The 57,671-nt window shown below is 51.7% G+C and carries 53 protein-coding genes and 1 pseudogene (1 of these 54 running past the window's edge); 30 read left to right on the top strand and 24 right to left on the bottom strand.

Going from position 1 to position 57,671, the window contains the following annotated elements:
* Positions 1-427 precede the first annotated feature (427 nt).
* The gene (gene malP / locus C7B16_RS14780; RefSeq protein ID WP_107179861.1) at positions 428-2,821 is read left to right on the top strand and encodes a maltodextrin phosphorylase; all 2,394 of its coding nucleotides are present in this window, start codon (positions 428-430) and stop codon (positions 2,819-2,821) included.
* A gap of 9 nt (positions 2,822-2,830) precedes the next feature.
* Positions 2,831-4,915, top strand: a complete 2,085-nt coding sequence (gene malQ, locus C7B16_RS14785) for a 4-alpha-glucanotransferase (protein WP_000444296.1) — start codon at positions 2,831-2,833, stop codon at positions 4,913-4,915.
* A gap of 101 nt (positions 4,916-5,016) precedes the next feature.
* Here the strand turns inward: malQ and gntT are convergent.
* The 3 genes and pseudogenes from gntT to gntX all read right to left on the bottom strand — a co-directional run bounded on the left by gntT (position 5,017) and on the right by gntX (position 7,995).
* Positions 5,017-6,316: pseudogene (gntT, locus tag C7B16_RS14790) on the bottom strand (gluconate transporter).
* Positions 6,317-6,677: 361 nt separating this feature from the next.
* A complete protein-coding gene (nfuA, locus tag C7B16_RS14795) occupies positions 6,678-7,253 on the bottom strand; it encodes a Fe-S biogenesis protein NfuA (RefSeq protein ID WP_000619389.1) in 576 nt (191 codons plus the stop codon).
* A gap of 58 nt (positions 7,254-7,311) precedes the next feature.
* A complete protein-coding gene (gene gntX, locus C7B16_RS14800; protein WP_001517237.1) occupies positions 7,312-7,995 on the bottom strand; it encodes a DNA utilization protein GntX in 684 nt (227 codons plus the stop codon).
* A 37-nt stretch (positions 7,996-8,032) separates the two neighbouring features.
* Between gntX and bioH the strand changes: the two genes are divergently transcribed.
* Positions 8,033-8,803: a pimeloyl-ACP methyl ester esterase BioH gene (gene bioH, locus C7B16_RS14805; protein ID WP_001060066.1), complete on the top strand. Its 771-nt coding sequence runs from the start codon at positions 8,033-8,035 to the stop codon at positions 8,801-8,803.
* 18 nt (positions 8,804-8,821) lie between these two features.
* Here bioH and C7B16_RS14810 read toward each other — a convergent pair whose 3' ends face one another.
* From C7B16_RS14810 to greB, 8 genes are all read right to left on the bottom strand, one after another.
* Complete coding sequence (locus tag C7B16_RS14810) at positions 8,822-9,187, bottom strand: type II toxin-antitoxin system PemK/MazF family toxin (RefSeq protein WP_105224506.1); 366 nt, start codon at positions 9,185-9,187, stop codon at positions 8,822-8,824.
* Positions 9,181-9,453, bottom strand: coding sequence for a hypothetical protein (locus tag C7B16_RS14815; RefSeq protein ID WP_107179862.1), 273 nt, complete (start codon positions 9,451-9,453; stop codon positions 9,181-9,183). The genes C7B16_RS14810 and C7B16_RS14815 overlap by 7 nt, the downstream gene beginning before the upstream one ends.
* Positions 9,454-9,472: 19 nt before the next feature.
* Entirely contained in the window at positions 9,473-10,399 is a 927-nt protein-coding gene (gene rpnA / locus C7B16_RS14820; RefSeq protein ID WP_000039070.1) for a recombination-promoting nuclease RpnA, read from the bottom strand.
* Positions 10,400-10,614: 215 nt separating this feature from the next.
* The gene (feoC, locus tag C7B16_RS14830) at positions 10,615-10,851 is read right to left on the bottom strand and encodes a [Fe-S]-dependent transcriptional repressor FeoC (protein WP_000157586.1); all 237 of its coding nucleotides are present in this window, start codon (positions 10,849-10,851) and stop codon (positions 10,615-10,617) included.
* 10 nt (positions 10,852-10,861) lie between these two features.
* The gene (feoB, locus tag C7B16_RS14835) at positions 10,862-13,183 is read right to left on the bottom strand and encodes a Fe(2+) transporter permease subunit FeoB (RefSeq protein ID WP_000737036.1); all 2,322 of its coding nucleotides are present in this window, start codon (positions 13,181-13,183) and stop codon (positions 10,862-10,864) included.
* A 16-nt stretch (positions 13,184-13,199) separates the two neighbouring features.
* The gene (feoA, locus tag C7B16_RS14840; RefSeq protein ID WP_001200455.1) at positions 13,200-13,427 is read right to left on the bottom strand and encodes a ferrous iron transporter A; all 228 of its coding nucleotides are present in this window, start codon (positions 13,425-13,427) and stop codon (positions 13,200-13,202) included.
* Between the two features lie 698 nt (positions 13,428-14,125).
* Positions 14,126-16,447, bottom strand: coding sequence for a Tex family protein (locus C7B16_RS14850; protein WP_107179863.1), 2,322 nt, complete (start codon positions 16,445-16,447; stop codon positions 14,126-14,128).
* 96 nt (positions 16,448-16,543) lie between these two features.
* Positions 16,544-17,020 (bottom strand): transcription elongation factor GreB, encoded by a 477-nt coding sequence (gene greB, locus C7B16_RS14855; protein WP_001517234.1) that lies wholly within the window; start codon positions 17,018-17,020, stop codon positions 16,544-16,546.
* Positions 17,021-17,247: 227 nt separating this feature from the next.
* Between greB and ompR the strand changes: the two genes are divergently transcribed.
* Together ompR and envZ are read left to right on the top strand one after the other, a co-directional pair.
* Positions 17,248-17,967, top strand: a complete 720-nt coding sequence (ompR, locus tag C7B16_RS14865) for a two-component system response regulator OmpR (RefSeq protein ID WP_001157751.1) — start codon at positions 17,248-17,250, stop codon at positions 17,965-17,967.
* Positions 17,964-19,316 carry a two-component system sensor histidine kinase EnvZ gene (gene envZ, locus C7B16_RS14870; RefSeq protein WP_001253702.1) on the top strand — a complete coding sequence of 451 codons (1,353 nt, stop codon included), beginning with the start codon at positions 17,964-17,966 and terminating at the stop codon, positions 19,314-19,316. Before ompR ends, envZ begins: the two co-directional genes overlap by 4 nt.
* A 90-nt stretch (positions 19,317-19,406) precedes the next feature.
* On the opposite strand, the gene C7B16_RS14875 is transcribed toward envZ, so the two are convergent.
* Together C7B16_RS14875 and pckA are read right to left on the bottom strand one after the other, a co-directional pair.
* Complete coding sequence (locus tag C7B16_RS14875) at positions 19,407-19,799, bottom strand: hypothetical protein (RefSeq protein WP_016249283.1); 393 nt, start codon at positions 19,797-19,799, stop codon at positions 19,407-19,409.
* Between the two features lie 74 nt (positions 19,800-19,873).
* Complete coding sequence (pckA, locus tag C7B16_RS14880) at positions 19,874-21,496, bottom strand: phosphoenolpyruvate carboxykinase (ATP) (RefSeq protein ID WP_001517232.1); 1,623 nt, start codon at positions 21,494-21,496, stop codon at positions 19,874-19,876.
* Between the two features lie 377 nt (positions 21,497-21,873).
* Between pckA and C7B16_RS14885 the strand changes: the two genes are divergently transcribed.
* Positions 21,874-23,598 carry a DUF4153 domain-containing protein gene (locus C7B16_RS14885; protein ID WP_107179864.1) on the top strand — a complete coding sequence of 575 codons (1,725 nt, stop codon included), beginning with the start codon at positions 21,874-21,876 and terminating at the stop codon, positions 23,596-23,598.
* 149 nt (positions 23,599-23,747) lie between these two features.
* Here C7B16_RS14885 and hslO read toward each other — a convergent pair whose 3' ends face one another.
* From hslO to igaA, 4 genes are all read right to left on the bottom strand, one after another.
* The gene (gene hslO / locus C7B16_RS14890) at positions 23,748-24,626 is read right to left on the bottom strand and encodes an Hsp33 family molecular chaperone HslO (RefSeq protein ID WP_001517230.1); all 879 of its coding nucleotides are present in this window, start codon (positions 24,624-24,626) and stop codon (positions 23,748-23,750) included.
* Between the two features lie 24 nt (positions 24,627-24,650).
* On the bottom strand, positions 24,651-25,052 hold the full coding sequence (gene hslR, locus C7B16_RS14895) for a ribosome-associated heat shock protein Hsp15 (RefSeq protein WP_107179865.1): 402 nt from the start codon (positions 25,050-25,052) through the stop codon (positions 24,651-24,653).
* A 10-nt stretch (positions 25,053-25,062) separates the two neighbouring features.
* Positions 25,063-25,731, bottom strand: a complete 669-nt coding sequence (yrfG, locus tag C7B16_RS14900; RefSeq protein ID WP_000547898.1) for a GMP/IMP nucleotidase — start codon at positions 25,729-25,731, stop codon at positions 25,063-25,065.
* A gap of 63 nt (positions 25,732-25,794) precedes the next feature.
* A complete protein-coding gene (gene igaA, locus C7B16_RS14905) occupies positions 25,795-27,930 on the bottom strand; it encodes an intracellular growth attenuator protein IgaA (protein WP_038355348.1) in 2,136 nt (711 codons plus the stop codon).
* Positions 27,931-28,251: 321 nt separating this feature from the next.
* On the opposite strand from igaA, the gene nudE reads away from it, so the two are divergent.
* Complete coding sequence (nudE, locus tag C7B16_RS14910; RefSeq protein WP_000045743.1) at positions 28,252-28,812, top strand: ADP compounds hydrolase NudE; 561 nt, start codon at positions 28,252-28,254, stop codon at positions 28,810-28,812.
* Positions 28,813-28,963: 151 nt separating this feature from the next.
* On the opposite strand, the gene mrcA is transcribed toward nudE, so the two are convergent.
* Positions 28,964-31,516 carry a peptidoglycan glycosyltransferase/peptidoglycan DD-transpeptidase MrcA gene (gene mrcA, locus C7B16_RS14915; protein ID WP_016262610.1) on the bottom strand — a complete coding sequence of 851 codons (2,553 nt, stop codon included), beginning with the start codon at positions 31,514-31,516 and terminating at the stop codon, positions 28,964-28,966.
* 119 nt (positions 31,517-31,635) lie between these two features.
* Here mrcA and hofM point away from each other — a divergent pair, with 119 nt between their 5' ends.
* The 20 genes from hofM to C7B16_RS15020 all read left to right on the top strand — a co-directional run bounded on the left by hofM (position 31,636) and on the right by C7B16_RS15020 (position 49,380).
* Positions 31,636-32,415, top strand: a complete 780-nt coding sequence (hofM, locus tag C7B16_RS14920; protein WP_000874538.1) for a DNA utilization protein HofM — start codon at positions 31,636-31,638, stop codon at positions 32,413-32,415.
* The gene (locus tag C7B16_RS14925) at positions 32,415-32,954 is read left to right on the top strand and encodes a PilN domain-containing protein (RefSeq protein ID WP_105224511.1); all 540 of its coding nucleotides are present in this window, start codon (positions 32,415-32,417) and stop codon (positions 32,952-32,954) included. Before hofM ends, C7B16_RS14925 begins: the two co-directional genes overlap by 1 nt.
* On the top strand, positions 32,938-33,378 hold the full coding sequence (locus tag C7B16_RS14930) for a hypothetical protein (RefSeq protein ID WP_001517223.1): 441 nt from the start codon (positions 32,938-32,940) through the stop codon (positions 33,376-33,378). Before C7B16_RS14925 ends, C7B16_RS14930 begins: the two co-directional genes overlap by 17 nt.
* Complete coding sequence (locus C7B16_RS14935; RefSeq protein WP_016249278.1) at positions 33,368-33,775, top strand: HofP DNA utilization family protein; 408 nt, start codon at positions 33,368-33,370, stop codon at positions 33,773-33,775. The genes C7B16_RS14930 and C7B16_RS14935 overlap by 11 nt, the downstream gene beginning before the upstream one ends.
* Positions 33,684-34,925 carry a DNA uptake porin HofQ gene (gene hofQ, locus C7B16_RS14940; protein WP_000815959.1) on the top strand — a complete coding sequence of 414 codons (1,242 nt, stop codon included), beginning with the start codon at positions 33,684-33,686 and terminating at the stop codon, positions 34,923-34,925. Before C7B16_RS14935 ends, hofQ begins: the two co-directional genes overlap by 92 nt.
* A 399-nt stretch (positions 34,926-35,324) precedes the next feature.
* Positions 35,325-35,846: a shikimate kinase AroK gene (gene aroK / locus C7B16_RS14945; RefSeq protein WP_000818619.1), complete on the top strand. Its 522-nt coding sequence runs from the start codon at positions 35,325-35,327 to the stop codon at positions 35,844-35,846.
* Between the two features lie 56 nt (positions 35,847-35,902).
* The gene (gene aroB, locus C7B16_RS14950) at positions 35,903-36,991 is read left to right on the top strand and encodes a 3-dehydroquinate synthase (protein WP_000439860.1); all 1,089 of its coding nucleotides are present in this window, start codon (positions 35,903-35,905) and stop codon (positions 36,989-36,991) included.
* Between the two features lie 91 nt (positions 36,992-37,082).
* A complete protein-coding gene (gene damX / locus C7B16_RS14955) occupies positions 37,083-38,381 on the top strand; it encodes a cell division protein DamX (RefSeq protein ID WP_016249277.1) in 1,299 nt (432 codons plus the stop codon).
* 106 nt (positions 38,382-38,487) lie between these two features.
* Positions 38,488-39,324, top strand: coding sequence for an adenine-specific DNA-methyltransferase (gene dam, locus C7B16_RS14960; protein WP_000742158.1), 837 nt, complete (start codon positions 38,488-38,490; stop codon positions 39,322-39,324).
* A 17-nt stretch (positions 39,325-39,341) separates the two neighbouring features.
* Positions 39,342-40,019 carry a ribulose-phosphate 3-epimerase gene (rpe, locus tag C7B16_RS14965; protein WP_000816280.1) on the top strand — a complete coding sequence of 226 codons (678 nt, stop codon included), beginning with the start codon at positions 39,342-39,344 and terminating at the stop codon, positions 40,017-40,019.
* On the top strand, positions 40,012-40,770 hold the full coding sequence (gph, locus tag C7B16_RS14970; protein WP_001517219.1) for a phosphoglycolate phosphatase: 759 nt from the start codon (positions 40,012-40,014) through the stop codon (positions 40,768-40,770). The genes rpe and gph overlap by 8 nt, the downstream gene beginning before the upstream one ends.
* On the top strand, positions 40,763-41,767 hold the full coding sequence (gene trpS / locus C7B16_RS14975) for a tryptophan--tRNA ligase (RefSeq protein WP_000165548.1): 1,005 nt from the start codon (positions 40,763-40,765) through the stop codon (positions 41,765-41,767). The genes gph and trpS overlap by 8 nt, the downstream gene beginning before the upstream one ends.
* A 202-nt stretch (positions 41,768-41,969) precedes the next feature.
* Positions 41,970-42,875, top strand: coding sequence for a GntR family transcriptional regulator YhfZ (gene yhfZ / locus C7B16_RS14985; RefSeq protein ID WP_001254804.1), 906 nt, complete (start codon positions 41,970-41,972; stop codon positions 42,873-42,875).
* Between the two features lie 16 nt (positions 42,876-42,891).
* Entirely contained in the window at positions 42,892-43,254 is a 363-nt protein-coding gene (locus C7B16_RS14990) for a hypothetical protein (RefSeq protein WP_000450044.1), read from the top strand.
* 83 nt (positions 43,255-43,337) lie between these two features.
* Complete coding sequence (locus C7B16_RS14995) at positions 43,338-44,501, top strand: YhfX family PLP-dependent enzyme (RefSeq protein ID WP_107179866.1); 1,164 nt, start codon at positions 43,338-43,340, stop codon at positions 44,499-44,501.
* A complete protein-coding gene (locus tag C7B16_RS15000; RefSeq protein ID WP_001517216.1) occupies positions 44,502-45,728 on the top strand; it encodes a phosphopentomutase in 1,227 nt (408 codons plus the stop codon). It begins immediately after the preceding gene.
* Complete coding sequence (locus C7B16_RS15005; RefSeq protein WP_016249275.1) at positions 45,725-46,603, top strand: phosphotriesterase-related protein; 879 nt, start codon at positions 45,725-45,727, stop codon at positions 46,601-46,603. Before C7B16_RS15000 ends, C7B16_RS15005 begins: the two co-directional genes overlap by 4 nt.
* 10 nt (positions 46,604-46,613) lie before the next feature.
* The gene (locus C7B16_RS15010; protein WP_001517214.1) at positions 46,614-46,967 is read left to right on the top strand and encodes a DUF2620 domain-containing protein; all 354 of its coding nucleotides are present in this window, start codon (positions 46,614-46,616) and stop codon (positions 46,965-46,967) included.
* A gap of 11 nt (positions 46,968-46,978) precedes the next feature.
* On the top strand, positions 46,979-48,283 hold the full coding sequence (locus C7B16_RS15015; RefSeq protein ID WP_000366842.1) for a YhfT family protein: 1,305 nt from the start codon (positions 46,979-46,981) through the stop codon (positions 48,281-48,283).
* Positions 48,284-48,294: 11 nt separating this feature from the next.
* A complete protein-coding gene (locus C7B16_RS15020) occupies positions 48,295-49,380 on the top strand; it encodes an aminotransferase class I/II-fold pyridoxal phosphate-dependent enzyme (RefSeq protein ID WP_000847166.1) in 1,086 nt (361 codons plus the stop codon).
* Between the two features lie 108 nt (positions 49,381-49,488).
* On the opposite strand, the gene C7B16_RS15025 is transcribed toward C7B16_RS15020, so the two are convergent.
* From C7B16_RS15025 to tsgA, 6 genes are all read right to left on the bottom strand, one after another.
* Entirely contained in the window at positions 49,489-49,656 is a 168-nt protein-coding gene (locus C7B16_RS15025; protein ID WP_001031834.1) for a YhfL family protein, read from the bottom strand.
* Between the two features lie 275 nt (positions 49,657-49,931).
* Entirely contained in the window at positions 49,932-51,305 is a 1,374-nt protein-coding gene (gene cysG / locus C7B16_RS15030) for a siroheme synthase CysG (RefSeq protein ID WP_107179867.1), read from the bottom strand.
* A gap of 17 nt (positions 51,306-51,322) precedes the next feature.
* On the bottom strand, positions 51,323-52,129 hold the full coding sequence (nirC, locus tag C7B16_RS15035) for a nitrite transporter NirC (RefSeq protein ID WP_000493561.1): 807 nt from the start codon (positions 52,127-52,129) through the stop codon (positions 51,323-51,325).
* A 124-nt stretch (positions 52,130-52,253) separates the two neighbouring features.
* The gene (gene nirD / locus C7B16_RS15040) at positions 52,254-52,580 is read right to left on the bottom strand and encodes a nitrite reductase small subunit NirD (RefSeq protein ID WP_000084764.1); all 327 of its coding nucleotides are present in this window, start codon (positions 52,578-52,580) and stop codon (positions 52,254-52,256) included.
* Positions 52,577-55,120 carry an NADPH-nitrite reductase large subunit gene (nirB, locus tag C7B16_RS15045; protein WP_000049234.1) on the bottom strand — a complete coding sequence of 848 codons (2,544 nt, stop codon included), beginning with the start codon at positions 55,118-55,120 and terminating at the stop codon, positions 52,577-52,579. Before nirB ends, nirD begins: the two co-directional genes overlap by 4 nt.
* A gap of 260 nt (positions 55,121-55,380) precedes the next feature.
* Complete coding sequence (gene tsgA / locus C7B16_RS15055; RefSeq protein WP_000185221.1) at positions 55,381-56,562, bottom strand: MFS transporter TsgA; 1,182 nt, start codon at positions 56,560-56,562, stop codon at positions 55,381-55,383.
* Positions 56,563-56,826: 264 nt separating this feature from the next.
* Between tsgA and ppiA the strand changes: the two genes are divergently transcribed.
* The gene (gene ppiA, locus C7B16_RS15060) at positions 56,827-57,399 is read left to right on the top strand and encodes a peptidylprolyl isomerase A (RefSeq protein WP_000477213.1); all 573 of its coding nucleotides are present in this window, start codon (positions 56,827-56,829) and stop codon (positions 57,397-57,399) included.
* 104 nt (positions 57,400-57,503) lie between these two features.
* Positions 57,504-57,671 (top strand): YhfG family protein, encoded by a 168-nt coding sequence (locus tag C7B16_RS15065; protein ID WP_000736867.1) that lies wholly within the window; start codon positions 57,504-57,506, stop codon positions 57,669-57,671.
* Positions 57,661-57,671 carry the 5' end (the start) of a putative adenosine monophosphate-protein transferase Fic gene (locus tag C7B16_RS15070; RefSeq protein WP_107179868.1) on the top strand. Its footprint extends 592 nt past the window's final position, so only the first 11 of its 603 coding nucleotides appear in the window; its start codon is at positions 57,661-57,663; its stop codon lies beyond the right edge, outside the window. Before C7B16_RS15065 ends, C7B16_RS15070 begins: the two co-directional genes overlap by 11 nt.

Below are 57,671 nucleotides of genomic sequence, written 5' to 3' on the forward strand. Positions count from 1 at the left end.
TCGAGCATTATAACGAATGGCATCCGCATAGTGCGTTGGGTTATCGCTCGCCACGGGAATATCTGCGGCAGCGGGCCTGTAATGGGTTAAGTGATAACAGATGTCTGGAAATATAGGGGCAAATCCATGGATATTTCATTGTTGAAACTATTTCGCCGCTTTACTTAATTTATAGAGTTACTTTCCGCTTTTTGATAATACGCAACGGCCATTTCTGACTGTTAATAACAGGTTTTCTGCGCTCTCTGGCACTGAGCTGATACTTTTGCAGTTGATTGCACTACCTTTAAGTGGGCGCGATCACATTTTCTTGCTCATCCCCGTCACTCCTCCCCGCCTAATCCCCCGTAGGATGAGGAAGGTCAACATGGAGCCTGGCAAACTAACGATAACGTTGTGTTTAATATCTAAGAAAACTGGAACTCCTATGTCACAACCCATTTTTAATGAAAAGCAATTTCAGGAAGCCCTGTCACGCCAGTGGCAGCGTTATGGTTTAACTTCAGCGGCTGAGATGACCCCTCACCAATGGTGGCTGGCTGTGAGTGAAGCGTTGGCGGAAATGCTGCGGGCCCAGCCTTTTGCCAAACCGGCGGCGAATCAGCGTCATGTTAACTACATCTCAATGGAGTTTTTGATTGGTCGTCTGACAGGCAACAATCTGTTAAACCTCGGCTGGTATCAGGCTGTTCAGGATTCATTGAAGTCTTATGACATCAACCTGACAGACCTGCTGGAAGAAGAGATCGACCCGGCGTTGGGGAACGGTGGCCTGGGGCGTCTGGCTGCGTGTTTCCTCGACTCAATGGCAACCGTTGGGCAGTCAGCTACTGGCTATGGTCTTAACTACCAGTATGGCCTGTTCCGTCAGTCCTTTGTCGGTGGCAAACAGTCTGAAGCGCCAGACGACTGGCATCGTGGCAACTATCCGTGGTTTAGCCATAACGAAGCGCTGGATGTGCAGGTGGGCATTGGCGGCAAAGTGACGAAAGATGGACGCTGGGAACCGGAATTTACCATTACCGGGCAAGCGTGGGATCTTCCGGTGTTGGGCTACCGTAACGGCGTAGCACAGCCGCTACGTTTGTGGCAGGCGACTCATGCTCATCCGTTCAATCTTACCAAATTTAATGACGGTGATTTCCTGCGTGCTGAACAACAGGGCATCAACGCGGAAAAACTGACTAAAGTTCTCTATCCAAACGACAACCATACCGCCGGTAAAAAATTGCGCCTGATGCAGCAATACTTCCAGTGCGCCTGTTCGATTGCTGACATTCTTCGTCGCCATCATCTGGCGGGGCGTAAACTGCACGAGCTGGCGGATTACGAAGTCATTCAACTTAACGACACACACCCGACTATTGCCATTCCTGAACTGCTGCGTGTGCTGATAGATGAGCACCAAATGAGCTGGGATGACGCCTGGGCAATCACCAGTAAAACCTTCGCTTATACCAACCATACCCTGATGCCAGAAGCACTGGAATGCTGGGATGAGAAGCTGATTAAAGCGCTGTTGCCACGCCATATGCAGGTAATCAACGAAATCAATAACCGCTTTAAGAAGCTGGTGGAACAAACCTGGCCGGGCGACAAGGCGGTATGGGCGAAACTGGCGGTGGTACATGACAAACAAGTTCGTATGGCCAATATGTGTGTGGTTAGCGGCTTTGCGGTGAATGGCGTGGCGGCGCTGCACTCGGATCTGGTGGTGAAAGATTTGTTCCCGGAATACCACCAGTTGTGGCCGAACAAATTCCATAACGTCACTAATGGTATTACTCCGCGTCGCTGGATCAAACAGTGCAACCCGGCACTGGCGGCGCTGCTGGATAAATCGCTGAAAAAAGAGTGGGCTAACGATCTCGATCAGTTGATTAATCTGGAAAAATTCGCTGATGACGCGAAATTCCGCCAGCAATATCGCGAAATCAAACAGGCGAATAAAGTTCGTCTGGCAGAGTTTGTAAAAGCGCGTACTGGTATTGAAATCAACCCGCAGGCAATTTTCGACGTCCAAATTAAACGTCTGCACGAGTACAAACGGCAACACCTGAATCTGCTGCATATTCTGGCGTTGTACAAAGAGATTCGCGAAAACCCGCAAGCTGACCGCGTACCGCGCGTGTTCCTGTTCGGGGCGAAAGCCGCGCCGGGCTACTATCTGGCGAAGAACATTATTTTTGCGATCAATAAAGTGGCTGAAGTGATCAACAACGATCCAAAAGCGGGTGACAAGCTGAAAGTGGTGTTCCTGCCGGATTACTGTGTCTCGGCGGCGGAAATGCTGATCCCGGCGGCGGATATCTCTGAGCAGATCTCGACTGCTGGGAAAGAGGCTTCTGGCACGGGCAATATGAAACTGGCTCTTAATGGTGCGCTCACTGTCGGTACGCTGGATGGCGCAAATGTCGAAATTGCTGAAAAAGTCGGTGAAGAAAATATCTTTATCTTCGGTCATACCGTGGAGCAGGTTAAGGCATTGAAAGCGAAGGGCTACGATCCGCTCAAATGGCGTAAGAAAGACAAGCAGCTCGATGCAGTATTGAAAGAGCTGGAAAGCGGTAAATACAGCGACGGCGATAAACATGCGTTTGACCAGATGCTGCACAGTATCGGTAAGCAGGGCGGCGATCCATATCTGGTGATGGCGGATTTCGCAGCCTATGTAGAGGCACAAAAGCAGGTGGATGTGCTGTACCGCGACCAGGAAGCCTGGACACGCGCGGCGATCCTCAATACCGCCCGCTGCGGTATGTTTAGCTCGGATCGCTCTATTCGCGATTATCAGGCTCGTATCTGGCAGGCAAAACGCTAAGGAAGCTCGATGGAAAGCAAACGTCTGGATAATGCCGCGCTGGCGGCGGGGATCAGCCCCAATTACATCAATGCCCACGGTAAACCGCAGTCGATTGGCGCCGAAACCAAACGGCGTTTGCTTGACGCGATGCATCGGAGTACCGCCACGAAAGTGGCGGTAACGCCAGTACCCAACGTCATGGTGTATACCTTCGGTAAAAAAATGCCAATGGCGGTGGAGGGCAGCGGCGAATTTAGCTGGCTGCTGACTACCGAAGAAGGAACACAGTACAAAGGCCACGTGAGTGGTGGCAAAGCCTTCAATCTTCCGGCGAAGCTGCCGGAAGGTTATCACACGCTGACGCTTACCCAGGACGAACAGCGCGCCCATTGTCGGGTGATTGTCGCACCGAAACGCTGCTACGAACCGCAGGCATTGTTGAATAAACAAAAACTGTGGGGCGCTTGCGTTCAGCTTTATACCCTGCGATCGGAAAAAAACTGGGGCATCGGTGATTTTGGCGATCTCAAAGCCATGTTGGTGGATGTAGCGAAACGCGGCGGGTCGTTCATTGGCCTGAACCCGATTCATGCGCTCTATCCGGCAAACCCGGAAAGTGCCAGCCCGTATAGCCCGTCTTCTCGCCGCTGGCTGAACGTGATTTATATTGATGTTAACGCCGTTGAAGATTTCCATCTTAGCGAGGAGGCGCAGGCCTGGTGGCACATGCCGACTACGCAACAGGCGCTGCAACAGGCGCGGGATACTGACTGGGTCGATTACTCTACCGTCACCGCACTGAAAATGACCGCACTGCGGATGGCGTGGAAAGTATTCGCACAACGTGATGATGGACAAATGGTAGCGTTTCGCCAGTTTGTTGCTGAACAGGGCGACAGCCTGTTCTGGCAGGCGGCGTTTGATGCGCTACATGCACAACAAGTAAAAGAAGACGAAATGCGCTGGGGCTGGCCAGCATGGCCCGAGATGTATCAGAACGTAGACTCGCCAGAAGTGCGTCAGTTCTGTGAGGAACATCGTGATGACGTCGATTTTTATCTCTGGCTGCAGTGGCTGGCCTACAGCCAGTTTGCCGCCTGCTGGGAGATAAGCCAGGGCTATGAAATGCCGATTGGCTTGTATCGTGACCTGGCGGTTGGCGTAGCGGAAGGTGGGGCAGAAACCTGGTGTGACCGTGAGTTGTATTGCCTGAAAGCATCGGTTGGCGCACCGCCAGATATCCTTGGCCCGTTAGGGCAAAACTGGGGTTTGCCGCCGATGGACCCGCATATCATCACCGCGCGCGCCTATGAACCGTTTATCGAACTGCTGCGCGCGAACATGCAAAACTGCGGCGCATTGCGAATTGACCATGTGATGTCGATGCTGCGTTTGTGGTGGATACCGTATGGCGAAACGGCGGATCAGGGAGCGTATGTTCACTATCCGGTGGATGATCTGCTCGCTATTCTGGCGCTGGAAAGCAAACGCCATCGCTGCATGGTGATTGGCGAAGATCTCGGCACTGTACCGGTAGAGATTGTCGGTAAGCTGCGCAGTAGCGGGGTTTACTCCTACAAAGTGCTCTATTTCGAAAGTGACCATGAGAAGACGTTCCGCGCACCGAAAGCGTATCCGGAACAGTCGATGGCAGTAGCAGCAACGCACGACCTGCCAACGCTGCGTGGTTACTGGGAGAGCGGGGATTTAACGCTGGGCAAAACGCTGGGGCTGTACCCGGATGAAGTAGTGCTGCGCGGTTTGTATCAGGATCGCGAGCTGGCGAAGCAAGGGCTACTGGATGCGCTGCATAAATATGGTTGTCTGCCAAAACGTGCCGGACATAAGGCATCGCTGATGTCGATGACGCCGATGCTTAATCGTGGTTTGCAGCGGTACATTGCCGACAGTAACAGCGCTCTGTTAGGGCTACAGCCGGAAGACTGGCTGGATATGGCGGAACCGGTGAATATTCCTGGCACCAGTTACCAGTACAAAAACTGGCGGCGCAAGCTGTCTACAACCCTTGAGACGATGTTTTCCGATGATGGCGTGAACAAGTTACTGAAGGATTTGGACAGACGGCGCAGGGCGGCAGGGAAGAAGACGTAGAGTGCGGTTAATGCCGGATGCGACGCTTGATGCGTCTTATCCGGCCTACTCATTAGAGCAGCCGGATAAGACATTCACGCCATATCCGGCAGTCAGTGTTATCAAATCACCATATTCAGCAGCAGGCAGCCTACCAGACCGCACACCGAGATAATGGTTTCCAGCATCGACCAGGACTTGATGGTCTCACCGATAGTCAGGTTAAAGTACTCTTTGAACAGCCAGAAGCCCGGATCGTTCACGTGAGAGAAAATCACACTACCGGAACCAACCGCGATAACCATCAACTCTGGGCTGACGCCAGTTGTTGCAATCAGCGGCGCAGCGATACCGCCCGCAGTAATTGCCGCAACGGTTGCGGAACCCAGCGCGATACGCAGTACGGCGGCAATAGACCAGGCCATCAGCAGCGGGGAAATATTGGTTTCGTGCATCATGGAGGCGATATATTTGTCCACGCCACTGTCTACCAACACCTGCTTGAACGCACCGCCACCACCGATGATTAGCAGCATCATGGCGATGATTTTGATCGAAGAAACCAGCGTGTCGTTAATTTGATCCATTGAGCGACCACGGTTCAGACCAAAGGTGAACATCGCGATTAGTACGGCAATCAGCGTTGCCATTACCGGGTCACCTAAGAACTCTGCTACCGGCAGGAAAGCGTGACCTTTCGGCAGGATCATTTCAGCGATGGCTCGCATTGCCATCAGTACAACCGGAACCAGAGAAGTCCAGACGCTGACGCCAAAGCTCGGCATCTCTTCTTCACTAAAGGTTTTCGCACTGTACAGGCCTTCCGGGATCGGCTTATCAATGCCTTTCAGCACGCGAGCGTAAACCGGACCCGCGAGAATAACGGTCGGGATTGCCAGAATAGTACCGTACAGCAGGGTTTTACCCATATCGGCATTGAAAATGGTTGCAATCGCAGTCGGGCCAGGATGCGGTGGCAGGAAGCCGTGGGTTACGGAAAGCGCAGCGGCCATCGGTACACCAACATACAGCAGCGGCGATGGTAAACACCAGCGGCAGCATCAGTACGAAGCCCACTTCATAGAACAGGGCAAAACCGACGGTAAAACCGGTCAGTACCACTGCCCACTGAATGTGCTTTTTACCAAATTTGGCGATCAGCGTGGTGGCGATACGTTGTGCGCCGCCGCAGTCTGCCAGCATTTTGCCCAGCATTGCGCCAAAACCCATGATCAGGGCAAGGCTACCGAGCGTTCCGCCGACACCGGCTTTGATAGAGCCAATAACTTTATCCAGCGGCATCCCTTGCATTAATCCAACAGCAAGCGCCACCAGGACGAGAGCGATGAAGCCGTTCATTTTGAAGCGGATCATCAGGAGTAATAACAAGATTACACCGATAGCAACAATGACTAATGGCATGATTTACCTGGCCTTTAATTTGTTATGGGTAACGTCAGGTTTCTGACGACAAATCCTGGTTGTCCCAACTGGGAACAGAGATATAACGGCACCACGGCTGATGACTCCTAAAACGAGTTAGTGTAGTCAAATGTTATGAGTGTGTTCGGTGCCCATGAGAATGATACGGGTAACATTATGCGCTTGAGAATCACCAGAGCGGGGTAAATTTAAATTATGAGAGGTTGGTCATATTATCGTGGGGAAATGAAGGGATTAGATTTACTGAGGTAATGCCGTGCCAACGTCTGGCACATGTTCAACGTAGCCCGATAAGACGCTTTAGCGTCGCATCGGGCAATCTACAAAAGAGGGGGATAACTTAGTAGTAAGAGTGTTCGCCGCGCTGGTGTTCGGTGAGGTCACGTACACCTTTCAGTTCCGGGAATTCGTTCAGCAACTGCTTTTCGATCCCTTCTTTCAGCGTCACGTCGACCATGGAACAACCGTTACAGCCGCCGCCAAATTGTAGAATGGCATAACCGTCTTCGGTGATTTCCATCAGCGAGACACGACCACCGTGACCGGCAAGCTGCGGGTTAATCTGCGATTGCAGCATATACTCCACGCGCTCCATCAGCGGCGCATCGTCAGCCACTTTACGCATTTTGGCGTTCGGGGCTTTCAGCGTTAGCTGAGAACCCAGTTGGTCGGTAACAAAATCAATCTCTGCATCTTCCAGGTAAGGTGCGCTTAGTTCATCAACATACGCGGTCAGCAGGTCAAATTTCAGGGCGGTATCGGTGGCTTCTACGGCGTCTGGCGGACAATAAGATACACCACATTCAGCGTTAGGCGTGCCAGGGTTAATCACAAATACGCGGATTTGTGTCCCTTCTTCCTGGTTTGCCAGCAGTTTGGCAAAGTGCGCTTGTGCAGCATCGGAAATACGGATCATAGTAATGGCCTAATAGTTGACTATTTTAGTTGGTTATAATACGCCCATCATCGAGGCTCTACAAGGTTCGACAAAGGCACCAGACCTGGACTGTCGCCGCACCATTGCGTAAAAGCAACTGCGCAATCTCTGCGACGGTACTTCCGGTGGTAACGACATCATCCACAATCACCATATGGCGACCTTGCACGGGCAATTCAAGGCGAAAGGCATTTTTCAGGTTGCGCTTGCGCAGCCGGGCACTGAGGAAATGCTGGGTCGCAGTGGCTCTTATACGCGTGACGGCGTCGCTATCCCATTGGCAGTGCAGCCAGCGCGATAAAGGCTGGCACAGTAAATCGCTTTGATTGAATCCCCGACGCCAGTGGCGGCGCTGCCATAACGGAACACTGACGATACGATCCGGCAGTTGTAATCCGGTAGTCCGATGGGCGTGTAAGACTTCTAATAGTAACAGACGTGACAGGCCGCTGGCGATTTCACTACGTCGCAAAAACTTAAGCTGGTGAATGAGCGGGCTTAATGGAGGTGCATAGTTGGCAACAGTGATCAGTCTTTGCCACGGTGGCGGTTTTTTCAGGCAGCGACCGCAGGGAAGATGTGAGTGTGAAGCCGGTAATCCACACTGCGGGCATAACGTTTTATGTGTACGTGCGGCGCGGGAGCAGACAGAACAGATTCCCCAATGACCTAACGCCAGCGGCATTCGGCATAGCCAGCATAATCCCGGTACTGTTAGCATATATTCATCCTTGTGAGTCAAAAGAGAACAATAGCGGATGAATAACATCTGGTGGCAGACCAAAGGTCAGGGGAATGTTCATCTTGTGCTGTTGCACGGATGGGGACTGAATGCCGAAGTGTGGCGTTGCATCGATGAGGAACTCAGCTCGCATTTTACGCTGCATCTTGTTGATCTGCCTGGCTTCGGGCGCAGCCAGGGATATGGCGCGATGTCGCTTTCTGACATGGCGGAATGCGTGCTGCAACGGGCACCGAATAAAGCCATCTGGTTGGGCTGGAGTCTGGGCGGGCTGGTGGCAAGTCAGATTGCGTTAACCCATCCCGAGCGTGTTCAGGCGCTGGTTACCGTAGCTTCGTCACCGTGTTTCAGTGCTCGTGACGAGTGGCCGGGGATAAAACCGGACGTGCTGGCGGGTTTCCAGCAGCAGCTAAGTGAAGATTTTCAGCGTACAGTGGAACGGTTCCTTGCACTACAAACGATGGGCACGGAAACGGCGCGTCAGGATGCGCGAGCGCTGAAGAAAACCGTTCTGGCGTTACCGATGCCGGAGGTTGACGTGCTTAATGGTGGGCTGGAAATTCTGAAAACGGTCGATCTCCGTCAGCCGTTGCAAAGCGTACAAATGCCGTTTTTGCGCTTATATGGCTATCTTGACGGTCTGGTGCCGCGCAAAGTAGTGCCAATGCTGGATGAACTATGGCCTCACAGCAAATCATATATCTTCGCCAAAGCGGCTCATGCGCCGTTTATTTCGCATCCGGATGAGTTTTGTCACCTGCTGGTGGCGTTGAAGCAGAGGGTGTAGGTGGTAAGTAAGGGTAAATTATTGTGGGTCGATTAAATTTACCAGTTTACCGAGTACCTTACTAATCAATGTTTCATCGGCAACGGTATGAAATTTAGCGCCACGGGCAATAAGATCGACAGCTTTTAGCTGGTGACAAAGCACAACGCCATGCAGGTTACCGGTTTGCGTATCATGGGGGAGGACGTTCACCGTCACCCCTGTGGAACGTGCTGCATTTGCCTCTGTTGAAATCGGACAGCACATAGCAACTTTTAAAACATTGTTGAGTTCTTTGTCTGTTACCACAATGCAATAATGTGGACCCCGAAGTTCATGCCCGGCAACCGGAGCAGGGTTAAAATACCAGATCTCACCACGATGTGGCGTCCGTGCCTTTACCATGCTTCATTACCTTTTTTCCCTTCTGCCCATCCTTCTGTCGACTGATTTAGCTCCGTAATTTCGCTTTCATCGATCTGGCTCAACAATTGCGCGACGGTAAGACGCCCACGCGGCTTGTGCTCTGTGGCGCGCAAATTAACGCTATCGCCTTTTTTCTCCACGGTAATCTCTGTGCCCGGTGACCAGTCAGGATCGGTGGCAAGATCTCGTGGGATAGTAACGATCATGGCTCCTCCTTGTTGCCGTAATCTTTCTGCAATAGTCATTAAACTCTCCTTTGTTTTATCAATGGATAATTTCTTTAAGCTCCTCCATCGTCAGGCTGGTAAATAAGATTATGTCTTCGTGGGGGATACCCGCTTTCAGCATCGTTTGGGCAATATCCAGGGCTTCCAGGCGTCGTCCTTGCTGTACACCTTGCTGTACACCTTGTTGTACCCCTTGACGATGTCCCTCCTGCCGCAATCTTTCCGCAATAGTCATTAAACTCTCCTTGTGTTTCGGTGAGCGTTTGGCCACATCATCGATAAAATCGTTAAAACGTACCGCATCGCCTGTTTGTAGTATGTAATTAAACAGCCCTTTGATTTGTCTGTCATTAGCGTATCCACTACTTAATAAGCAGGCCATTTGCTCTACCAGTCCCATCAGGTCGCGTTGACGAATATGTTTTTGAATTAACTCCAGCAGCGCCATGCGTCGGTGTTGCATGATTTCATCATCAGGCATGACGGTGACATCAATCAGCGGAAATGCAGAGGCGTAAAGCTGCCTGGCCAGGTTGGGATCGGCGAAACAATCCAGCCAACACAGCGAATAGGGATAGGGGCTTTCAATACCATGGTAAAACAACAACGGCACCACCATCGGCAACGTTTTGTATCCGGCATCCAGGTGATTTTGCATTGCGGCAATGGCGTAACGCATCATGCGAAATGCGATCAGTTTGTTTGAGGTGCTTTGATGTTCAATCAGGCAATAGATGTATCCTGGTCCTTGCTCGGTTTTCACCGACCACAGCACGTCAGAGTAGCTTTCACGCAGATCGTCATCAATAAAACTGCTCGACTCCAGCTTGAGGGTTTTCATATCACAGAGCGCGTGAATGGGGGCCGGTAAATGGAACGCAAGAAAATCGCGCGCCGTGTCCGGTTGGCGTAAAAAGAGTTTGAACAGTGCATCGTGTGGGGTGGAACTCTGCTTTTTGCTCATGGCGTTCCTTCACCTGTTGTTTGAATGCCGCGACTCTACGCGCCACTCCACACCTGTGCATTAGCCAGTTTTCATCCCTGCGAGACTCTTTCAGAGGAATTTACGTCGTGCTGCAAGAGTTGCATTTTTATGGAAAGTGGCACGCAAAAAAGCCCGGTAGCAAACGCATACTGGGCTTTTCAAAACAGGTGGTGGAACAATGTTGTGGAACAATGTTAACGCAACGCCCACCACTCACGCAGACAGGCTTTTCCTTCCGGGCAGCTTTTGCAACTGCCGGAGAGGCAGCCGTCAGGTTCTTCCTGAATTCGCACGGCTTTGCCCATACTTTCCAGTTGTTGCAGCATTGCGTTAATCATCGGTTGTGGAGTGTTCAGCGTCTGGCTGATTTGGGCCGCTTCCATACGGCCCCGTAACGCCAGCAAATCACGCACCTGGATGAGCGAAGCCATTGCCGTATCCTTAGTGGCAATCGCCAGAGGTGCTGGCTGCGCAGCAACTGCTTACCGATTTGCGCGTTGCCAGCAGTTCGATATCAACCCGGCTACGCGCGCGACGCAGCAGGCCAATGACCACGATGTTAAACAGGATCACCGCCAGAATGCACACCAGACTGTAGGTTGGGTGCTGGCTGTAGCTGGCAACCTGATAGAACAAGGTGGCGAGCGAGTAAGCGATATTCAGCCCCCACAGGATGGAGAAGCCCATCCAGCCACGGCTTGATTCACGAGCGATGGCGCCCATTACCGAGATGCACGGTACATACAGCAGGACAAAAATCAGATAGCTGTAAGCTGCTGCCGCGCTACCGAATTTTTGATCCATCACGCCCATCGCCCCGGTGCCCATTTCACCGTCGCCTTTGCTGGCTTCAATTGGGTTCATCAGTACGCTAAGGCTAAAGGTGTCTTTCAGACTCTGCCAGGTTTCATCTACCGCGCTGAACAGCTCTTCACCAAGGTTGAATTCCGCCGGATTGAACTCTTCGTCCTGAATATTTTCTGCGGTGTAGAGGGTGTTGAGCGTACCCACCACCACTTCTTTCGCCATGGCACCCGTGAACAGGCCAACCGTTGCCTGCCAGTTATCTTCATGTACACCAATCGGCTTGAAGACCGGGGTGATCACACGGCTGACAGAAGCCAGCGCTGAGTCGTTGATGTTGTCGACGATTTTCCCGCTTAGCGAGAAGCTGTTGAAGGCACTCAGGAAAATACTGACGATGATAATCACTTTACCGGCGCGCAGAACGAAACCTTTCAGACGCTGCCAGGTCTGGATAATCAGGCTCTTAACGTGTGGTACGTGGTATACCGGCAACTCCATGACAAACGGCGTCGCTTCACCGCGCATGATGGTGTATTTGAGCATCAGGCCAGTCAGCACAGCCATCACGATACCCAGCATATACAGTGAGAACACAGCCAGCGCGCCGTTCTGCCCAAAGAACGCAGCCGCAAATACCGCGAAGATTGCCAGACGTGCGCCGCAGGACATAAATGGAGCCATCATGATGGTCATCAGGCGTTCACGCGGTGCATCAAGGGTTCGCGCGCCCATCACCGACGGCACGTTACAACCGAAGCCAACAATCAATGGCACAAAAGATTTACCCGGTAATCCCAACGCCTGCATCAGACGGTCCATCACAAACGCCGCACGCGCCATATATCCGGAGTCTTCCAGGAAGGAGAGGAACAGGTACATCATGCCAATTTGCGGCACCAGTGGCAGAACGGTGTTAATGCCACCACCCAGGCCCTGGGCGAGGAAGATAGTCAGCCAGTCCGGGAAGTGGAGTGTGTAACCAATCCACTGAATACCATGTACAAACAGCGCCACGGAACCGACGTCAAACAGCGGTTGTAGCGCCCCGCCGATATTGATAGCCAGCAGGAACATCAGGTACATCACAAAGAGGAAAATCGGCAGACCAAGGAATCGGTTAAGCACGATTTTATCTACGGCAGTGGTGAAACGGCTGGGTTCTGCCGTCAGGGTGTTGCTCACCACATCACAGATGGCGGCAATACACTGGTAACGCGCATCGGCAATGTGTAGCGCCGGATCGTCCATCTCATTACGCAGACGGGCGAGAGCAGCATCCAGATGCTGCGATGCTTCACCAGCGTAGGCGCGGCTGTAAATATCGCCTTCCAACATTTGCAGACCCAGCCAGCGGCGATGTTTCAGCGGGATGTCGGACGGCATCACTTTCGCCAGTGCGTCGGCTTCATTGATTAGCGGTTGGGCGTAATGCACCAGTTCTACATTCTCGTTGGCTTTGTAGCGGTCAATTGCCAGTTTCAGCGCTTCAATACCACGACCACGAGTGGAGACCAGTGGAACCACCGGGCAGCCAAGACGCGCCGCCAGGGCATCAATTTCAATGCGAATATTTTGCTTCTCGGCAATGTCGAGCATGTTCAGCGCCACGATGCACGGAATACCCAGCTCCAGTAGTTGCAGCGTCAGGTAAAGGTTACGTTCAAGGTTAGACGCATCCACCACGTTAATCAGCAGATCGGCATCGCCGCTTAAAATGTAGTGACAGGCGATTTGCTCATCCAGCGAAGTCTGCGAAGAGATGGTGGTCAGAGAATAAGTGCCGGGCAGATCCACCAGGGTGACCTGATGATCGGTAGTGGTGAACTGACCCTCTTTACGTTCGACGGTAACACCAGCCCAGTTTCCTACACGCTGACGAGCCCCGGTGAGCTGGTTAAATAAAGTTGTCTTGCCAGAATTTGGATTACCAATTAAGCCAATGGTTAATTTTTTCATTGTTATTCTCACCGTATTAACAGGAAACCGCTTCCACTTCTAATAAGGCCAGATCTTTTTTCCGTAATACCAGGCTTACACGACGGGTTTCGATATGAATAGGATCACCGAGTGGAGCGACGCGCACCACATTAAAAGAGGAGCCAGGTAACATGCCAAGAGAAAGCAGCTTCTGACGATATGCCGGGCTAATTTCACGGGAAAAGCCAGTGATTTTCCACGCAGTATCTGGGGTGTATTGCATAGGTGCCTACTTGTTTCTCGCTATACTCGTCATAATTCAAATTGCATGTGCTGCGGCTTCGGTCGCTCACCCCAGTTACTTACTGGAGTAAGTACCTGGGGACTCTCTCACTTGCCGCCTTCCTGCAACTCGAATTATTTAGAGTAAAACTGGTTAACTACCTCATGGGGCGTTTGACAGCGACATGAGACCAGATGATTCGCCAACGAAGGAGAGATTAAATAATCAACAGTACAATGATAATGAGAATGGTTTCTATCAGCAATACTTAAAATGTGTGCGAATGTTGGTTTAGATAATAATTTGCGCCAATGTTGATGTGGCTCAAGGTTATATCAGAGCAAAAATATAATTCGGAGGGCGAATTATTATGGCTGCTTAATGTTTTATTAAGGTTTCAATTGTTAATGATGTGATAAATATTAGCGGAATATATTGTGGTTTTGGCTGTGGAATAAAAATACCGGAGCCAGGCAAGTGCACGGACGGTCCCCTCGCCCCATCGGGGAGAGGGCTAGGGAGAGGGGGGAAAGTTGTGCCTGTTTTGACCCGTAAGCGAGTTTGTCAGCAATCTCAAATGCCGGAGATGTTCTCCGGCACTTTTATGTCAGTTAAGGCGTTTATTGCCAGATGCGGCGTGAACGCCTTATCTGGCCTACGAACCCGTGCAAAGCTGAACCGTAGGCCAGTCATAGTGTTTAACGCTTTTTACCCATTGCTGCTGCCAGCGCATCCATCATCGCGCTGTTACCGGCAGGCTGCGTTTCACGGCCACGCGGTTTTGCTGCCGGGCGGTTGTTTTGCGGACGATCGTTACCGCCGCCACGACGGACATTGGTTTCACCAGGCTGTTCGTCCAGGCGCATGGTCAGGGCGATACGTTTACGCTGGAGATCCACTTCCAGCACTTTCACCTTCACAATGTCACCCGCTTTCACCACGGTGTGCGGATCTTCCACAAACTTATTCGACAGGGAAGAGATGTGAACCAGACCGTCCTGATGTACGCCGATATCGACAAACGCGCCAAAGTTGGTGACGTTGGTGACTGCACCTTCGAGGATCATACCCGGTTGCAGGTCGTTCATTGTCTCGACGCCATCGGCAAACTGAGCGGTTTTAAATTCCGGACGCGGGTCGCGACCCGGTTTTTCCAGCTCTTTGATAATGTCGGTTACCGTCGGCACACCGAATTTCTCATCGGTAAAGTCAGAGGCTTTCAGGTTACGCAGTTCGCTGCTGTTACCCATCAGATCTTTCAGTGCCTGTTGCGTTGCCGCCAGAATGCGTTCGACCACCGGATAGGCTTCCGGGTGAACGGTAGACGCGTCCAGCGGGTTATCGCCGTGGTTAATACGCAGGAAGCCCGCACACTGCTCGAAGGCTTTAGGCCCTAAACGGCTAACTTTTAACAATTGCTGACGGTTTTTGAATTGCCCATTCTCATCGCGCCAGGCAACGATGTTTTGTGCCATCATGCGCGTCAGACCCGCCACGCGAGTTAACAGCGGAACAGAAGCGGTGTTGAGATCGACGCCAACGGCGTTTACGCAGTCTTCCACCACTGCATCCAGTTTGCGAGCCAGTTGTGTCTGGCTGACGTCATGCTGATACTGACCCACGCCGATGGATTTCGGATCGATTTTCACCAGCTCCGCCAGCGGATCTTGCAAACGACGGGCGATAGATACCGCGCCACGCAGAGAAACATCGAGATCCGGGAACTCCTGCGCTGCCAGTTCGGAAGCAGAGTAAACCGATGCGCCTGCTTCGCTGACGATCACTTTTTGCGCCGTCACTTTCGGGAACTGCTTCTGAACGTCGAGATAGAAACGCTCGGTTTCGCGGGAAGCCGTACCGTTACCAATCGCCACCAGCTCAACGTTATGTTTTTCGCACAGAGCAGCAACGGTCATCGCTGCTTTTGCGGCCTGCCCGGTGTGCGGATAAATGGTGTCGGTTGCCACCAGTTTACTGGTCGCATCGACTACCGCTACTTTTACCCCGGTACGCAGACCCGGATCGAGGCCCATCGTCGCACGCAGCCCGGCAGGAGCCGCCATCAGCAGATCATGCAGGTTACGGGCAAAAACGTTGATTGCTTCATCTTCTGCGCGTTCGCGCACGGTGCCCATCAGTTCGGTTTCCAGATGCATCAGCACCTTGATGCGCCAGGTCCAGCTCACCACGCCCTTGCGCCAGCTATCCGCCGGAGCATTGTTCAGGCGCAGGCCGAGGTGATCCATAATGATTTGTTCGCAATAGCTCTCTTTCGGTGGCTCGTCGAACTGCGGATCGGCATTCAGCGAAAGCTGGAGTACGCCTTCATTACGCCCACGGAACATCGCCAGCGCGCGGTGAGAGGGCACCGTTGACAGCGGTTCGTGATGATCGAAATAGTCGCGAAATTTTGCCCCTTCCTCTTCTTTACCGCTCACTACGGTTGAGACCAGATGTGCGTTCTTCCACAGATAATCACGCACTTTCGCCAACAGGGCGGCATCTTCGGCAAAACGTTCCATCAGTATATAGCGCGCGCCGTCCAGCGCGGCTTTGGTATCCGCTACGCCTTTATCAGCATCAACAAATTGCGCAGCGGCAATTTCCGGCGTTTGCGATGGATCGTTCCACAACAGGTCAGCTAACGGCTCAAGACCTGCTTCAATGGCGATTTGCCCACGGGTGCGGCGTTTAGGTTTGTAGGGCAGATAGAGGTCTTCGAGTTCGGTTTTGCTCAAAGTGGCGTTGATGGCATTCGCCAGCTCATCGGTGAGTTTACCTTGCTCAGAAATGGACTTGAGGATCGCCTGACGTCTCTCTTCCAGCTCGCGCAAATATCCCAGACGCGTTTCCAGATTACGCAACTGCGTGTCATCCAGACCGCCGGTGATTTCCTTACGATAACGTGCGATAAACGGCACGGTATTCCCTTCGTCAAGCAGGCGAACGGCGGCTTCAACCTGTTCCGGGCGCGCCTGAATTTCACCCGCAATAATGCGGCAGAACGAATCATTCATCATGGTTTGAGTTCATCTTTTCGGATCAAAAATCAGGGGATAGTTATACGGACTGGCTGGCAAAAATGCCAGCCATCGGCAGGAGGTTAAGACTCTTCCTTACGGTTTCACGTACTCGATGGCATTAACATACCAGCTCGCTTCTCCGGCAGGGGTATTCACCACCGCCAGATCGCCAACCTCTTTTTTCAGCAATGCGCGGGCCATTGGGGAATCAATAGAGATGTAATCTTTACGGCCAAAAATTTCATCGTAGCCGACGATACGAAAACGGTGGGTAACACCATCGTCGTTTTCAATCTCCACCCACGCGCCAAAGAACACTTTGCCTTCCTGCTGCGGGGAATAATCGACGATTTTTAGATTTTCCATGCATTTAGTGAGGTAGCGCACGCGGCGGTCGATTTCACGCAGGCGCTTTTTATTATACTGATAGTCAGCATTTTCGCTGCGGTCGCCCAGACTTGCAGCCCAGGTCACCTTTTTTGTGACCTCGGGGCGTTCTTCACGCCAGAGATAATTGAGCTCTTGTTTGAGTTTTTCATACCCTTCCCGGGTAATCAGGGGCGTTTTCATCTCGTTGATTCCCTTTGTCTGTTTGATAATGCGCACATTGGGTATAACGTGATCATATCAACAGAATCAATAATGTTCCGCCGAATAAATTGTATACTTAAACTGCTGTTTAATATGCTTTGTAACAATTTAGGCTGAAATTTATACCAGATTTAGCTGGTGACGAACGTAAGCTTTTTTAAGAATACACGCTTACAAATTGTTGCGAACCTTTGGGAGTATAAACAATGCAAGAGAACTACAAGATTCTGGTGGTCGATGACGACATGCGCCTGCGCGCGCTGCTGGAGCGTTATCTCACCGAACAAGGCTTCCAGGTTCGAAGCGTCGCTAATGCAGAACAGATGGATCGCCTGCTCACCCGTGAATCTTTCCATCTTATGGTACTGGATTTGATGTTACCTGGTGAAGATGGCTTGTCGATTTGCCGACGTCTTCGTAGCCAGAGTAACCCGATGCCGATCATTATGGTGACGGCGAAAGGGGAAGAAGTTGACCGTATCGTTGGCCTGGAGATTGGCGCTGACGATTACATTCCGAAACCGTTTAACCCACGTGAACTGCTGGCTCGTATTCGTGCGGTACTGCGTCGTCAGGCGAACGAGTTGCCGGGCGCGCCGTCGCAGGAAGAAGCGGTAATTGCTTTCGGTAAGTTCAAACTTAACCTCGGTACGCGCGAAATGTTCCGTGAAGATGAGCCGATGCCGCTCACCAGCGGTGAATTTGCGGTACTGAAGGCGCTGGTCAGTCATCCGCGTGAGCCGCTCTCCCGCGATAAATTGATGAACCTTGCCCGTGGACGTGAATATTCCGCAATGGAACGCTCCATCGACGTGCAGATCTCGCGTCTGCGCCGCATGGTGGAAGAAGATCCGGCGCACCCACGTTACATTCAGACCGTCTGGGGTCTGGGCTACGTCTTCGTGCCGGACGGTTCTAAAGCATGAGGCGATTGCGCTTCTCGCCACGAAGTTCATTTGCCCGCACGTTATTGCTCATCGTCACCTTGCTGTTCGTCAGCCTGGTGACGACTTACCTGGTGGTACTGAACTTCGCGATTTTGCCGAGCCTTCAGCAGTTTAATAAAGTCCTCGCATACGAAGTACGTATGTTGATGACCGACAAACTGCAACTGGAGGACGGCACGCAGTTGGTTGTGCCTCCCGCTTTTCGTCGGGAGATCTACCGTGAGCTGGGGATCTCTCTCTATTCCAACGAAGCTGCCGAAGAGGCCGGGCTGCGTTGGGCGCAACACTATGAATTCTTAAGCCATCAGATGGCGCAGCAACTGGGCGGTCCGACGGAAGTTCGCGTCGAGGTCAACAAAAGCTCGCCTGTCGTCTGGCTGAAAACCTGGCTGTCGCCCAATATCTGGGTGCGTGTGCCGCTGACCGAAATTCATCAGGGTGATTTCTCCCCGCTGTTCCGCTATACGCTGGCGATAATGCTGTTGGCGATAGGCGGCGCGTGGCTGTTTATTCGTATTCAGAACCGACCGTTAGTCGATCTCGAACATGCGGCTTTGCAGGTGGGTAAGGGGATTATTCCTCCGCCGCTGCGTGAATATGGTGCTTCGGAGGTGCGTTCGGTTACCCGTGCCTTCAACCATATGGCGGCTGGCGTCAAGCAACTGGCGGATGACCGCACGTTGTTGATGGCAGGGGTGAGTCATGACCTGCGCACGCCGCTGACGCGTATTCGCCTGGCAACGGAGATGATGAGTGAGCAGGATGGCTACCTGGCGGAATCGATCAACAAGGATATCGAAGAGTGCAATGCCATCATTGAGCAATTTATCGACTATCTACGCACCGGGCAGGAGATGCCGATGGAGTTGGCCGATCTTAATGCCGTGCTTGGTGAGGTGATTGCTGCGGAAAGTGGCTATGAGCGGGAAATTGAAACCGCGCTTGAGCCGGGCAGCATTGAAGTAAAAATGCATCCGCTCTCCATCAAACGCGCAGTGGCAAATATGGTGGTGAACGCCGCCCGTTACGGCAATGGCTGGATTAAAGTCAGTAGCGGTACGGAGCCGAATCGCGCCTGGTTCCAGGTGGAAGATGATGGTCCTGGTATTGAACCAGAGCAGCGTAAGCACTTATTCCAGCCGTTTGTTCGCGGCGACAGCGCGCGCACCATTAGCGGAACGGGGTTAGGGCTGGCAATTGTGCAGCGTATCATCGATAACCATAACGGGATGCTGGAGCTCGGCACCAGCGAGCGAGGCGGGCTTTCCATTCGCGCCTGGTTGCCTGTACCGGTCACGCGAGCGCAGGGCACGACAAAAGAAGGGTAAAAAAATGGGAGGCGATGAGCCTCCCGTTTTTTTCGCTTCTAATACATTATGCTCACAACACGAGAATATAGACTCATCGTGTTGATAAGATTATTCAACTTCCATATTGCTACTTACATTGCAAAAACCAACTTGATGAAGGTGAGCTATTTCACGAACTTTTTTCAATGCGTCATCTGCTACAGACCAGCTAAATGCCATATAGATAATATTTTTTCCAATTGAATAGTCGGTCAAATAAACATCTAATCCTGACTCATCCAGCTTATCGAACTGTTCGTCATCGGGGGCATCCGGCCCATTTAAATTAGGGAAGGTTTGAATCAGAGTTGAGTAAAAATTTCTAAGGGCGGGGCTGCTTATTTCTGAATTATTGTAGTCGTGTTGTTCACTCCACGAAGTTTGCTTCTCATACCATTCCATAAAAACAGCCGGATCTTGTGGGGCTGCACTACGTTCAAACACCATTAAATCGTAGCTCATTGATGCTTCCTTTCTACTATAAAAAATCCCCCGTATCTTGCGAAACGGGGGCTTTTGTCTCTTAACTTAACTGATTACAGCTTCGGGCCAGCAGCGACCAGCGCGGCACCCGCAGGGGTGTCGGTGTATTTATCGAAGTTGTCGATAAACAGTTTCGCCAGCGTTTCAGCTTTTTCCTGCCACTGTTCCGGGGAAGCGTAGGTGTTACGCGGATCGAGGATCTTCGTGTCTACGCCCGGCAGCTCGGTTGGGATCGCCAGGTTAAACATCGGCAGGGTGAAGGTTTCTGCGTTATCCAGCGAACCGTTCAGGATGGCATCGATAATGGCGCGGGTATCTTTAATGGAGATACGTTTGCCAGTGCCGTTCCAGCCGGTGTTAACGAGATATGCCTGCGCACCCGCCGCCTGCATACGTTTCACCAGCACTTCTGCGTACTGAGTCGGGTGCAGCGACAGGAATGCCGCGCCGAAACAGGCAGAGAAGGTTGGCGTCGGTTCGGTGATGCCACGCTCAGTACCGGCCAGTTTGGCGGTGAAGCCTGAGAGGAAGTGGTACTGGGTTTGATCGGCAGTCAGGCGAGAAACCGGCGGCAGTACGCCAAAAGCATCTGCGGTCAGGAAGATCACTTTAGTCGCGTGACCCGCTTTGGAGACTGGCTTAACGATGTTTTCGATATGATAGATCGGATAAGAAACGCGGGTATTCTCGGTTTTTGAACCATCATCAAAGTCGATAGTGCCATCTTCACGCACGGTGACGTTTTCCAGCAGCGCATCGCGACGGATGGCGTTGTAGATTTCGGGTTCTGCTTCTTTCGACAGCTTGATGGTTTTCGCGTAGCAGCCGCCTTCGAAGTTAAATACGCCGTCATCATCCCAGCCGTGCTCGTCATCGCCAATCAGGCGACGTTTCGGGTCGGTGGAAAGGGTGGTTTTACCGGTGCCGGAAAGGCCGAAGAACACCGCAACATCGCCTTTCTCGCCAACGTTGGCGGAGCAGTGCATGGAGGCAATGCCTTTCAGCGGCAGCAGGTAGTTCATCATTGAGAACATCCCTTTCTTCATTTCGCCGCCGTACCAGGTGCCACCAATCAACTGCATGCGCTCAGTCAGGTTAAACGCAACGAAGTTTTCAGAGTTCAGACCCTGTTCTTTCCACTGCGGGTTGGTGCACTTCGCGCCGTTCATGACGATAAAGTCTGGTTTGAAATCTTCCAGCTCTTCATCACTCGGGCGAATAAACATGTTCTTGACGAAATGCGCCTGCCAGGCCACTTCGGTGATGAAACGCACGGAAAGGCGAGTGTCCGGGTTAGCGCCACAGAAAGCGTCAACGACAAACAGGCGTTTGCCGGAAAGCTGTTTGGTCACCAGGCCTTTCAGATGCTGCCAGGTTTCCGGAGAGAGAGGTTTGTTGTCGTTCTTACCTTTGCCTTTGTCGGCCCACCAGAAGGTATCGCGGGTAGTATCGTCACGGACGATATACTTATCTTTTGGTGAGCGGCCGGTGAAGATCCCGGTATCGACGGCAACAGCACCCAGGTTAGTTAACACCCCGCGCTCATAACCGGTCAGGTTTGGATCAAGCTCTTCCTGATACAACAGATCATAGCTTGGGTTGTAAACGATATCATGTACGTCACTGATACCATAAGCCTCGAGTTCTTGCGGGGTCAAACCATTGTTAACGCGCATTTCACTGCTCCTTAGCCAATATGTATTGCCTGAATAGTAAAGTCTTTTTGGGGGTGTTAACCGCGACAAGGCTCATAGATTTACGTATCTGGAGAAATTCATATTTGACAAAAAACTCCGTGATTCCTGTCACGAAACGGTTGCTATTATCGCAGAAATAGCATTCCCGGTGTGGAAAATGTTCTTAAAAGGTTAAAAATTGGTTTATATGGCAGGGATATTGTGAGCGTAATCGCATTCATTTATGAAACTGATGAAAATTCAATAGATAAAGTATCGATTCACCACGCTAACTTTTTTTGATTATTTTCTGAAAAAAGCAAATTAGTCCTGCCTGGATGCGATAATTAACTCTCCTTTCGAATCTGGATACCAACATGGACAACGTTGAACTTTCACCCGTAACACGCTGGGGAATGGTTGCTACCGGATTACTCCAGGGGCTGGTTTGCTACTTGCTGATAACCTGGCTTGCCGGAAAAAATAACAGTTGGATTGTCTATGGCGTGCCTGCGACCCTGGCGCTTTCATCTGTTTTACTCTTCACCGTGGTGTCCTTCAAACAGAAGCGACTTTGGGGATGGTTGGCGATAGTGTTGATTGCCACTCTCGGGATGAGCGGCTGGCTGAAGTGGCAAATTGATGACATGAGTCCCTGGAGAGCGGAAAAGGCGCTTTGGGATTTTGGTTGTTATCTGCTGTTGATGGGAGTGATGTTGCTGCCGTGGATACAACAGAGCCTGCGTGTGCACAATGACATTACCCGCTATAGCTATTTTTACCAGTCGGTATGGCATAACGTACTTGTATTATTAGTGATTTTTATCACCAATGGCCTGACGTGGCTGGTGCTTTTACTGTGGAGTGAGTTATTTAAACTTGTTGGCATCACGTTTTTCAAAACGCTCTTTTTTTCAACCGACTGGTTTATTTATCTTACGCTGGGGCTGGTTACTGCGCTGGCGGTGATCCTGGCGCGGACACAGTCACGTTTAATTGACTCAATTCAAAAGTTGTTCACGTTAATTGCCACGGGTTTACTGCCGTTGGTGTCATTGCTGACGCTGCTGTTTATTATCACCCTGCCGTTTGCGGGCCTGAATGCGATTTCTCGCCATATCTCTGCCGCCGGGTTGCTTTTGACGCTGGCCTTTTTGCAACTGCTTTTAATGGCCGTTGTCCGCGATCCGCAAAAAGCATCAATTCCCTGGGCTGGCCCGTTGCGTTACCTGATTAAAACCGCTCTGCTGGTTACGCCGCTGTATGTGCTTATTGCCGCCTGGGCGTTATGGTTGCGGGTTGCTCAGTACGGCTGGACTGCCGAACGCTTGCATGGTGCGCTGGCTGTGGTGGTGTTACTGGTTTGGTCGCTGGGATATTTTGTCAGTATTGTCTGGCGTAAAGGGCAAAATCCCCTTGTTCTTCAGGGTAAAGTGAATCTTGCGGTTTCGTTGCTGGTGCTGGTGATACTGGTATTGCTTAATTCTCCAGTGCTGGACAGTATGCGCATTAGCGTGAACAGTCATATGGCGCGTTATCAGAGCGGCAAAAACACGCCAGACCAGGTGAGTATCTACATGCTCGAACAGAGCGGTCGCTATGGACGTGCGGCGCTCGAGTCGCTGAAAAGCGATGTCGAGTATATGAAAGACCCGAAACGCAGACGGAGTCTGCTTATGGCGTTTGATGGAGTCCAGCGTCTTCAGCAGCGGATATCGGAAAAAGCATTAGCCGATAATGTATTAATTGCCCCAGGTTCTGGCAAACCGGATGCGACATTCTGGTCGGCAGTGATGAAAAATCTCTATAACGCGATGATATGTATTGAAAAAGACGCCTGTGTACTGGTTGAGCAAGATCTGAATAGTGATGGCAGGGCAGAGGGGATTCTTTTCGCTTTTAATAGTGAAAGATATATTGTTTATGGCTTTGATCCTGACAAGAAAGAATGGCAAGAGCTTACGATGAGTTTACTTCCGCGCGAAATAACGAAAGAAAAATTACTCACTGCTGCGAAGGAGGGAAAACTGGGGACGAAGCCTAAAGCGTGGCGCGATCTTACGGTGGATGGTGAAACGCTGGATTTGAATCTGAATGAGTGACAATGCGCATCTGATTTTTGCCGGATTCGGTGCGAACGCCTTATCTGACCTACAATAACTTGCGATTTATACCGTAGGCCTGATAAGCGCAGCACATCAGGCTATTAAGACAAAAAATCCGGCAGAGTTGTCTCTGCCGGATTTACTAATTAATGAACCTGCGGGTCTGCCGGAGATGCGTTGTTGCGGATCCCGGCAATATCCATCGCATTGAACACATAGTGGTTACCACAGTAATCACAATGCATGTCAATTTCGCCTTCTTCCGCCAGGATGCTATCTACTTCTTCATCCGGCAGCGTTTTCAGCGCGTCGGCGCAACGTTCACGCGAGCAGGTGCATTTGAACTCAACATCCTGCGGATCGTAAACCGTCACTTCTTCTTCGTGATACAAACGCCACAAAACCTCGTTTGCCGGTAAGGTCAGCAGTTCTTCGGTTTTGATGGTTTCGGTCAGTGTCGCCAGGTGATTGAAGTCATCCTGCTGGGCATTTTGCGCAGGCATCACCTGCAACAGCATGCCGCCAGCGGCAGGCTTACCATCTACTTCGCCGGTGCGAATAAACAGGCGCGTCGGCAACTGTTCAGAACGCATAAAGTAATCTTCCAGGCAAGCTGCCAGGGTATCACCTTCCAGACCAACGACGCCCTGATAGCGTTCGCCTTCGCTCGGCGTAATGGTAATTACCACATAACCGTTACCGACCAGCGTTTTCAGATCGGCATTTTCTGGAATTTCGCCCTGCACGCGTGCGACGCCGCGCATCTGCTGTTTGTTGTTTCCGTTGATGACCGCCAGATTCATCGGGCCGTCGCCTTGTAGTTGCACGGTGATATCACCATCAAACTTCAGTGTAGCGGTCAGCAGGCTGGTTGCGACCAGCAGTTCTGCCAGCACGTTTTTCACCGGCTGCGGATAATCGTGATTCTCAAGGATCTGTTGCAGGGTTTCCGAAACGGTTACCAGTTCGCCGCGCACGGCAAAGTTTTCAAACAGATAGCGATGTAATTGGTCATGTTGCGGCATAATCATCTCTCTTGCAGGTGACAGTTATTCACTGTCGCCGTGTTTAAATCGTAACAGGTCGCGGCGCTCTTTTTTGTCCGGGCGTCGGTCCGGGTGCGGCATGGTTAAGGCATTAAGTTTACGTGCCAGCGCCATTTTTTCGCGTTTCTCTACACTTTCCGCAGTCTCTTCATACAGCAAGACCGCCTCGCTGGCGGGGCGACGCTGCTCAGTAATCGCCTTCACAATTACTGTTCGCTCGTCATTTCCCTGGCGCAGTGTGAGCGTGGCATTCAGTTCGACGACTTTACTCGGCTTGCTGCGCTGCCCGTTGTAATGCACCTTACCGCCTTCAATCATTTCGCGGGCCAGCGCGCGGGTTTTATAAAAACGGGCGACCCATAGCCATTTATCCAGTCGAACCTCAACAGCAGGTTTTTCTTTCATGGCGTCTCCTTCACATTAGCGAGGGGATCAGGCGGCGGTAGTCATTCAGTGACGGATGGCGCTCATACTGTTTTTCAGCAATCCCTGAGTCGGGATTAGTAACGCCGAGGCAGTAACGAATACCAAATTGCGCGGCAGCGTCGAGAATCGCTTCGCTGTCATCAATAAACAGCGTTCTTTCAGCTTTCAGACCCGTAGCTTCGGCCACCGCATGCCATAACCGCTGATCCTCTTTCGGATAACCAAATGTGTGGGTGGAAAGTAATAAATCAAGGTGTGCGTCCAGACCGGTATGCTCGAGTTTTACCGCCAGATTGTGCGGATGGGCGTTAGTGAGCAAAATTCGCCGCTTGCCGCTGGCTTTCAGAGCTTCAAGAAACGGAATGGTATCTTCACGCAGCACGGCGCGTGGACCCATTTCGGTGGTCATCGCGCAAATATCCAGGCCCAGTTGCTCACTCCAGTAATCAAGACAGTACCAGTTTAGCGTATGCTGCACGTCGTGATATTGCTGGCGCATATATTCCATCGCTTCTTGTGGCGTGACACCGTTCTGCGCGCCCCAGGTTTCGGGCACCAGCTTTTGCCAGAAATAGTTATCGAAAGCGAGGTCGAGCAGTGTGCCGTCCATATCCAGCAGAACGGTGTCTACGTCCTGCCAGGCAATGTTGATATGCATGGGGGAATCTCCAGAGTGAAGCAATTTGCGCGACAGGGTAGCATAACCTGCCGCGCAAACGTGTTATTCGATGAGGCTTTCTGAAGATGTCAGCAGTTTCGAATTCAGGCAGTTTTCGTAGTATTCCTGAATTTTTAGCATACGGGTACGGTGACGTTGGCATCGCCGCCAGGCCTGCACGCCATTATAGATGGCGCTGCCCAGCATCGTTAGCAACAGCAATGTCGTGCCCAGATAGCGCCACAGTCCGGAGCGATCCGGGATGGGGTGCAGGCCGATATGCTGCGTGCCGTTGGCGTCGGTGAAAATTTTGGTGACGATCCCCTCGGCGTTAAAAGGCGTATGCATCAACATTTGTGCCAGCTTCTGGAAGGCGTTCCACTGCTCTTGTGGCGGATAATCATAAAGCGAAACCGCAGGCCACGGTTGATCGACTAAATCACTGCCTTCGTCGCTGACAATCAGGAATCCTCCCGGTGCCGGGCTATTCAGTGATTGCGCCGCTCGCGCCGTTTCATGAGTGATGAATGGTGCTGTAGAGGTTTCCACCAGGTTATCGAGTGATTCTGCACTCACCGGGCGGAGTAACACATTGACACCGTCGAGTTTTCCGGCGTTGGCGCGTTTTACCAGTGCGTCCCAGTCCTTACTGTTGCCGAGATTTACCAGCGCATTTTTCAACCGTACACAATCATCTTTGGCAGCACAGAGATCAGCCGTCTTCAGCACAATGTCGCCAAAGTCATCAAGCAGTACCATGCCGGATTTCTGAATTGCTGAACGCAATGAGGCGCTGACGCGAGATTCATCATCCGGTTTCGGGTGCAACTGGCGGTTTACTGCCTCGGTCAGTGCCGTGGCCTTGTTGACCAGTTCAGACTCTGGTAATGGCAATGAACGGGCGTCATTCCAGATGATCTGCGAGCAGTCAAATGGCAAAAACGGTGAATTAGTTTTCGCGCTCCAGGTTCCGGAAGTGCGGATATTACACATCCCTGTACCGCTAAGACGTAAGGTATCGCCTACACGTACTCCGGCATCTGCCAGTTGTTTAACGCTGGTGGCCTCAATGGTCTGCGCGCCTTTCATCCAGGAGAGGGTGAATTTCAGCGGCATATCCAGCGGGATCCAGAACAGCAGCATAAACAGCACCAGCAGCGATCCGGCAGCGATAACCGTACTGCGTAGCCAGTGTTGCAGCGGGAAGTTTTTCACTTCGTCATGCAGCGAAAGATAGCGTCCCTGGCGTACCACATGCCGATCAAGGTAGATATCGATATCCGTTTGCTGCCCCAGATCCTGGGCAATATAAGGCTGCCAGTGCGCGGGATAGACCAGGTCGATAATACCGAGCGAGATATTGTTGATTTGTTCCTGATCGTTTTCGCCAAATAATCCCCAACGACGCGGCGTACCACGCAGACAGTGGATCTCCCGCAGGGATGATTTTGCCGGCGGCGCAAATAGCCCCCACAGGCCTGCTCCCAGCAGCAGTAATGCGCCACCAGCCAGCCACGGAACAAAGACATCCGGGGTAATCAGGCAGAAAAAGAACATCAGGAAGGAGGCGACAATCAGTAACGCTTCACGCAGCCCACGCGGGCGACTAAGCGCATACTCTTCGTGCGTTTCTTTGCGAATATTGAGTAATTCAATTTGTTCGCTTTCTTCTCCGCGAATCGACGCCTGCGTTGACGGGACTGGCTGTAACGCATAGCCGCGAGTTTCCTGCATGTACTCTTGCAGCGTATGACCGTTGAGTGAAATAACCAGCGGCAGCGAATCGGTATGGATCAGTTCAACGGTATTTTCATCGTTGATGTACTGCTCCCAGAACGGGGGTAGGTGGACTTCCACCGAATCGAGATAGTAACGCCATTTGTTTGGATCGTCGGTAGAAATGCCATAACGCGTGATGGCGTGCGTCAACATCATGACGTTGTTGCTTTCGGCGTTCAGGGTCAGAGAAACAGGAGCCGTGCTGGCACCCGTTGGGCCGGGAACCTGCAAAACCTGCGTCAGACTGTCGAGATAATTTTCAACGGCGCTACGTTCTTCAGAAGTGAGTTTGCGCGTTTGCGCATCAGCGAAGGCGTTAGCCCAGGACAGTGGACGTCGCCTGGAGCGTACTTTTATCAGCCATCCTGCAAGTAGTGAGCAGGCCAGCAAAGCAGCTAAAAAAATCACAATGGTGCTCATGCTTTCCCCATCTTACTTAATTTGTCAGGTGTGGTTAGTCGCATCCTGGACACAATATAGGATTCTGCGGTTGGCTATCGGCAAGCGTGGAGTTGAACTTGAGCATCATTAAGCGCATCCCAGTAACCGCTGATCATAGCAAACCCTCTGAGGGCGGAATATCAGCAAATTCCTGGACTTATTTCAACCTATTGACTTTTTATTTGATTTGAGAATGATTATTTATTAGGTTACGTAAATGTAAATAACATGCAATTCACATTGCCGAAAGCGTGTCCGATATCGCACAATAACTGCTGATTTCACAGCATAGATTCCACGATGAGCAAATCATTACAAAAACCCACCATTCTGAATGTTGAAACTGTAGCCCGTTCCCGATTGTTTACCGTCGAAAGCGTGGATCTGGAGTTCAGCAACGGCGTGCGGCGTGTTTATGAACGAATGCGTCCAACCAACCGGGAAGCCGTGATGATTGTGCCGATTGTGGACGATCACCTGATTTTGATCCGCGAATACGCAGTGGGAACTGAATCCTACGAGTTAGGATTTTCGAAAGGGTTAATTGACCCCGGTGAAAGTGTCTATGAAGCCGCTAACCGCGAGCTAAAAGAAGAAGTGGGATTTGGTGCGAACGATCTGACTTTCTTGAAGAAGCTCAGCATGGCACCGTCTTACTTTTCCAGCAAAATGAATATCGTGGTGGCGCAGGATCTCTACCCTGAATCGCTGGAAGGCGATGAGCCAGAGCCGCTGCCGCAAGTGCGCTGGCCGCTGGCGCATATGATGGATTTGCTCGAAGACCCTGATTTCAACGAAGCGCGCAATGTCAGTGCGCTGTTCCTGGTACGTGAGTGGTTGAAGGGGCAGGGGCGGTTGTAAATACGTGAGGCTTGCCTGATGCGCTACGTTTATCAGGCCTACGCGGTTCCTGCAATATATTGAGTGTTCACGATTTTGTAGACCAGATAAGGCACTTGTGCCGCATCCGGCAAAAAAAGCCCGACAACATTAACGTTGCCGGGCGTCGTTTTTAGAACAATTCCTGTGCCTCACCATTATCGATAATGGTCGTTCCCACCTCGCGCACCGCCTGCTGTGTAGGCTGCGTACCTTCGATGAAATACTCTTCGCGGCTGTTGCCACCATTAGCCAGTTGCCCGGTGCTGCGATCGATATTCACCGTCACAATGCCTGGTGGCGGTGTCAACGGTTGTTCCGGCACGCCTTCCAGCACGGCTTTCATATAAGCATCCCATGCTGGCTGCGCGCTCTTCGCTCCACCTTCATAACCCGAGATCTGATCTTTAATCGCGCCGGAAGCCGTGGTGTGGCCGAGATTGCGGCGGTGATCGTCAAAGCCAATCCATACCGAGGTCACAACGCCTGGACCGTAACCCGAAAACCACGCATCTTTCGAGCTGTTGGTTGTCCCGGTTTTCCCGCCAATATCATGACGTTGTAAATCACGGCCTGCGCGCCAGCCGGTGCCCTGCCAACCTGGTTCACCAAAGATATTGGTGTTCAGGGCGCTCTTAATCAGGAATGCCAGCGGTGTGCTGATGACGTGCGGTGCGTACTCTGGCGCGCCAGTCTTCGCCACTAATGTCTGATTAGCCTGCTCCAGTTGCGGCATTGGAACGGAAACATTCTGCTGTGAGCGAGAGGTAGCAACATCTTCAACGTCGCTATTTTCCAGCACGTTCGATTTTTGCGTATCACCGTAAATCACCGGAATATCACATTCCGGGCAGGCTACTTTCGGTTTAGCTTCGAAAATTACGCCACCCTGGTCGTTTTCAATTTTGCTGATAAACCAGGGGTCAACCAGGAAGCCTCCATTAGCCATCACTGCGTACCCACGCGCCACCTGTAGCGGCGTGAAGGAAGCAGAACCCAGCGCCAGCGATTCAGTGTGGACAATGTTTTGTGCCGGGAAGCCGAAGCGTTGCAAATACTCTGCGGCATAGTCCACGCCCATCGCACGCATCGCTCGTACCATTACCACGTTTTTCGACTGACCCAGCCCCTGGCGTAAACGGATTGGACCGGCATACTGCGGTGGTGAGTTTTTCGGCTGCCAGTCTGAACCCGCGCCTGCATCCCAGCGGGAAATCGGCACATCGTTCAACATACTTGCCAGCGTCAGACCTTTATCCATCGCTGCGGTGTAGAGGAAAGGCTTGATATTCGAACCAACCTGACGCAGCGCCTGGGTGGCGCGGTTAAATTTGCTCTGGTTGAAGTCAAAGCCACCGACCAGCGCCATAACCGCGCCGTTTTGTGGATTGATAGATACCAGCGCAGAGTTCACTTCCGGCACCTGTGCCAGCCACCAGGCATCGCCCATCTGGCGAACCCAGATTTGCTGACCTGTTTGCACAACATCGCTCACTTTACGCGGCGTCGGTCCCTGCTGAGTATCTGAACGATAAGGCCGCGCCCAGCGCACTCCTTCCATTCGCAGCGTTACAGATGTTCCGTCCGCCAGCATTGCTGTCGCTTCCTGCGGGTTGGCGCGGGTGACCGCGGCAGGCAGCAGCGGACCATAGGTCGGCAGCGCCTTCAGCGTATCGGTAATCTTTTTGTCATCCCACGCTGACTCACCTGCTTTCCACAGCACATTGGCTGGGCCGCGATAGCCATGACGCATGTCGTAGTCCAGAACGTTATTACGTACTGCTTGCTGTGCGGCCTGCTGCACTTTGCGGGTAATGGTAGTGTAAATGCGATAACCGTCTTCATAAGCGCTTTCGCCGTAACGGTTATACATCTCCTGGCGTACCATTTCGGTGAGATACGGCGCTGAGAAGGCGATCTCCGGTGCGTGATAGTTGGCGTTAACCGGCTCAGTGCGTGTCTGAGCGTACTGCTGTTGAGTGATATACCCTTCGTCCAACATTCGCGACAGCACGACGTTCCGTCGCGCAACGGCACGATCCATAGAGTAGAGCGGGTTGAAGGTGGAGGGGGCTTTCGGTAGCCCGGCAATCACCGCCATTTCGTTCAGCGTCAATTGATCGACCGTTTTACCGAAATAGACTTGTGCCGCAGCACCGACACCATAGGCGCGGTAACCGAGGTAAATCTTGTTCAGATAAAGCTCGAGGATTTCGTCTTTCGTCAGCAACTGTTCAATACGAATCGCAAGGAAGACTTCCTTAATTTTACGCATCAACGTGCGTTCTGGACTCAGGAAGAAGTTTCTCGCCAGTTGTTGGGTGATGGTGCTCGCCCCTTGTGATGCGTGGCCGGAGAACAGCGCCACGCTTGCCGCACGGAAGATCCCCACCGGGTCAACACCGTGATGCTCGTAGAAGCGGCTGTCTTCCGTCGCAATAAAGGCTTTCACCATTTCCGGCGGGATTTGATCCAACGTAACCGGAATACGACGTTTTTCACCGTATTGAGCAATTAGCTCGCCATCGGCACTGTAAATCTGCATCGGAATTTGCAGGCGTACATCTTTTAATGTCGCCACATCCGGCAGTTGTGGCTCGATGTAGCGGTAGAGGCCATAAATCGAGCCTGCTCCCAGCAGAATGCAACAGACTGCAAGGATCAATAAATACTTTACGAACTTCACTGGAAATTTCCCATTTAGTTTCATTTGGGCAGTTTATAAACAAACGCGCGGTAGTATAAAGGCAAGCCAGACGCATTGATATACCCGTCAGAGTGACGGGGGATAAGGAGATCATCACAATGGCATTTAAGATCTGGCAAATTGGTTTGCATTTACAACAGCAAGAAGCGGTGGCGGTTGCTATCGTGCGTGGCGCTAAAGAATGCTTTTTACAACGCTGGTGGCGCTTGCCGCTGGCAACAGACATTATCAAAGATGGGCGCATTATTGACGCGGAACGGCTGGCCAAAACGTTGTTACCGTGGAGTCGTGAACTGCCGCGCCGTCATCACATTATGTTGGCATTTCCTGCCAGCCGCACGTTACAGAGGGCAATACCGCGTCCGGCGATGTCCCTCGGTGAACGGGAGCAAACGGCCTGGCTGACAGGTACGATGGCCCGCGAGCTGGATATGGAACCGGACTCCCTGCGCTTTGATTACAGCGAAGATTCGCTAAGCCCTGCTTATAACGTGACCGCTGCGCAAAGCAAAGAGCTGGCGACGCTGCTTACCCTGGCAGAAAGATTGCGTGTTCACGTTAGTGCGATTACCCCAGACGCCTGCGCTTTGCAGCGATTCCTGCCTTTTTTACCCTCTCATCAGCGGTGCCTGGCCTGGCGTGATAACGAACAGTGGCTATGGGCGACGCGTTATAGCTGGGGGCGCAAACTGGCGGTAGGGATGACAAGCGCGAATGAGCTGGCGGCGGCGTTAGCTGTTGACCCCGAAAGTGTCGCGATATGTGGTGAAGGTGGGTTTGACCCCTGGGACGCGGTTTCTGTTCGTCAGCCGCCGCTACCGCCGCCTGGTGGAGACTTCGCTATTGCGCTGGGTCTGGCGCTTGGGGAGACGCGCTGATGAATCCGCCAATCAATTTTTTGCCCTGGCGACAGCAACGCCGGACAACCTTTTTTCGCTTCTGGTTGCTGATGTTCGTTGCTCCTTTGCTGTTGGCTGTTGTGATAACGCAAATGCTGCGTCTGACAAGCAACGCCGAAGCTCGCGTAGATGCTGTTTTACTTCAGGCAGAACAGCAAATTGCCCGTGGCTTACAGGTTACTAAGCCGCGTTTGCTGGAGCGCCAACAATTTCGCGAACAGCGTTTGCAACGTCAGCGCCAGCGACAATTTACCCGCGACTGGCAATCTGCACTGGAGTCACTGGCGACGCTTTTACCGGAGCACGCCTGGCTGACCACGATAAGCTGGCAGCAGGGAACGCTGGAGGTAAAGGGACTTACGGCGAACATTACCGCGTTAAATGCGCTGGAAACGTCACTTCGTCAGGATGCTACTTTTCAGCTCAACCAGCGTGGGGCCACGCAGCAGGATGCACAAGGACGCTGGCAATTTGAGTATCGGTTAACAAGGAAAGTTAGCGATGAACACGTTCTTTGACTGGTGGTATGCCACATCACCCCGTATCCGCCTGTTTGGGTGGACGCTCTGGTTGCTGGTGTTATTCACGCTCCTCTTTCTTTCATTGGCACGCCAGGAAGAGAGCGATGCATTAACCCGACTGCGAGCAACGAATCACCAGCAATCCGTCGCACTGTATCGCCTGGTAGATACCACTCTCATCAGCGAAGAAAAGACATTGCCATTTTCGCCGCTGGATTTTCAGTTGCCCGGCGCGCAACTGGTTTACTGGCACCCGTCCGCCCAGGGAGGCGAGTTGGCGTTGAAAACGCTTTGGGAAGCGGTGCCGTCTGCATTTACACGCCTGGCAGAACGCAATGTCAGCGTGAGCCGTTTTTCGTTAAGCGTGGAAGGTGATGAACTTTTGTTCACGCTACAACTGGAGACGCCACATGAGGGGTAAACGCTGGTTGTTGGCGGGTGTTGCATTATGCCTTTTAACGGGGATGCGTGACCCTTTTAAACCGTCGGAGGATATATGCCGGATTAGCGAACTCAGCCAGTGGCGTTATCAGGGAATAATAGGGCGAGGCGACCGCGTTATTGGCGTAATAAAAGATGGCCAAAAGAAATGGCGACGGGTACAGCAAAACGATGTGCTGGAGAATGGCTGGACGATTTTTCAACTGACGCCAGAAACATTAACGCTGAGAACCGGAAAAAACTGCGAACCGCCACAGTGGTTGTGGCAACGGCAAGGAGATAAAAATGAAGCAATGGATAGCCGCGCTACTGCTGATAATCATGATACCCATCGTACAGGCGGCAAAGCCGCAAAAAGTCACGCTGATGGTGGATGATGTTCCGGTAGCTCAGGTTTTACAGGCACTGGCTGAACAGGAAAAGTTAAACCTGGTGGTCTCGCCTGACGTCAACGGTACGGTGTCATTACATCTCACTGACGTTCCCTGGAAGCAGGCACTACAAACCGTAGTGAAAAGCGCCGGGCTGATAACGCGCCAGGAAGGCAACATTCTCTCGGTGCATTCTGTTGCCTGGCAGAATGACAATATCGCCCGTCAGGAGGCTGAACAGGCGCGGGCGCAGGCGAATCTTCCGCTGGAAAATCGCAATATTACTCTGCAATACGCAGATGCCGGAGAGCTGGCGAAAGCAGGGGAGAAGTTGCTTAGCGCCAAAGGCAGTATGACCGTCGATAAACGCACCAATCGCCTTTTGCTACGTGATAACAAAGCTGCGTTAACTGCGCTGGAACAGTGGGTTGCGCAAATGGATTTGCCGGTCGGGCAAGTTGAACTGTCGGCGCACATTGTCACTATTAATAAAAAAAGTTTGCGGGAATTGGGGGTGAAATGGACGCTGGCAGATGCGCAACAAGCTGGCGGCGTTGGGCAAGTGACCGCACTTGGAAGCGATCTTTCCGTGGCGACGGCGACGACGCATATCGGGTTTAACATTGGGCGCATCAACGGGCGTTTACTGGATTTGGAGCTTTCCGCACTCGAACAAAAACAGCAACTGGATATTATCGCCAGCCCGCGTCTGCTGGCCTCGCATCTCCAGCCTGCCAGCATTAAACAAGGAAGCGAGATCCCGTATCAGGTTTCCAGCGGTGAAAGCGGCGCGACGTCGGTGGAATTTAAAGAGGCCGTACTGGGAATGGAGGTCACGCCTACAGTGTTACAAAAAGGCCGCATCCGGTTGAAATTACACATCAGCCAGAACGTGCCGGGGCAAGTACTACAACAGGCCGATGGCGAAGTGCTGGCGATTGATAAACAGGAGATCGAAACGCAGGTTGAAGTCAAAAGCGGAGAAACGCTGGCACTGGGCGGCATCTTTACCCGTAAAAATAAATCGGGACAGGATAGCGTACCGCTGCTGGGCGATATCCCCTGGTTCGGGCAATTATTTCGTCATGACGGAAAAGAAGATGAACGACGTGAGTTAGTGGTGTTTATCACGCCACGGTTGGTTTCCAGTGAGTAAATCACCGCAAAACGGCGATGTTTTTATGCTGAACATGTTTCATCTATTTGACGTGCGCAGGTATTTAGCATACAAGGAGTACCGATTTGAGAGTCGGTGTTCCTTGCTGCCTGCGTTATATGATGGTGATTTATCTTTCACGCGGCATTTTGCTGTCTTTTTTACGCTAATCTTACCCGGTGATTTATCGCCAGAGCGGTGATAGCAAGGCAGTGCACCTGCAACGACCAGATATGCAGAGGGAGGGGCGATTTATTCAGTTGCCAAACCCGCTGGAGTATTGAGATAATTTTCAGTCTGACTCTCGCAATATCTTATGAGGTTTCAGTTCATGTCCTGCGGCGCTCTCTGAGCGAAGCGGGTTTATCATTAACGAATAGTCTTAGTAGTACCGAAAAAATGGCAGAGAAACGCAATATCTTTCTGGTTGGGCCTATGGGTGCCGGAAAAAGCACTATTGGGCGCCAGTTAGCTCAACAACTCAATATGGAATTTTACGATTCCGATCAAGAGATTGAGAAACGAACCGGAGCTGATGTGGGCTGGGTTTTCGATTTAGAAGGCGAAGAAGGCTTCCGCGAACGCGAAGAAAAGGTCATCAATGAGTTGACCGAGAAGCAGGGTATTGTGCTGGCTACTGGCGGCGGCTCTGTGAAATCCCGCGAAACGCGTAACCGTCTTTCCGCACGTGGTGTTGTCGTTTATCTTGAAACGACCATCGAAAAGCAACTTGCGCGCACGCAGCGTGATAAAAAACGCCCGTTGCTGCACGTTGAAACGCCGCCGCGTGAAGTTCTGGAAGCGTTGGCTAATGAACGCAATCCGCTGTATGAAGAGATTGCCGACGTGACCATTCGTACTGATGATCAAAGCGCCAAAGTGGTCGCAAACCAGATTATTCACATGCTGGAAAGCAACTAATTCTGGCTTTATATACACTCGTCTGCGGGTACAGTAATTAAGGTGGATGTCGCGTTATGGAGAGGATAGTCGTTACTCTCGGGGAACGTAGTTACCCAATTACCATCGCATCTGGTTTGTTTAACGAACCAGCTTCATTCTTACCGCTGAAATCGGGCGAGCAGGTGATGTTGGTCACCAACGAAACCCTGGCTCCCTTGTATCTCGATAAGGTTCGCGGCGTACTTGAACAGGCGGGTGTTAACGTTGATAGCGTTATCCTTCCTGACGGCGAGCAGTATAAAAGCCTGGCAGTGCTCGACACCGTTTTTACGGCGTTGTTGCAAAAGCCGCACGGTCGCGATACGACGCTGGTAGCGCTTGGCGGCGGTGTAGTGGGCGATCTTACCGGTTTTGCAGCGGCGAGCTATCAGCGCGGTGTTCGCTTCATTCAAGTCCCGACGACACTGCTGTCGCAGGTGGACTCTTCCGTCGGCGGCAAAACCGCAGTCAACCATCCCCTCGGTAAAAATATGATTGGCGCTTTTTATCAGCCAGCATCCGTGGTGGTGGATCTCGACTGTCTGAAAACGCTTCCCCCGCGAGAGTTAGCTTCGGGGCTGGCGGAAGTCATCAAATACGGCATTATTCTTGACGGTGAGTTTTTCAACTGGCTGGAAGATAATCTGGATGCATTGCTCGGTCTGGATGGTTCGGCAATGGCGTACTGTATTCGTCGTTGTTGCGAGCTGAAAGCAGAAGTTGTTGCTGCCGACGAGCGCGAATCCGGCTTACGTGCTTTACTGAATCTGGGACATACCTTTGGTCATGCCATTGAAGCTGAAATGGGCTATGGCAATTGGTTACACGGCGAAGCGGTTGCTGCAGGTATGGTGATGGCGGCGCGGACGTCGGAACGTCTTGGGCAGTTCAGTTCTGCCGAAACGCAGCGTATTATTACTCTGCTCACGCGGGCTGGGTTACCGGTTAATGGGCCGCGCGAAATGTCCGCGCAGGCATATTTACCGCATATGCTGCGTGACAAGAAAGTCCTTGCGGGAGAAATGCGCTTAATTCTTCCGTTGGCAATTGGTAAGAGCGAAGTTCGCGGCGGCGTATCGCACGAGCTTGTTCTTAATGCTATTGCCGATTGTCAATCAGCGTAACAACAAGAAAGGTCAGGCCGCTTATTAAGTGGTCTATTAGCTTCAGGTTAATTGCAACGTGGTAAGCATTAACCTTTTAGTGGGGTGTTAAATGGATGAATTCAAACCAGAAGACGAGCTGAAACCCGATCCCAGCGATCGTCGTACTGGTCGTTCTCGTCAATCTTCTGAGCGTTCAGAACGTACTGAACGTGGCGAACCGCAGATCAATTTTGATGATATTGAACTTGATGACACTGACGATCGCCGTCCGACTCGTGCGCAAAAAGAGCGCAATGAGGAACCGGAAATCGAAGAAGAAATTGATGATTCCGAAGATGAAGCTGTGGATGAAGAGCGCGTAGAGCGTCGTCCGCGTAAGCGTAAAAAAGCAGCCAGCAAACCGGCTTCTCGTCAGTATATGATGATGGGCGTCGGCATTCTGGTTCTGTTGTTGTTGATCATCGGTATCGGTTCTGCGCTAAAAGCCCCCTCGACCTCTTCCAGCGATCAAACTGCGTCTGGTGAGAAGAGTATTGATCTTTCTGGTAATGCGGTCGATCAGGCGAATGGTGTGCAGCCAGCGCCGGGAACCACGTCTGCGCAAAATACCCAGCAGGATGTTTCTCTGCCACCGATCTCTTCTACGCCGACCCAGGGGCAATCCCCGGCGGCAATGGATGGGCAGCAACGTGTTGAAGTGCAGGGCGATCTGAATAACGCGCTGACACAACCACAAAATCAGCAGCAGTTGAACAATGTGGCGGTCAACTCCACGCTGCCGACCGAACCTGCGACTGTAGCCCCAGTTCGCAATGGCAATGCATCGCGTGATACGGCGAAAACGCAAACTGCTGAACGTCCGACCACCACGCGTCCGGCACGTCAGCAGACGGTGATTGAACCGAAGAAACCGCAAGCAACCGTGAAAACGGAACCGAAGCCAGTAGCACAACAGCCGAAGCATACTGAACCGGCTGCGCCAGTGGTGAGCACCAGGGCACCTGCTGCGACTTCTACGCCAGTAGCAACGCCTGCGCCAAAAGCGACCGCCAGCACGGAGCCTGCACAAACGGCATCTCCGGCGCAAACCACGGCAACACCAGCCGCTGGGGCGAAGACCACAGGCAATGTCGGCTCGTTGAAATCGGCACCGTCCAGCCATTACACTCTGCAGCTAAGCAGTTCTTCTAACTACGACAACCTGAACGGTTGGGCGAAGAAAGAGAATCTGAAAAACTACGTTGTCTATGAAACGACGCGTAACGGTCAGCCGTGGTATGTCCTGGTTTCTGGCGTGTACGCTTCGAAAGAAGAAGCGAAAAAAGCGGTATCTACATTGCCAGCCGATGTTCAGGCCAAAAACCCGTGGGCGAAACCGCTGCGTCAGGTACAGGCCGATTTGAAGTAATCAAGGCTATTTCCCGCAATGGTTTACCGTTGCGGGAACTGCCTGAAGCGCTGGATGCTGTCGGAGCTTTCTCCACAGCCGGAGAAGGTGTAATTAGTTAGTCAGCATGAAGAAAAATCGCGCTTTTTTGAAGTGGGCAGGGGGCAAATATCCCCTGCTTGATGATATTAAACGACATTTGCCTAAGGGCGAATGTTTGGTTGAGCCTTTTGTGGGTGCCGGGTCGGTGTTTCTCAACACCGACTTTTCTCGTTATGTCCTTGCTGATATCAATAGCGACCTGATCAGTCTCTACAACATTGTGAAGACGCGTACCGATGAGTACGTACAGGCTGCTCACGAGCTGTTTGTTCCTGAGACAAATTGCGCTGAGGTCTACTATCAGTTCCGCGAAGAGTTCAACAAAAGTCAGGATCCCTTCCGCCGGGCGGTACTGTTTTTATATCTGAATCGCTACGGGTACAACGGTCTGTGCCGTTACAATCTGCGCGGTGAATTTAATGTGCCATTCGGCCGTTACAAAAAACCCTATTTCCCGGAAGCAGAGTTGTATCACTTTGCCGAAAAAGCGCAGAATGCCTTTTTCTATTGTGAGTCTTACGCCGACAGCATGGCGCGCGCGGATGATGCATCCGTCGTTTATTGCGATCCGCCTTATGCACCACTTTCTGCAACCGCCAACTTTACGGCGTATCACACAAATAGTTTTACTCTTGAACAACAAGCGCATCTGGCGGAGATTGCTGAAGGTCTGGTTGATCGCCAGATCCCGGTACTGATTTCCAATCATGATACTGCGCTAACGCGCGAGTGGTATCAGCGCGCAAAATTGCATGTCGTCAAAGTTCGACGCAGTATAAGCAGCAACGGCGGCACACGTAAAAAGGTGGACGAACTGCTGGCTTTGTACAAACCAGGAGTCGTTTCACCCGCGAAAAAATAATTCTCAAGGAGAAGCGGATGAAACAGTATTTGATTGCCCCCTCAATTCTGTCGGCTGATTTTGCCCGCCTGGGTGAAGATACCGCAAAAGCCCTGGCAGCCGGCGCTGATGTCGTGCATTTTGATGTCATGGATAACCACTACGTTCCCAACCTGACGATTGGACCTATGGTGCTGAAATCCTTGCGTAACTACGGCATTACCGCCCCTATTGATGTACATTTGATGGTGAAACCGGTTGATCGCATTGTGCCGGATTTCGCTGCCGCAGGTGCCAGCATCATTACCTTTCATCCTGAAGCCTCAGAGCACGTTGATCGCACGCTGCAACTGATTAAAGAAAATGGCTGTAAAGCGGGTCTGGTGTTCAACCCGGCCACGCCGTTGAGTTATCTGGACTATGTGATGGATAAGCTGGATGTGATCCTGCTGATGTCAGTTAACCCCGGTTTTGGCGGTCAGTCTTTCATTCCGCAAACGTTAGATAAACTACGCGAAGTGCGTCGCCGCATCGACGAGTCTGGTTTCGATATCCGCCTGGAAGTGGATGGCGGAGTGAAGGTTAATAACATTGGCGAAATCGCTGCGGCGGGTGCGGATATGTTCGTCGCTGGTTCGGCCATTTTCGACCAGCCAGACTACAAAAAAGTCATTGATGAAATGCGCAGTGAACTGGCAAAGGTAAGTCATGAATAAGTTTGAAGATATTCGGGGCGTTGCCTTCGATCTCGATGGCACGCTGGTTGACAGTGCTCCCGGTCTTGCTGCCGCGGTAGATATGGCGCTGTACGCGCTGGAGTTACCTGTCGCAGGCGAAGAAAGAGTTATTACCTGGATTGGTAACGGCGCAGATGTTCTGATGGAACGAGCACTGACCTGGGCGCGTCAGGAACGTGCGACCCTGCGTAAAACGATGGGTAAGCCGCCTGTTGATGACGACATCCCATTGCAAGAACAGGTGCGTATTATGCGTAAGCTGTTTGACCGCTACTATGGCGAGGTTGCTGAAGAAGGGACGTTTTTGTTTCCACACGTTGCCGATACGCTCGGTGCGTTGCAGGCCAAAGGCTTGCCGTTAGGTCTGGTCACGAACAAACCGACGCCGTTTGTTGCGCCATTGCTTGAAGCTTTAGATATCGCCAAATACTTTAGCGTGGTCATCGGTGGCGATGACGTACAAAACAAAAAGCCGCATCCGGATCCGCTGTTACTGGTGGCTGAACGTATGGGCATTGCTCCACAACAAATGCTGTTTGTTGGCGACTCTCGCAATGATATTCAGGCGGCAAAAGCGGCCGGTTGTCCTTCTGTTGGCTTAACCTATGGATATAACTACGGCGAGGCTATCGAACTTAGCCAGCCTGATGTAATTTATCAGTCTCTCAATGACCTTCTGCCCGCATTAGGGCTTCCGCAAAGCGAAAATCAGGAATCGAAAAATGACTAAGCCCATCGTTTTTAGTGGCGCACAGCCTTCAGGTGAATTGACCATTGGTAACTACATGGGTGCGCTGCGTCAGTGGGTAAACATGCAGGATGACTACCATTGCATTTACTGTATCGTTGACCAACACGCTATTACCGTGCGCCAGGATGCACAGAAGCTGCGTAAAGCGACGCTGGATACGTTGGCACTGTATCTGGCTTGTGGCATCGATCCTGAGAAAAGCACCATCTTTGTTCAGTCCCACGTACCGGAACACGCACAGTTAGGTTGGGCGCTGAACTGCTATACCTATTTCGGTGAGCTGAGCCGGATGACTCAGTTCAAAGATAAATCTGCACGTTACGCTGAGAATATCAACGCTGGTCTGTTTGACTATCCGGTGCTGATGGCAGCAGATATCCTGCTGTATCAAACCAACCTGGTGCCGGTCGGTGAGGATCAGAAACAGCACCTGGAACTGAGCCGTGATATCGCCCAGCGTTTCAACGCGCTGTATGGCGATATCTTTAAAGTGCCAGAGCCGTATATTCCGAAATCTGGCGCGCGCGTAATGTCTTTGCTGGAGCCGACCAAAAAGATGTCCAAGTCTGACGATAACCGCAATAACGTTATCGGCCTGCTGGAAGATCCGAAATCGGTAGTGAAGAAAATCAAGCGTGCGGTCACTGATTCCGACGAGCCGCCAGTAGTTCGCTACGACGTGCAGAACAAAGCGGGGGTTTCTAACCTGCTGGATATCCTTTCTGCAGTGACTGGCCAGAGCATCCCGGAGCTGGAAAAACAGTTCGAAGGCAAAATGTATGGTCATCTGAAAGGCGAAGTGGCAGAAGCGGTTTCCGGAATGTTGACTGAATTGCAGGAGCGTTATCACCGTTTCCGCAATGACGAAGCCTTCCTGCAACAGGTGATGAAAGACGGCGCAGAAAAAGCCAGCGCACACGCTTCCCGCACGCTGAAAGCGGTTTACGAAGCAATTGGTTTTGTAGCGAAGCCGTAATTCAACATGTTGAAGGAAAGCGTAGCGCATCATGCAGTTTTGCTTTTATCATCACTCTGAAACCGGGGAAACCCGGTTTTTTTGTCCCTTTTTCGCAGTAATCCGGAAAAATGTGAAGCATCTCGCCGTTTCCATCTCTCGTGGTTGCCACTTATCTTCATTTTAATGAATATATAAATATTCACTTTATTGAAAATTTACTATGCGCCGAACGTTTATCAAAAAAGAAGGTGTCGTCATCACGACGCTGGCCCGTTATTTGTTGGGTGAAAAATGCGGTAATCGCCTGAAAACGATTGATGAGCTGGCAACTGAATGCCGCTCGTCCGTTGGCCTGACGCAGGCCGCGCTAAAAACGCTGGAATCAAGCGGCGCGATACGCATTGAACGTCGCGGGCGTAATGGCAGTTTCCTGGCGGAGATGGATAACAAAGCGCTGTTGAGCCATGTCGATATCAACAATGTAGTCTGTGCGATGCCTCTGCCTTATACCCGTCTGTACGAAGGGTTGGCGAGCGGGTTAAAAGCCCAGTTTGATGGCATTCCTTTTTACTATGCGCATATGCGCGGCGCGGATATTCGCGTGGAGTGTTTGCTTAACGGTGTGTATGACATGGCAGTGGTTTCCCGGCTGGCGGCAGAAAGTTATCTCACACAAAAAGGTTTATGCCTCGCACTGGAGTTGGGGCCGCACACCTACGTTGGTGAGCACCAGTTGATTTGTCGCAAAGGTGAATCCGGTAATGTGCAGCGTGTTGGGCTGGATAGTCGCTCGGCGGATCAGAAAATCATGACCGATGTCTTTTTTGGTGATCGCAGTGTGGAGCGCGTCGATCTCTCCTATCACGAGAGTTTGCAGCGCATTGTCAAAGGTGATGTCGATGCGGTGATCTGGAATGTGGTGGCAGAAAGCGAACTGGCCATGCTTGGATTAGAAGCGACGCCGCTCACAGACGATCCGCGATTTTTGCAGGCCACCGAAGCCGTGATCCTGACGCGAGCTGATGATTACCCAATGCAACAATTACTGCGTGCGGTTGTTGATAAACACGCCCTGCTTGCCCATCAACAGCGGGTGGTCAGCGGGGAACAGGAACCCAGTTATTAAATAAAAGGCATCTAAAATGGAAACCAGACTCAACCTGCTTTGCGATGCAGGGGTCATAGATAAGGACATCTGTAAAGGCATGATGCAGGTTGTCAAGATTCTGGAAACAGAATGTCATCTGCCCATACGTAGCGAGCAGGGAACGATGGCGATGACGCATATGGCGAGTGCGCTGATGCGCAGCCGTCGCGGTGAACAGATACTGCCGCTGGATGACGAATTACTGACGGAACTGGCGCAATCCAGCCACTGGCCAGCGATCATGCAGTTGCATCGGGTGTTATTGCAGGGATTCGCGTTGGAAGTTAACCCGTGTGAAGAAGGATATCTGCTGGCCAACCTTTATGGATTATGGATGGCCGCTAACGAAGACCTTTGAAGCACATGGCAAATCCACGTCGTACATCTTAAATATTCAAAAAAATGAATATTTGAATTAAGGAACAGAAACGAGGCAACAAGATGTTTGTAGAAGCATTGAAACGCCAGAACCCGGCGCTGATTTCTGCCGCATTAAGCCTGTGGCAGCAGGGCAAGATCGCCCCGGACTGTTGGGTGATCGACGTGGATCAGGTACTGGAAAACGGTAAGCGACTCATTGAGACAGCACGGCTTTACGGTATTGAACTGTATCTGATGACTAAGCAGTTCGGTCGTAACCCGTGGCTGGCGGAAAAGCTGCTGGCGCTGGGCTACAGCGGCATTGTGGCGGTGGACTACAAAGAGGCACGAGTGATGCGTCGCGCCGGTTTGCCGGTGGCGCATCAGGGGCATCTGGTACAAATCCCTTGTCACCAGGTATCTGACACCGTTGAACAGGGAACCGGTGTTATCACTGTGTTTACCCTCGATAAAGCACGGGAAATTTCTGCGGCAGCGGTGAAGGCTGGATGCGTACAGTCTGTGCTGCTCAAAGTTTATAGCGACGATGATTTCCTTTATCCAGGGCAGGAGAGCGGTTTTACCCAAAATACGCTGCATGACATTGTCGCTGAAATCCAAAAACTACCAGGACTACATTTAGCGGGACTTACCCATTTCCCTTGCCTGCTTTGGGATGAAACAAGCGGGAAAGTTTTACCCACGCCGAATCTTCACACGCTGGTACAGGCGCGGGATCAACTGGCTAAATCTGGCACTGCCCTTGAGCAACTAAACGCGCCTTCAGCGACCAGTTGCACTTCGTTGCCGGTGTTAGCGCAATATGGTGTTACCCATGCCGAACCTGGTCATGCGCTGACCGGCACTATTCCGGCAAACCAGCAGGGCGATCAACCCGAACGTATCGCCATGCTTTGGTTAAGTGAAATTTCCCACCACTTCCGTGGCGACAGTTATTGCTATGGCGGTGGTTACTATCGCCGTGGTCATGCACATCACGCTCTTATTTTTACTCCAAAAAATCAAAGCATCACAGAAACACTTCTCAAAACAGTGGATGACAACAGTATCGACTATTACCTGCCGTTGGCTAGTGAGTTTCCGGTAAGTAGCGCGGTGGTGCTCTGTTTTCGTACGCAGATTTTTGTCACCCGTAGCGATGTGGTGTTGGTGTCCGGTATTCAGCGCGGCGCGGCGGAAATTGTTGGTCGCTATGACAGCCTCGGCAACCTTCTGGAGGCGTAAATGGCGCGATTTGTGGTGTTAGTGATCGATAGTTTTGGCGTAGGCGCAATGAAAGATGTTGCGCGGGTACGCCCACAGGATGCCGGGGCGAATACCTGTGGTCACATTCTTAGCCAGTTGCCGCATTTACAGTTGCCGACTCTTGAGAAGCTGGGGCTAATCAATGCATTGGGTTATGCGCCGGGTGATATGCAGCCATCGGATTGCGCAGTCTGGGGCGTAGCAGAACTGCAACATGAAGGTGGCGATACCTTTATGGGGCATCAGGAAATTTTAGGTACGCGCCCCTTGCCGCCGCTGCGGATGCCCTTTCGCGACGTTATTGATCGTGTTGAACGAGCCTTAATGGCTGCGGGCTGGCAGGTCGAACGCCGTGGCGATGCGTTGCAATTTCTGTGGGTAAACCAGGCCGTGGCAGTTGGCGACAATCTCGAAGCGGATTTAGGCCAGGTCTATAACGTTACCGCCAATCTCTCTGCGATACCGTTCGATGAAGTTGTCAAGATTGGTCGTGTGGTGCGTGAGCAGGTACAGGTTGGCAGGGTTATTACTTTTGGCGGCCTGTTGCAGGACAGCCAGCGCATTCTTGATGCCGCAGAAAGCAAGGAGGGGCGTTTTATTGGCATAAATGCACCGCGTTCCGGCGCTTATGACAGCGGTTTCCAGGTTGTACATATGGGCTACGGTGTCGATGAAAAAGTGCAGGTGCCGCAACAACTGCATCAGGTAGGCGTACCTACGGTGCTGGTGGGTAAGGTGGCGGATATCGTCAGCAATCCTCATGGAATGAGCTGGCAAAATTTGGTGGATAGCCAACGGATTATGGATATCACTCTCGACGAATTTAACGCCCATCCGACAGCCTTTATTTGCACCAATATTCAGGAAACCGACCTCGCCGGCCACGCAGAAGACGTCGCACGTTATGCCGAACGTTTGCAGGTCGTTGACCGTAATCTTGCCCGGCTTGTTGAGGCGATGCAGCCGGATGATTGCCTGATCGTCATGGCTGATCACGGTAACGACCCGACTATCGGCCACAGCCACCATACCCGCGAAGTAGTGCCTGTGCTGGTTTATCAGCGTGGATTGGCTGCCACTCGTCTGGGTGTGTATCCCACGCTCTCTGATGTTGGAGCCACGGTATGTGAATTTTTCCGTGCTTCGCCGCCACAAAACGGCAGCTCTTTTTTATCTTCCCTTCGCTTTCAGGGTGACTCTTTATGACCATCGATTCGACCGGCTACACCCTTGCTCATGAGCATCTGCATATTGATCTCTCCGGCTTTAAAAACAACGTGGATTGCCGCCTTGATCAATATGCTTTCATTTGCCAGGAGATGAACGACCTGATGGCGCAGGGCGTTCGTAATGTGATTGAGATGACCAATCGTTACATGGGCCGCAATGCGCAATTTATGCTCGATGTGATGCGTGAGACGGGAATCAACGTGGTGCCTTGTACTGGTTATTACCAGGATGCCTTTTTCCCGGAGCATGTGGCGACCCGCAGCGTGCAGGAGCTGGCGCAAGAGATGGTCGATGAAATTGAACAGGGTATCGATGGCACGGAACTGAAAGCCGGGGTCATCGCGGAGATTGGCTCCAGTGAGGGCAAAATCACGCCGCTGGAAGAGAAAGTTTTCATTGCCGCCGCGTTGGCGCATAACCAGACCGGACGGCCCATTTCCACTCATACATCTTTTAGCACTATGGGGTTGGAACAACTGGCTCTACTGCAATCCCACGGTGTCGATCTTTCGCGGGTCACCCTAGGGCACTGCGATCTTAAAGACAACCTCGACAACATTTTAAAGATGATCGATCTCGGCGCGTATGTGCAGTTCGACACCATTGGCAAGAACAGTTACTACCCGGATGAGAAGCGTATTGCGATGCTTCACGCGCTCCGCGACCGTGGATTGCTTAACCGCGTCATGCTGTCGATGGATATTACTCGTCGTTCCCATTTAAAAGCCAACGGTGGTTATGGCTATGACTTTTTATTTACCACCTTTATTCCGCAGTTGCGCCAGTCAGGATTCAGTCAGGCCGATGTGGATGTGATGTTACGTGAAACTCCCTCTCAATTTTTCCAATAAGGACAGACTCATGAAAAAGATTGGCGTTGCAGGCTTACAGCGTGAGCAGATTAAAAAAACCATTGAAACGACGGCTCCTGGCTGTTTTGAAGTTTTCATTTATAACGACATGGAAGCGGCAATGAAAGTGAAATCCGGGCAACTGGATTACTACATCGGCGCGTGTAATACCGGCGCAGGTGCGGCATTGTCGATTGCTATCGCGGTGATTGGTTATAACAAAAGTTGCACCATTGCCAGGCCTGGTATTAAAGCGAAAGACGAGCATATCGCCAAAATGATCGCTGAAGGAAAGGTGGCGTTTGGGCTTTCCGTTGAGCACGTTGAACACGCGATTCCGATGCTGATTAACCATCTGAAATAAAAGGCACGACTATGGATCTGTATATTCAGATTATCGTGGTGGCGTGCCTGACCGGTATGACATCACTTCTGGCACATCGCTCGGCGGCCGTATTTCATGATGGTATTCGCCCGATCCTGCCACAATTGATTGAAGGCTATATGAACCGTCGCGAGGCGGGGAGTATCGCTTTCGGTTTGAGTATTGGTTTTGTGGCATCGGTGGGGATCTCCTTTACCCTGAAAACCGGCCTGCTCAACGCATGGTTACTTTTTCTTCCTACCGATATCCTCGGCGTACTGGCGATAAACAGCCTGATGGCGTTTGGCCTTGGCGCAATCTGGGGGATACTGATCCTCACCTGCCTGCTGCCGGTAAACCAGTTGCTGACTGCGCTGCCGGTTGATGTTTTAGGTAGTCTGGGGGAATTAAGCTCTCCGGTAGTTTCTGCTTTTGCACTCTTCCCGCTGGTGGCGATTTTCTACCAGTTTGGCTGGAAGCAAAGCCTGATCGCTGCCGCCGTCGTGTTGATGACTCGCGTCGTGGTGGTGCGTTATTTCCCGCATCTTAATCCGGAATCCATCGAAATCTTTATTGGCATGGTAATGCTGCTGGGGATCGCGATAACTCACGACCTGCGTCATCGTGATGAAAATGATATCGATGCCAGCGGATTTTCGGTCTTTGAAGAGCGCACGTCGCGGATTATCAAAAATCTTCCGTATATCGCCATTGTCGGAGCGCTGATCGCTGCTGTTGCCAGTATGAAAATTTTTGCTGGTAGCGAAGTGTCGATCTTCACCCTTGAGAAAGCGTACTCCGCAGGCGTCACGCCGGAGCAATCGCAAACGCTGATCAATCAGGCGGCGCTGGCAGAATTTATGCGCGGGCTGGGTTTTGTGCCGTTGATTGCCACCACTGCGTTAGCCACGGGGGTGTATGCGGTTGCTGGCTTTACCTTTGTCTATGCGGTGGGCTATCTCTCGCCTAATCCGATGGTTGCGGCGGTATTGGGCGCAGTGGTTATTTCGGCGGAAGTTTTGTTGTTACGGTCGATAGGTAAATGGCTGGGGCGCTACCCGTCAGTGCGTAATGCGTCGGATAACATTCGTAACGCCATGAATATGCTGATGGAAGTGGCTCTGTTGGTCGGTTCGATTTTCGCGGCAATCAAAATGGCGGGTTATACCGGATTCTCTATTGCGGTCGCCATTTACTTCCTCAACGAATCTCTGGGGCGTCCGGTACAGAAAATGGCGGCACCTGTGGTGGCAGTGATGATCACCGGCATTCTGCTGAATGTTCTTTACTGGCTTGGCTTGTTTGTTCCGGCTTAAGGAATGCACTTATGAAGACGTTTCCCTTGCAAAGCCTGACTCTTGCTGAAGCACAGCAAAAGCAGTTTGCGCTGGTGGACACGATTTGCCGCTATTTCCCTGGCGGTGAGTTCCTTACCTGTGGTGATTTGGGATTAACGCCGGGGTTGAATCAACCGCGCATTACTCAACGTGTGGAACAGGTACTGGCGGGTGTGTTTCATGCGCAAGCGGCGGCGCTGGTGCAAGGCGCTGGCACTGGGGCGATCCGTGCCGGGCTGGCAGCTTTGCTCAAGCCCGGGCAGCGTCTTCTGGTACATGATGCGCCTGTTTATCCGACTACGCGGGTCATTATTGAGCAGATGGGGCTGACGCTTATTACCGCTGATTTCAATGACCTGTCGGCACTTAAGCAAATCGTCGAAGAGCAACAACCAGATGCAGCACTGGTGCAACATACACGCCAGCAGCCGCAGGATCGTTACATTCTGGCAGATGTGCTGGCAACGTTGCGCCTGGCGGGTGTTCCAGCGTTAACTGATGACAACTATGCGGTGATGAAGGTGGCGCGGATTGGCTGCGAATGCGGGGCGAATGTCTCAACTTTTTCCTGCTTCAAGCTGTTTGGGCCGGAGGGTGTTGGTGCGGTGGTAGGCGATGCTGATGCCATCAACCGTATTCGTGCCACGCTTTACTCCGGAGGCAGCCAGATTCAGGGCGCTCAGGCGCTGGAAGTCTTGCGCGGACTGGTTTTTGCGCCGGTGATGCATGCGGTACAGGCGAGGGTATCTGAAAGGTTGCTGACCTTGCTCAACGGTGGCGCAGTGCCACAAGTTAAAAGCGCCGTCATTGCCAATGCGCAGTCGAAGGTGTTGATTGTGGAGTTCCATCAGCCGATTGCTGCAAGGGTACTGGAAGAAGCGCAGAAACGCGGTGCATTGCCATATCCAGTTGGTGCGGAGTCGAAATATGAAATTCCGCCGCTCTTTTATCGTCTTTCCGGGACATTTCGTCAGGCGAATCCACAATTAGAACATTGTGCGATTCGTATTAATCCTAATCGTAGTGGTGAGGAGACAGTGCTGCGTATTTTGCGCGAGAGTATTGCCTGTATTTAACTGCTGTGAACGATATTTTTAAAGGCAAGGTAAAAACAAATACGCCCTCTGGTAAAAATAGAGGGCGTCAGGTAATTAAAACAGCATTAACCGATCTCTGTTAAGAGATTACTGTGCAGTCGGACCGCAGCCGCCAATGATTTTAGAAATAGAAATTGCCGGATGCAGAAGGTAATCATAAGAGCAGTTTTTGTCACGGTTTTCAATATGACCAGTACATGCAGTTAACGTTGCCAGTACCGCACCTACCAATGCTACTTTAATAAACTTGTTCATTCTCATTCCCTATGTAAAATATATCGAGTAATATTCATTAATTATGTGAATATAAGCAAACAGCTCGTTAGAGACAATACAGGAATATCTATGACACGTCAGTGAGTGGACTATTAATAATTCAATTATATTTGTAAGCCAATGTAACTGTGGGGAGTTGTTAAAAAACAAATTAGTTAAAAAGTTGTTTTATGTCTGCTGAAAATAAAAATTAATATGGTGATTATTGTAAATAAAAAGGCCAGAAATATCCGGCCTTAGATAATTTTTTTAAATTAATGGTTAGAGAACCAGTTTAATTTATCGCGCAGGCCAACGACCCGACCAATAATAATCAAAGACGGGCTGTTCATTTGCTGCGCAAGTTCACCGAGTTGCGCGAGCGTACCGTCAATCACGCGTTGCGTAACCGCCGTACCGTTTTCGACAATCGCCACCGGCATTTCACCTGGCATTCCGTATTCAATCAGCTTTTGCTGAATGGTCGCGGCCTGATTCAGCCCCATATAGAACACCAGCGTCTGTTTTTCTGCCGCCAGATTCTCCCAGTCCAGCTCGCCACCCGTTTTTAAGTGCCCGGTGATTAAGCGCACGCTCTGGGCGTAATCGCGATGTGTTAGCGGAATACCCGAATAGGCAGAGCAACCAGAAGCTGCGGTAATGCCCGGAACCACCGAGAACGGAATGCCTGCATTGCACAGCGTTTCCAGCTCTTCGCCGCCACGCCCGAAAATAAACGGATCGCCGCCTTTCAGACGCACCACGCGTTTGCCTTTTTGCGCTTCCCGCAACAGGATCTGGTTAATCTCTTCCTGCGGTACGCAGTGGTATCCCGCGCGTTTACCGACGAAAACGCGGTCAGCATCGCGGCGTACCAGATTCATAATATCGTCAGAAACCAGACGGTCGTAGACCACCACATCAGCCTGCTGAATTTGTTGCAGGCCTTTCAGCGTCAGTAGCCCGGCATCGCCTGGACCTGCGCCAACCAGCACCACTTCACCACGATGATCGAGCGGCTCATTGATTAACTGTTCGGTAGTTTCAGTAATGGCTTTCTGATCGTTGTTCGCCAGCGACTGCGCCAGACGGTCATTGACGAACAGTTTTTCCCAGAAACGGCGACGCTCACCCATTGTGGCGAACTGCTGTTTCACCCGACCGCGTAACTGTCCGGCATATTTTGCCACCTGACCCAGATGGAGAGGCAGTAGTGATTCGAGTTTTTCGCGCAGCAGGCGCGCCAGGACTGGAGATGTGCCGCCGGAGGAGACCGCTACCATTAGCGGTGAGCGGTCGATAATGGACGGCATAATGAAACTGGCGGCTTTCGGTGCATCTACCACGTTACAGAAGATACGACGAGATTCAGCGGCTTTGCTGACGCGCTGGTTAAGCGCATCATCATCAGTAGCCGCAATCGCCAGCCAACAGGTATCGAGAAGGCTTTCATCAAATGGCCCCTCGACGAGGGTTAACATGCCAGCATCTGCCCATGCGGTAAACTGCGGAATAAACGCTAATGCATTCACCGTTAAGCGAGCGCCTGCGTCCAACAGCAACCTGGCTTTGCGTTCCGCGACATCACCGCCGCCGACAATCAGACAGTCGCGATCGCGTAATTGGCAAAATATAGGCAAATGATCCACGTAAAACCCCTTACTGATTAACCTGCAGCCGTTTCAGTTTGATTAAATTTGTCCGCAATCGGACGATTAGCTTTCGGCGTAGCATACCAATAACCCAATCCCATGAATACGGCGCCAGATAAAGTATTACCCAGCGTCACCCACAGCAGGTTATGACCAATGCCCGCCAGAGTGTAGGCTTCGCTATGGTTGCCGAACCAGGAGAGGGCGAACAGCGTCATGTTGGCAACGGAGTGCTCATAGCCGGAGGCGATAAACGCCAGCAGACACCACCAGATAGCGATAAATTTCGCCGCGCCTTCGGTGCGCAGCGCCATCCAGATTGCCAGGCAAACCAGCCAGTTACACAATGCGCCTTTGAAGAACAGTACCATCGCCGGTGCGGTGGTTTTGGCCAGCGCGACAGAATGGACGATGCTGGTATCCACCGGTAGCAGGCTACCGCCGCCCCAGCTATAGAGCATCGCTACGAAGATGGAACCGACCAGATTACCCAGCCAGGTTTGCGGCAGAATTGCCCACATTTGCCCGTGGCTGATGGTGCCTGCTTTCACCCCAAAGGTGAGGAACATGGTGTGTCCGGTGAACAGTTCAGAACCGGCGATAATCACCAGCGTTAAGGCGATACCAAAAGTTGCCCCCATCACCAGCGGACGCACGGACGGATCGAGCAAATTGCCGAGCGTGAAAATCAGGATGATCCCAAGACCCACATAAGCTCCCGCCATTGCGGAGCTGACCCAAAAGCCAAGCGGGTTATTTGCCGACAGGCGTGCGATGCGCGCAGCGTTCGCCGCACACTTATTGATAGTGTCTGTAAACATTTGATTATCCTTAAAAAATAAAAATAAAAAATAAAACAAAGAGTTTAAAAAATGTCCTGCAATATACCGAAGGTTATTACAGGACAATGCAAAAAGGGGAGGCATTGCGCCTCCCGTTAAAACATTAACCGCGCAGTTGTACTACGCCGTCTTTCACTCGTGCTTCGTAATGCTTGACGGAGAACTGTTCGTCCTCCATGCACAAGCCGTCGCTTAAGCGAAAACGCTGTTTTTTCAGCGGGCTGGCTACCCACAGCTCACCCTGATGTTCCGCAATCAGCCCGCGTGACAGTACGCTGGATTCGAAGAACGGATCGATATTGCTGATAGCAAACACCTGGTCGCTGTGATACGGACGGAAAATCGCCACCTGCTCGTCACCTAACAGCGCGCAGACGCCGGTTTCAGGCAGGATGTCATCGATTTTGCAGATGTCTTTCCACTGGCTCATGCGTTGTCCTCCACCAGAGTTACCGGAATACGTTCATACGGCGTTGCCGGACGGTGCTGTTCGCGCTCAGGCACCATCTGCACATTCGGGTCACGCTTGTCGCTGTTGATGAAGTGCTTGAAGCGAGTCTGTGCAGACGGCGTATTGACCGTTTCAGTCCACTCACACACTACAGCTTCACGCAGGCGCGCCATCTCTTCTTCCAGATGTGCGTTCAGACCCAGTTTGTCATCAATGATCACCGCTTTCAGGTAATCGATGCCGCCTTCGAGGTTTTCTAACCACGGTGCGGTACGGGTCAGTTTGTCGGCAGTACGGATGTAGAACATCATGAAGCGGTCGAGATATTTGAGCAGCGTTTCGCGATCGATATCCGCTGCCAGCAGATCCGCATGACGCGGTTTCATGCCGCCGTTACCGCAAACGTACAGGTTCCAGCCTTTTTCAGTGGCGATGATACCTACGTCTTTGCCCTGCGCTTCTGAACATTCACGGGTACAACCAGAGACACCGAACTTGATTTTGTGCGGTGCGCGGATGCCTTTGTAGCGGTTTTCCAGTTCTACGCCGAGGCCGACGCTGTCGCCAACACCGTAGCGGCACCAGGTGCTACCCACGCAGGTTTTCGCCATACGCAGCGCTTTCGCATAGGCATGACCGGTTTCGAATCCCGCTTCAATCAGTTGACGCCAGATCTCCGGCAGATCGTCTTTCTGTGCACCAAACATCGCAATACGTTGGGAGCCGGTGATTTTGGTGTAGAGATTAAATTCACGTGCGATACGACCTACAGCCATCAAACCTTCCGGGGTAATTTCACCGCCCGGAGAACGCGGGATCACCGAATAGGTGCCGTCTTTCTGGATATTAGCGAGGAAGTTATCGTTAGAATCCTGCAACGGAGTATGCTGCGGTTTCAGAATGTATTCGTTCCAGCAGGACGCCAGCAGCGAACCGATGGTGGGTTTACACACTTCACAACCGTAGCCTTTGCCGTGTTTTGCCAGCAGTTCTTCGAAGGTTTTAATGCCTTCAACGCGAATCAAATGGAACAGTTCCTGGCGCGAATATGGGAAGTGTTCGCACAGGTTGTTGTTGACTTCGATGCCCTGTTTCGCCAGTTCGGCGTTCAGCACCTGAGTAACCAACGGAATGCAACCACCGCAGCCTGTACCCGCTTTGGTTTCGGCTTTCAGCGCTGCAACGGTGTGGCAGCCTTTGTTGATGGCAGCAATCAGATCGCCTTTGGTGACGTCGAAGCAGGAGCAGATTTGCGCGCTGTCCGGCAGTTTATCAACACCGATAGACGGTTTACCGCTGCCAGAGTGGGCAGGCAGGATCAGCGAGTCCGGGTTTTCCGGCAGTTCAATGGCGTTCAGTACCAGTTGCAGCAGGTTGCCGTAGTCGCTGGTATCGCCCACCAGTACCGCACCGAGCAACGTTTTGTTGTCTTCGCTGACAACCAGACGTTTGTAAATCTCTTTGCTTTCGTCGAGGTAAACATAGCTACGCGCGCCTGGTGTACGACCATGCGCATCGCCAATACCGCCCACGTCTACGCCCAGCAGTTTCAGCTTGGCGCTAAGATCTGCACCTTCAAATGCGTTTTCGCTACCAAGAATGTGGTCAACAGCCACCTGAGCCATTTTGTAGCCCGGTGCTACCAGACCAAACACACGGTTGTTCCAGCTTGCGCATTCACCGATGGCGTAGATATCCGGATCGGAAGTCTGGCAGGAATCGTTAATAACGATACCCCCACGCGGAGCCACGTCCAGGCCACACTGAGTCGCCAGCTTATCGCGCGGACGGATACCGGTAGAGAAGACAATAAAGTCAACTTCCAGCTCGCTACCGTCGGCAAAACGCATGGTTTTACGTGCTTCGACACCTTCCTGCACAATTTCGAGGGTGTTTTTGCTGGTGTGAACGCGCACGCCCATGCTTTCGATTTTGCGACGAAGCTGTTCGCCGCCCATCTGATCAAGCTGTTCCGCCATCAGCATAGGGGCAAATTCGATAACGTGGGTTTCAATGCCTAAGTTTTTCAGCGCGCCAGCGGCTTCCAGACCTAACAGGCCGCCACCAACAACGGCACCGCGCTTGCTGCGACGGGCGCAGGATTCAATGGCGTTGAGGTCTTCAATGGTGCGATAGACAAAACAGTCCTGGGTATCAGAACCTTTGATCGGCGGGATCCACGGGTAGGAACCGGTCGCCATGATCAGCTTGTCATAATAAACGGTACGTCCGGCGCTGGAGTGGATCACCTTCTCCTGACGGTTGATGGTAATCGCGCGCTCACCGACCAGAACTTTAATGCCGTGTTTCTCATAAAAGCCTTCGCGCACCAGCGACAGCTCTTCGGCAGTGTGGTGAGAGAAGTAAGACGAGAGGTGTACGCGGTCATAAGCGATGCGCGGTTCTTCACAGAAAACGGTAATATCAAAGTTGGCCGCATCAGATTTATCAAGAAGATCTTCGATAAAGCGATGGCCGACCATACCGTTACCGATAATTGCGAGTCTGACTTTGCTCATTTTTGCCTCGATTTCTTTTCTATTACCGCCTACCTTAACGATTCAGCAACCCCACTTATTGATGCAAATCAAATTCACCTTTATATACCTCTTAAGGAGTATATTACTGATTTGTATAAATATTCTTAAGTTATGGAATTGTCTGACATTTCGTGTGTGTGCAAAAAATAGACAAAATAAGAGAGTTTAAAGATATGAGGATAGGTTGAGGGGAAGAGAGGAAAAAACCGGACGACGAAAGCGCCGCCCGATATTGGCAATTAATGAGAGGTCAGGGTGTTATGCTGACGGTGACGGCTGACAAAACCCAGCAGGAAGCACATCACGAATACCACAGCGTACAGACCATTTGCAGTGAGCAGCGCCGCCTGTGGACCGCTATGCTCTACAATCGGGCCAGTAACCACAAAGGTCAGCATGGTGCCGATGGTTCCGCAGGTGAGGACGAAGTTAACCAGTTTTGGGGACGGCACTTTGGTTTGCTGTGAACCCAGGGTGATGATGGTGGTATAGATCGCGCTGGAGAAGAAGCCCAGAGCGAGAATAGACCACGCCATATGTGCCGGTGTTCCAGTGTTAAAGACATACATCAGAATCGCGGCCAGTCCTGCCAGCACGGTCAGAATACGTTGCAGGTCAAAGAAACGCAGAATAAAGCTGAAGGCCCACATGCCGACCATGTACGACATCCAGAAGTTGCTTACCAGCGTTCCTGCGTCGTTCAGGCTCATGCCCAGACCTTTGGCGTACTCCGGCACCCAGGAGATAAAACCTAACTGACCGAGGATGTAGCACAGCGCCGCAATGGAGAGAAACAGCACGCCAATTCCCCATTTTTCTTTCACTACCGGAACGTCATTTTTTGGCGCATGTTTGCCCAGTGCCGGGAACTCACAGCCGAAGGTCAGAATAAAAATAGCGACGTACACCAGCCCGATGCAGGCATAAACCCAGTACCACTCAATGCTACGTGCCAGCAAAAATGCCGCGATCATCGGGAAAATCATCCCGGCCATACTGAAGAAGGAGTCGGTAAACAGCAAGCGAGAACCGCGCTGACGCCCTTCATACATTTGTGTAACCAGGAACGTACCAATCGACATAGTGATACCACTGACCACCCCGAGGATGAACATCGCCGCCGAGAACAACGCCAGACTGTGGCTGAACATCAAACCAGCAACCGCCAGCACCATCAGGAGAAAGCCAAAACGTAACTGCGTTTTCAGCGGGACGATTTCCATCAGCCAGGCGTTGAGGAAGATAGAGATTAAAATTCCGGCATTGAGGAAGGTGAAGGTGTTACTCATACTGGAAACGGGCAGATGGAAATAATCTGCAATATTCCCCATCACCATCCCGGTGACAATAACCAACGCACCGGTGAGTGCGTAGGAAAGAAAGCTAATCCATGTGAGCTTAATGCGATTGCTGTTAGTCATGATTGGCCTGCGTTGAAAGAGAAAATGGCATAGTGGGTATGCCGCGAGCGGGCGATTTTAGGTGATTTTGTGATCTGATTAAATATCTAATTGCAAACGGTTGCTAATTTGCAATATTTAAAGTGATTCTGATCACGGAATATAAGTGATCATCAGGTTACATATATTTCAAGTACGTAAAATTAGGTAAAGGAATGGCCTTGTCATTGAAGGCTATTTAGAATCTCTTCACTTGCTTTTTTTCTGCTCTGTTAAGGAAATCTCATGTTCAAATCGACCCTGGCAGCTTTTGTAGCTGTTTTCGCTCTTTCTGCTCTCTCACCTGTAGCAATGGCAGCGAAAGGGGACCCGCACGTATTGTTAACAACCTCTGCTGGTAATATCGAACTGGAGCTGGATAGCCAGAAAGCACCGGTATCAGTGCAAAACTTTGTCGATTATGTGAACAGCGGTTTTTATAACAACACCACTTTTCACCGGGTGATCCCGGGCTTTATGATTCAGGGCGGCGGTTTCACCGAGCAGATGCAGCAGAAAAAACCGAATCCGCCGATCAAAAATGAAGCTGATAACGGTCTGCGCAACACGCGCGGCACGATTGCTATGGCGCGTACTGCTGATAAAGACAGCGCAACCAGCCAGTTTTTTATTAACGTTGCCGATAACGCCTTCCTCGACCACGGCCAGCGTGATTTCGGCTACGCCGTCTTTGGTAAAGTGGTAAAAGGGATGGATGTCGCAGACAAGATTTCCCAGGTGCCGACTCATGATGTTGGTCCATACCAGAATGTGCCGTCAAAGCCGGTCGTTATCCTTTCCGCTAAAGTCCTGCCGTAACGATTTCTCGCGCGGGCAATATTGTCCGCGCATCTGCTCTCCCGGCGTAACCTGCATTTGCCGCTTATACTTGTGGCAAACGGACACGTTCAGGGAGGCATCAAGTGAAGAAACTCACCGATAAGCAAAAGTCCCGTCTTTGGGAACTTCAGCGTAATCGTAATTTCCAGGCCAGCCGCCGTCTCGAAGGTGTCGAGAGCCCCTTGGTGACGCTTACTGCCGCTGAGGCTTTGGTGCGCCTTGAAGAGCTAAGGAGGCACTATGAGCGATAA

The sequence above is a fragment of the Escherichia sp. 20412-1 genome (genome assembly GCF_003027595.1).
GTDB classification, from domain to species: domain Bacteria; phylum Pseudomonadota; class Gammaproteobacteria; order Enterobacterales; family Enterobacteriaceae; genus Escherichia; species Escherichia marmotae.

Coding starts and splice junctions, on each gene's coding strand:
- malP (WP_107179861.1), top strand. CDS start 428: ATGTCACAACCCATTTTTAATGAAAAGCAATTTCAGGAAGCCCTGTCA.
- malQ (WP_000444296.1), top strand. CDS start 2,831: ATGGAAAGCAAACGTCTGGATAATGCCGCGCTGGCGGCGGGGATCAGC.
- nfuA (WP_000619389.1), bottom strand. CDS start 7,253: ATGATCCGTATTTCCGATGCTGCACAAGCGCACTTTGCCAAACTGCTG.
- gntX (WP_001517237.1), bottom strand. CDS start 7,995: ATGCTAACAGTACCGGGATTATGCTGGCTATGCCGAATGCCGCTGGCG.
- bioH (WP_001060066.1), top strand. CDS start 8,033: ATGAATAACATCTGGTGGCAGACCAAAGGTCAGGGGAATGTTCATCTT.
- C7B16_RS14810 (WP_105224506.1), bottom strand. CDS start 9,187: ATGGTAAAGGCACGGACGCCACATCGTGGTGAGATCTGGTATTTTAAC.
- C7B16_RS14815 (WP_107179862.1), bottom strand. CDS start 9,453: ATGACTATTGCAGAAAGATTACGGCAACAAGGAGGAGCCATGATCGTT.
- rpnA (WP_000039070.1), bottom strand. CDS start 10,399: ATGAGCAAAAAGCAGAGTTCCACCCCACACGATGCACTGTTCAAACTC.
- feoC (WP_000157586.1), bottom strand. CDS start 10,851: ATGGCTTCGCTCATCCAGGTGCGTGATTTGCTGGCGTTACGGGGCCGT.
- feoB (WP_000737036.1), bottom strand. CDS start 13,183: ATGAAAAAATTAACCATTGGCTTAATTGGTAATCCAAATTCTGGCAAG.
- feoA (WP_001200455.1), bottom strand. CDS start 13,427: ATGCAATACACCCCAGATACTGCGTGGAAAATCACTGGCTTTTCCCGT.
- C7B16_RS14850 (WP_107179863.1), bottom strand. CDS start 16,447: ATGATGAATGATTCGTTCTGCCGCATTATTGCGGGTGAAATTCAGGCG.
- greB (WP_001517234.1), bottom strand. CDS start 17,020: ATGAAAACGCCCCTGATTACCCGGGAAGGGTATGAAAAACTCAAACAA.
- ompR (WP_001157751.1), top strand. CDS start 17,248: ATGCAAGAGAACTACAAGATTCTGGTGGTCGATGACGACATGCGCCTG.
- envZ (WP_001253702.1), top strand. CDS start 17,964: ATGAGGCGATTGCGCTTCTCGCCACGAAGTTCATTTGCCCGCACGTTA.
- C7B16_RS14875 (WP_016249283.1), bottom strand. CDS start 19,799: ATGAGCTACGATTTAATGGTGTTTGAACGTAGTGCAGCCCCACAAGAT.
- pckA (WP_001517232.1), bottom strand. CDS start 21,496: ATGCGCGTTAACAATGGTTTGACCCCGCAAGAACTCGAGGCTTATGGT.
- C7B16_RS14885 (WP_107179864.1), top strand. CDS start 21,874: ATGGACAACGTTGAACTTTCACCCGTAACACGCTGGGGAATGGTTGCT.
- hslO (WP_001517230.1), bottom strand. CDS start 24,626: ATGCCGCAACATGACCAATTACATCGCTATCTGTTTGAAAACTTTGCC.
- hslR (WP_107179865.1), bottom strand. CDS start 25,052: ATGAAAGAAAAACCTGCTGTTGAGGTTCGACTGGATAAATGGCTATGG.
- yrfG (WP_000547898.1), bottom strand. CDS start 25,731: ATGCATATCAACATTGCCTGGCAGGACGTAGACACCGTTCTGCTGGAT.
- igaA (WP_038355348.1), bottom strand. CDS start 27,930: ATGAGCACCATTGTGATTTTTTTAGCTGCTTTGCTGGCCTGCTCACTA.
- nudE (WP_000045743.1), top strand. CDS start 28,252: ATGAGCAAATCATTACAAAAACCCACCATTCTGAATGTTGAAACTGTA.
- hofM (WP_000874538.1), top strand. CDS start 31,636: ATGGCATTTAAGATCTGGCAAATTGGTTTGCATTTACAACAGCAAGAA.
- C7B16_RS14925 (WP_105224511.1), top strand. CDS start 32,415: ATGAATCCGCCAATCAATTTTTTGCCCTGGCGACAGCAACGCCGGACA.
- C7B16_RS14930 (WP_001517223.1), top strand. CDS start 32,938: ATGAACACGTTCTTTGACTGGTGGTATGCCACATCACCCCGTATCCGC.
- C7B16_RS14935 (WP_016249278.1), top strand. CDS start 33,368: ATGAGGGGTAAACGCTGGTTGTTGGCGGGTGTTGCATTATGCCTTTTA.
- hofQ (WP_000815959.1), top strand. CDS start 33,684: ATGAAGCAATGGATAGCCGCGCTACTGCTGATAATCATGATACCCATC.
- aroK (WP_000818619.1), top strand. CDS start 35,325: ATGGCAGAGAAACGCAATATCTTTCTGGTTGGGCCTATGGGTGCCGGA.
- aroB (WP_000439860.1), top strand. CDS start 35,903: ATGGAGAGGATAGTCGTTACTCTCGGGGAACGTAGTTACCCAATTACC.
- damX (WP_016249277.1), top strand. CDS start 37,083: ATGGATGAATTCAAACCAGAAGACGAGCTGAAACCCGATCCCAGCGAT.
- dam (WP_000742158.1), top strand. CDS start 38,488: ATGAAGAAAAATCGCGCTTTTTTGAAGTGGGCAGGGGGCAAATATCCC.
- rpe (WP_000816280.1), top strand. CDS start 39,342: ATGAAACAGTATTTGATTGCCCCCTCAATTCTGTCGGCTGATTTTGCC.
- gph (WP_001517219.1), top strand. CDS start 40,012: ATGAATAAGTTTGAAGATATTCGGGGCGTTGCCTTCGATCTCGATGGC.
- trpS (WP_000165548.1), top strand. CDS start 40,763: ATGACTAAGCCCATCGTTTTTAGTGGCGCACAGCCTTCAGGTGAATTG.
- yhfZ (WP_001254804.1), top strand. CDS start 41,970: ATGCGCCGAACGTTTATCAAAAAAGAAGGTGTCGTCATCACGACGCTG.
- C7B16_RS14990 (WP_000450044.1), top strand. CDS start 42,892: ATGGAAACCAGACTCAACCTGCTTTGCGATGCAGGGGTCATAGATAAG.
- C7B16_RS14995 (WP_107179866.1), top strand. CDS start 43,338: ATGTTTGTAGAAGCATTGAAACGCCAGAACCCGGCGCTGATTTCTGCC.
- C7B16_RS15000 (WP_001517216.1), top strand. CDS start 44,502: ATGGCGCGATTTGTGGTGTTAGTGATCGATAGTTTTGGCGTAGGCGCA.
- C7B16_RS15005 (WP_016249275.1), top strand. CDS start 45,725: ATGACCATCGATTCGACCGGCTACACCCTTGCTCATGAGCATCTGCAT.
- C7B16_RS15010 (WP_001517214.1), top strand. CDS start 46,614: ATGAAAAAGATTGGCGTTGCAGGCTTACAGCGTGAGCAGATTAAAAAA.
- C7B16_RS15015 (WP_000366842.1), top strand. CDS start 46,979: ATGGATCTGTATATTCAGATTATCGTGGTGGCGTGCCTGACCGGTATG.
- C7B16_RS15020 (WP_000847166.1), top strand. CDS start 48,295: ATGAAGACGTTTCCCTTGCAAAGCCTGACTCTTGCTGAAGCACAGCAA.
- C7B16_RS15025 (WP_001031834.1), bottom strand. CDS start 49,656: ATGAACAAGTTTATTAAAGTAGCATTGGTAGGTGCGGTACTGGCAACG.
- nirC (WP_000493561.1), bottom strand. CDS start 52,129: ATGTTTACAGACACTATCAATAAGTGTGCGGCGAACGCTGCGCGCATC.
- nirD (WP_000084764.1), bottom strand. CDS start 52,580: ATGAGCCAGTGGAAAGACATCTGCAAAATCGATGACATCCTGCCTGAA.
- nirB (WP_000049234.1), bottom strand. CDS start 55,120: ATGAGCAAAGTCAGACTCGCAATTATCGGTAACGGTATGGTCGGCCAT.
- tsgA (WP_000185221.1), bottom strand. CDS start 56,562: ATGACTAACAGCAATCGCATTAAGCTCACATGGATTAGCTTTCTTTCC.
- ppiA (WP_000477213.1), top strand. CDS start 56,827: ATGTTCAAATCGACCCTGGCAGCTTTTGTAGCTGTTTTCGCTCTTTCT.